Genomic DNA, 54,621 nt, shown 5'->3' with positions numbered 1-54,621 from the left:
CCAAGGGACAGCAGCCTCGTTTTGCATATTGACGGCAGCCGCCTTCTCGACCGTGTCGATTTCCACACCATTTACGAGTGAATCACGCACGATAGCTGCGCCATCAAACAACGAATCTATGAGCTTCGCTCGCTCTTGATCTCGCCTCCTTCGCGCCGCACTGTAGTGTCTGCGTGAAGCCTCCGCGACGACCTGCTCCCACCACCTGGCCGCTGCATCCCCACCCGGCGCTTGTACGCCACCCAGGTAATCAAGGTGGAAGTATCGACCGCTAGTTGCAAAATCTCCTAGAATCGCGACGATATTTGCGTGAATCGAACCCGCAGGTCGCCCAAATAGATCATCACCCGGGTAGCGCCTCTCACTCACCTCTTGCACGGCGTCAAACAAGCTAACAAGATCGTGGCTAAGCTTCTTCATTTCCTTGCGCGCCAGGAAATGACCACGCGTCAGCTTGGAATCAACTTGGAGAATCACCTTCCCTGCGCGCTCAAATCCGATACTCAGCGGAAAAAATGATTCAGCATACGTAGCAGTCCTCTGCGGCAAAGTCTTACCGAGCATCGTCGCACCCATCCCGATTTGAGCGGAGGCGATTGCCGCTTCGGCGGCTAGAGCGTTCCAATGTGAAGACATCATAATGAGAACTCCCTTGATCGCTCGTGATGTTACAGTCAACCGCACGACAGCAAAATTGAATTTGTGGGTACACCTCAACAAAGCCGCGGGACAGTACCAGCTAGGGGCTGTCGCAGACGCGTAGAAATCCAGTGAACCGGCTCATCTCCAGTTCCGGGACCAGTAGGTAAAGATCGTCTCAACCAGGCATGCGAACCCCACGCCCTGCCTCAGGATCAGGTCCGGCCGGACGGCGGCTCAGCAGCAGGCCGACGCCTGCGGACCATTCGTGGACCGATGAGCCTATCCCTGCTGCCTACGAAGCCCTGACCTGCTGGAATGCCTGGGTCGCACAGGCTCTCCGGAGCCGTGTGCGCAGGTTCGAATCCTGCCGGGGGCACCCAGCATGAGGTGCCCAAAGACCCCGTCACCAGCGGAAACGCTGAGGCCGGGGTCTTCGCGTATGTGCAGGCGGATGCAGCCCGGAGCGGGCGTATGTCGGGGTCCGTGGACTATTCGTGGACGGGATCGTGGGGCGTCTCCCTAGGTCAGCCCCGACAAGTGGCGGGCCCCCTGAGCGGGTCAAGAGACCGGGCAGCAGGCGTCACACGGGGTGGGCCGTCGGTGGTGCCATGCCGACAGCAACTCCCCCTGCCGACCATCAGTGATTGGAGCGAGCGACGCGGGTGCGTTGGCTACCGTCTACACATCAAGGGAACTCAGCTGAGCCCAGGGGGTGGAGATGTCCGGCGCGACCATCTCTGTGATCGTCGCAATCGTTGGTGTAGGTGGCACGTTGGCTTCGGCAGTGATCACTCAGGTCCTCGCTCAGCGGGCGGAGTTGCGGAGGCTGGAGCAAGAAGAACGGGTCCGTGTCACAGAGCAGCAGGCTTCTGAAGATCAACGCAGGATCGAGCAGCTCCGGAGCTGCTACGTTCTACTCAACGCCCATGATCGTCACTACAGAGACGCGATGCTGGCGTACGCGTACGCACTGAAATCGGGACCTGCCGACGCGGAAGCAGCGGAAGTGAGCAGTGCGCGGCGTACCCAACGAGATACCCGTGCTGAAGCTCAGTTGGTGGCAAGCGACGCGGTTCTTGAGCTTGAGAGCAAAGTGAACGCCCAGCTCACGGTCGCCTACAGGCACCTGATGGAGCTAGCAGGTATGCCGGGCTCATCCGGTCGCCAGGCGAGGCTCGACCAGGTTATTGGCCTCTTGGACTCGCTCACCCCGCAGCAGGGGCATGTGCGAGCACTTATGCGTCTAGAGGTAGGTGCCACCCAAGAGCTTCCGAACTGGTACAACCCCGATCTCGGGCTGGCGACGCACCAGCAGATCAACTCCTGACGATCTATAGCTGCGTTGCCAAAAATGTGGACCCCTGGAGGTTCCAAGGGCCCACATCTGACGTAATAGTGATCACTCGTATTCGCGCAACAAATCCTCGATCCGAAGCGTGAGTACGTCGATGCCTTCTCCGGATTGGACGCTTGGCTTGGGCTGGCACAGGAGACCCACGCCCAGGTCGTGGACCATCTCGCCGACCTTCCTACGGCGTTCCGCGACGACGACAACGCCGAGGAAACCAAGCGCTTCGACCTGCTCGCCCTGCGCTTGCAGCTTGCGGTTGTGAATGCGGACGTCGGCTATGACCGGCTGCGTGCGCAAGTCCAGGAGATCGCCTCCGCGCTGCAGGACCAATACACGATCCCGGCGGTGCGGGCCCAGCAGGAGCTGATCGACGAACTCGTCAGCGACGAGTGGCGGCAGGACGTGACCCTGCCGATGCTGGAGGCGATGCGGCGACGACTGCGCAGCCTGGTCAAGCTGATCGAGAAGACCCGCCGCAACATCGTCTATACGGACTTCGAGGATGAGCTGGGCGAGTTTAGAGTCGCACAGTTGCAGGGCACAGCCATCGGCACGGACCTGACCCGGTTCGAGCAGAAGCTCAAGATCTACCTGCGCGCGCACGAAGATCACCTGGCGATCCAGAAGATCCGTCGGAACCAGAAAGTCACGGCCACCGACCTGAGTGAGTTGGAACGGATATTCCTTGAAGCCGGCATCGGCACTGAGGCAGACCTCGATCGCACCCGGAACGCCGACGGCGGGCTCGGCATCTTCCTGCGCTCCCTGACCGGCCTGGAGCGAGAGGCCGCCCGGGACGCTTTCGAAGAATTCCAGCGGGGGCGGACCTTCTCCAGCGCCCAGCTCCGTTATGTGGATCTTCTCGTCGACTACGTGGCCCGCAACGGCATGGCCGACGTCGCCGTGCTGTACGACCCGCCGTTCAATGCCCTTGCCCCTCGCGGCCCGGAGGACCTGTTCGACGAGGCGGATATCGACAGCATGGAGTCGGTCATTAAGTCCATCCGCGCCACAGCCGTAGCCGAAGAGGGTGCCGCGTGAACCGGCAGGTCGATCTCCGGAGCTGACAGATCTACTCACGCCGGTGATCCACGTGCTGGTGTCGGGGCTCACAACACCGCCTAGGTGTGGTGGCAGGTGACGTGCTACGCACCTGCCAGACGGAGGCTTCCTCAAGCTGTTGTTCGCAGCAGCTTGCCGGACCACTGACGGTAGACTATTCGTGGACAGACCGTACCCACGAAGCTCGATAACCAGCCCGTGACGTGTCGCTATTCCGGAGACGCACTTGCCCTCCGAAGCCGTGTGCGCAGGTTCGAATCCTGCCGGGGGCACCCTGTACGAGGTGCCCAAAGGCCCCGTCATCAGCGGAAAGCTGAGAGCGGGGTCTTCGCGTATGCGCAGGCGTGTGCCGCTCGGAGCGGTCGTATGTCGGGTGCTGCGGACTGTGCGTGGGCTGGTCACGGAGCAGAGAACCGCAGGTCGAACCGGGAAAGCGCCGAGGTACGGCTACGTGGGCGGGAGCGGGCGACGCGGGACCGCGCAGCAGTGGGCGGCGGTGCCCACGCATACGTCCCAGGGCTGATGCGGTGACGCTGCGGTTACGCCCCGTGGCGGAGGCGGTGCATACCCTGGCCTGACGAAAGCGGGAGGGGACCGCGGAAGCATCAGGGGCGCCGCATTCCATCGCTGCTCGAGGAGCGTGCCGCATGCCCACCCTTGCTTCCCTCTCCGCCGACGGCCCCGCGAACGAGGGTCACTTACCCGGCCACGCTCCGGGCCGGACGGTCCCCGGGGTCCCGGGCTGGGCGAGACGCGCGGCTGCAGCGGTTGTTTGGGCATCTCTGCCGTCGGCGTTGTGGCGTCTCGCCGTAGTGCTGGGCATACCGCTCGGCCTGGGACAGTCCGAGTACGACGCGATGCTCGTACCCGGCTGGGGTCTGCTGGTGCTTCCCCTGCTGTCGCTGGCCCAGGAGGGCTTGGCCTGGCTGGCACTCGGGCTGGTCCGTCCGTGGGGTGAGGTGTGGCCGCGTTGGCTGCCGTACCTCGGAGGCCGTCCGGTCCCGGTCCTCGCCGCGGTTGTGCCGGCCGCACTCGGCGCAGTCGCCTGCAGCGTCTACGGCGTGCTTTTCGTCTGGACGACCCTGCACGCTGAAATGGACATCACGCCGTGGGGCAACTGGCTCATGACCGCCTGCTATCTGCCCGTGGCAGCCTGGGGGCCGCTGCTCGGTGCGGTAACCGTGCATTACTACAGGCGCCGCACCCGCAGGTGAGGGCCGTGCGCAGGGCCCCGCAGCGGCACGGCTGCGGGGCCCTGGCCGGCTCGCGTCACATCAGTACGTGCGCTTGACCTGAACGCTGTTCGACACCTTGTCCGCGTTCGTGGGGAGGCTCGTCACGCAGTCCCCGTCCACGACGTTGGCCTCGATCTGCTGCTCCTCCTCAGCGGTCAAGCTGTACATGTACAGGGTCCGCTCGGAGCCCACCGGCGACATGGCGGCCGACCGACGGTACGTCTTCGCCCCCTCCTTGAGTTCGGGCTCCAAGCGCGGGCAGTACAGCGTGTGCTTGGTTCCCTTGACCCCCACATTCGACATCTCGGTGATCAACACGTACTTCTCGCCGGCCGGCGGAAGACAGTTGATCTCGACCGTGATGTCGTACTCGGGACCCACCCTGGCAGGCGCCGTGAGGTCTACGCGCTGCCCCGGGCACTCCTTGACGTCGTCGGCCTTGTCATCCCCCCACATGGGGAGAACACCGATGATCGCGGCGAGGACGGCTCCGACGATGGCGAGGACACCTGTGATGATCGCCGCACGGATCTGAGCCGACCGCTTGTTGTGGTTCGGTGCCATTGACGTCCCTTCTTGCAAAGGCAGTTGACGTCCGTCGCAGTTTCCCGACGCGGGACACCACCGAGGCGGTTCCACTCGAACCAGTGCAACTAGGATCATTACGTTAAATGCTGAAGTGGAGTACATGCATTGACCGGTAGTGATCTACCGGCGCGCGCCAGGGTGTGGCCACGTCGCTGCGCCGCCGTCGGTGGGGTGACGTCAAGGGGAAGTCGAGGCCGGTGCGGTGCCCTTCCGTGCCGGTAGGCCGTGGACTGTCTGCGGACTCCTCCTGCCTGATCTTCCACGCGCAGGGCTGTGACCTGGTGCGTTGTCCGGCTATTAGAGGGCTTCCAGAGTCGTGTGCGCAGGTTCGAATCCTGCTGGGGGCACCCTGTACGAGGTGCCCGAAGACCCCGTCGCCGGCGGAAACCCTGAGGTCGGGGTCTTCGCGCGTGTGCAGGCGTGTGCTCGGAGCGGGCGTGGGCGGGATCCTGGGGCATCGCCGCAGGTGGGACGGCTCAGTGCGGCCGGGTCAGTGAGCGGGGCTCGTCTCACGGCTGCTCTCGGCCCCGCTGTCTCGTGCTGACGCCTCCGCTCCCCAGTCCCACAGGGCCTGGAGGACGGGGCCGAGGCGGTGTCCGCTCGAGGTGAGCGCGTAGCGCACTCGCGGCGGCCAGCCCGGTCTGCGGTCGCGTTCGACGACTCCGGCTTCGGCGAGCTGTGCCAGGCGGTCGGACAGCACCTTGTCCGACAGGGCGGGCAGGGCCGTGCGCAGTTCGCTGTAGGAGCGGTCGCCACGCAGCAGTTCGCGGATCACCAGCGTCGTCCAGCGGCCGTGCAGGGCGGCCAGCGCGATCTCCACGGGACATGTGGGGGTGGGTGCGGTGACGTGCGCGTGCGGGTCGTCGGGGAGTCCCGCCGGGTGACCAACCGTTCGGTGAGTCACGAGATCGCCTCCTAACGTGTGGGGCACTCCGATTCTCCCGGCCCGGAAGGACATCTGTCGATCATGCGAGCCTTGGCCGATCGGCCCGAAGAGGTGCCCGCCGTGTTCGCCGAGCGGTTCAACAGCGGCGACGCCGCCGCGTTGGCGCAGGTCTACGAGGAGGCGGCGGTGCTGGTCCCGGAGCCGGGAACACCGGCGACCGGCCCGGACCTGCACGCCGCCAACGGCCGCCTGCAGGGGCTCGGGGTTCCCATCGTGGTCCGTCCGCGACACGTGTACCGCAGCGGGGACGTGGCGCTGCTGATCGTCGACTGGGTCATCGACGGGACCGGCGGGGAAGGGCAGGCCGTGCACGTCGAGGGCACGGCCACCGACATCGCCCGGCGGGGTCCGGACGGCCGTTGGCGGTACGTCATCGACAACCCCTTCGGCACCCGCGCACAGCAGCCTCCGACCGAGGACACCGTGGAACCGTCGTTCTGAGCGAGCGCACCTGCAAAACACCGAGGTCCCTGGTGGGCGCCGGGAACCTCGGGCATGGCCGGGTGTTCCCAGTCCCCACGTGCGGAGCAGGTCCTCGATGCGGCGGTCGGCGACGTCCTGCCGTCCGTGGCGGCACTTGGCGCAGCGGGTCAGCAGGACGTCCACGCTGTTGCCGGCGCGCTCGGCCCCCTCGGTCGGGTGCCCGGTCCCGGCCCTGGGCCGAGTCAGCCGACGGCAGGCTTGCGGGCATTGAGGTGGCACAGGTTGCGGTGATAGCCGATGTGCGCCTCGTCCACCGGATGCCTGGGGTCGCGGCGGAGGGGGCGGGGTTCTCTGCCGTCTCTCGTGTCCCGGACCAGGCCGTCGGAATCGACGTAGATCTCCAAGCCGTCGAAGAGGACGTGACAGTTGGCGCACAGGCACAGGAGGTTCTGCAGTTCGTCGGGGCCGTGGTGGGGCCTGCCCAGGCCTCTTATGTGCGCCGCCTCGCTGTACGGGCGGTTCAGGTAGCGGAGCTCCGTGCCGCAGATCTGGCACCGGTCGCCCTCGAGCTGCTTGACCCTCCTGGCCAGGGCTTCGTCGCGGACGATGACGGAGCGGGTCGCGTCACGGCGCGGTGCGGGGCCGCTCGCCCGCCCGTACGCGTCCATGTCGGTACCGCCGTTCTCGTCCTCCGACAGGCTCAGCAGGCTGCCGGCTGTGGTGTATCCGGCCAGACCCATCCGCTCGAAGAGGGCCTGGTGGTCTGCGTCTTGGAGGTACGTCTCGCAGATCGTGACGATGGCGTCCAGGCGGGTCACCGGATCCCGGAGGAGAGCAGCGGCCTCTTCCGTGAGGCCGGCCTGCGGGTGGTGTGCGTCGAGGATGCTCACCTTCGGCATCTCCTTGGCCTGCTCGGCCGGTATGCCCTGGACCTCCCACAGTCCACTGCCCCGGAGGTGCCAGAACGGGTACTCCGGTGTGGCCTTCGCGTTGGGAAGGCCGAACTCGACCAGGAGCGGGCCGACCTCGTCCCGGAACTGTGGCCACGGGGTCATGCGGGGCCGCTCGTCGGCTTCGCGGGATATCGCCCACAGGAGGCTCAACGGCTGGTGACGGCTGGGGGCCGGATTCCCGGGGCCGCGGGAGACCTTGAGCTTCCGGAGCCGCTCCAGCAGGGCGGCAGGGTCGCGGGGTGTCTCCCCGGTCTCCACCTCGAAGCCGAGCTCGCGCAGGCGCCGCGCCACCGTGGCCGCACCGCCGCTGAAGTCCCCCGCGCTCAGGAAGTCGCCCGTGGCATGCCCGTGGGCGACACCGGCGATGGCCTTCGAGTCGTAGCGAAGACCGTCCAGGACCAACTCGTATGACCTGGCTCGGCCGAAGCCGTACGTCTGAAGGAAGTCGTCCCGGCCCAGACGGCGGAACTCTTCGGTCGCCGCGATGACGTCTTCGTACCTGATGTCGCCAAGCCCCATACGCCGAAGGCTAGTCGGACAGTATGACAATTCATGCGACTGTGACGAGCAGGAGGCGGAGGCGTTGTCCCTCAGCGAGCAGGGATGCGGCTACGCGTCACTGCTGGTGATGACGAGCCCGCACCGGGGCGCCCTCTGGGAGGAGCTGAGACCGATGGACCGAGGAATCGAAGAATCGAGCCGACCAGGCATGACGTCGCGCACGGGTACCGGAGGTGGCTCGAGCGCACCGAGCGACAGCTCGGGACCTGACAGGGTGAGGACGATGCAGTACTGCGAACGCCATGAGATGCACAACTGCGCCGACTGCGCTCCGCGCACACCTCGCGGCAGCGCGCCCATCACCAGCGAATGGGACAGCTGGCCGACAGCCTCGATCATCATCCACGCCAGCGGCAAGGCCCACCTTCCGGGCTGCACGCACATCGTCCCGGCCGACATCCGGCCGCCCCTCTATGGCTGGGTGCTCACCCCCTCACCCGGAGCGTGGCGTCGTCTCGCTCCCTCCAGCCCGCTCCGCGCCACCCAGGGCAACACCGAGCGGACGGCTGTGAGCCGCTGCATGAGCTGCGACGCGACGCAGTAGGGGCACTCTTCGGTGCGCGGTCCTCGGGCGGCAAGGGGACCCGCTGAGCGTCAGCCGGCGTCCGGCCATTCCTCGGGCGGCGGGGACGGTTCCGGATCTTCCTGCCGGGCCGCTTGGCGGGCGTTCTCCTCTCGCAGGGTCGTCAGCCATCGCCACAGGTCCGGCAAGGGCTGTGCGGGGCAGGCAAGGCGGTGTTCGATGCGGCAGCGCTGGAACTGGTCCGGCGGGCACACTCCGTAGACCGTCACCCGCCCGTCGGACAGTTCGATCCAGCGGTGCTCCGCCGGCACGGTGTGGGCCAGTGGGTTCATGTCCGGTTCCAGCAGCACCCAGTCGTGCTCCAGCGTCGCCACCCGTTCCTGCGCCAGCCCGCAGTACGGGCAGCGGAACCGTCCACCGTCCAGCCGCCGCGGCTCCTCCTCCAAAACCCCCATACCGTGAGAGTCGCCAGCTCGACGGCCCGGGCGTAGAGCGCGAACCGGACGGGACGCCTGGGACGGGAGTCCGTCGGCGGGGCGGAGGACGACGCGGCAGGTGCAGTCGGCAACCGACGGACGACGGCACACGGCCGAGATGCAGCGGAGCCCCCAACCTCGTGGGCCGGCGCGGAATGATCAGCACGCATCGCGGCCCTGTGGGAACCCGCCTGGTCCCTGTGGGAGGCGGCCGGCTCCGTTCGACGAGTTCCGCAGTGTCTCGTCGCCAGTGTCGACGGACATGCTCATCACGGATTCCCCCGCCCTCACGCAGCCGTCTCGGCGCAGGTCAGAGGCTCGGGCGGTCGGCAGCCATCCGGAGAGTGGGGCCCTGGCCGGGTCCGAATCCGCCGGTCTCCCTGGGCATCATCGGCTCCCCACGCCCGTGATGGGCGCATACTGGGGTTGATGACAAAGTCTGCTGCGCCCAAGCGCCATCTGCCCACCAGTCCCTTCAAGGCCCCGGTCCCGCCGCCCCTCAAGCAGTTCGCCGTGGGTGACCAGGTCACGCACGACATGTACGGCCTCGGCCGGGTCACCGGCGTCGAGGAGGGGATCGCCGCGGTCGTGGACTTCGGCTCGGCGGAACGGCGGATCCTGAGCCCGTACGCCAAGATGACCAAGCTGTAGCGCCGCCGTGGCCGGTCACAGCGCACCGGGTCCCGCACGGACCCGTACTTGAAGAGGAGCCCCTCATCGACCTGACCTCGCAGTTCTCCGCTCCGGAAGGGACGCCGCGTCCCGTTCCCGTCGTAGCGCCGCCTCCCGCGACACAGCCCTTCCACGCTCCGGACTTCGGCGACGACGAGTCCTTCTGGCCGGGGGGCGAGCCGGGAGCGGTCCCGGACGCGGGCGCCGCGTGGGCCGAGGCGGCCGGGCGCCGTCCGTGACGGTGATGGCGCGGTGCGCGTCCGCTCCCCCGGGGTGAAGCGTCCGCGTCGTCCGCCGGCCGGCGTGCCGGAGCGTGGTGTCGAGGACGGACGCCGGGCCCCCGCGCGGGGTGGTGCCGCGGGTCACGCGGGTCCCGGCCAGGTCGCCGTCACCAGCCAGTGGCGGGCCGTGAGGCGTACGCCGTCCTCCGTCTGGTAGGCGCGGAAGGCGTCGGTGGCGGCCAGGCGGGCGCGGCCGACGGCCTCGGGGGCGGCGTCGCGCAGCCAGTGGCGCATCGGGCCCCAGCCGAAGAGGAAGCCGGCGGCGTCCGTCGCGTCCGTGCCCCACATCTGCGGTACTTCGAGTGGTTCGACCTCGATCGTCTTGAACCCGGCTCCGCCCAGGACGCGTGTGGTGCGTTCCGGGTCCGCGAAGGCGGCGGGGCCCGTCTCCGTCCTCTCGGAGAAGTCGGGCAGGGTCACGTGCTCGGCGACGGCCGCGAAGACGACCGCCTGGTCCATCCGGTCGACGGACTGCGGACAGACGAAGGCCAGGCGTCCGCCCGGTCGCAGGGCGCGTCCGATGTTCGCGAACGCGGCGACCGGGTCGGCGAAGAACATGACGCCGAAGCGGCTCAGGGCGATGTCGAAGGCGGCCTCCTCGAACGGGTGCACCTGGGCGTCGGCCTGGATGTGGGAGACGTTGGTGAGGTGTTCCGCGGCGGCGCTCGCGCGGGCCCGCTCCAGCATGGGCGCGGAGAGGTCGACCCCGACGGCGCGGTGTGCGGTGCGGGCGGCCAGGCGGGTGAGGCGTCCGTTGCCGCACCCGATGTCGAGGACGCCGTCCGTCGCCCGGATGCGGGCGGTGGCCAGGAGCGGGGCGTTGACGGGGTCGTTGAGGGCGTCGTAGCGGGACTGGTGGTCGGCCCAGTGCCGGCCCTCGTAGCCGTTCCACGCCTCGGACTGGTGGGTGTTGACGATCCGGTTCTCGGCCATACGCCCCATGGTGCCGTGCCGTGCCGTGCCGTGCGCGGGGCGGCCGGGGCGCTCAAGGGGGGCCGTCCGGCCGCCGTCTTCGCCCGTGCCGGTCCGGCGGCCGTTCCCGCGCCCGGAGCGGGCGTCGACGTGATCTCGACGCGGTCGCCCGGCCGTGCCCGGGTGGGGGACCGCTCCGCGTCCGTGAGGTTCGTGTCCGGCCGGCCCGTCCCGGCCGGGGGGCGGCGAGGGCCTTGGCGGCTCCGCGGCGGGTCACGCCGAGTGCTTGCGGGACGCCGTCCTCGTCGCCGGGGTCTTCTTCGGGGACGCCTTCCCGGCCGTGTCCTTCGCCGTCGTCCGCTCCTTCTTCCCGTCCCGGCCCGTCCGCGGTGCCGGCTTCCGCGCCGAGGACGCCGTCTTCTTCTTCGCCGTCCGTGCGGACTTCCCGCCGTCGGTCCCCCCGGTGGAGGAGCGGGGTGTCCCGCGCCGCGGCGAGCGCCCGGCCCCGCCCTCCTCCTCCGGCTCACCGCGGGCCGCGCGGACGCTCCGCTCCAGGGCCGTCGTCAGGTCCAGGACCTCGACGCCGCGATCCGGTTCGGGCGCCTCGGGCAGGGCCTCGCCGGAGATCTTGGCGGCGACGACCTCCTCCACCGCCTCGCGGTACTCGTCGCGCAGGTCCTCCAGACCGACCCCGCTGAGGGCGTCCATCAGGGCGTCCGCGAGGTCCAGCTCCTTGTCGTGGAGGGTGACCTCCGCGTCGGGGGCGATCCCCTCGGGTCCGCGGACCTCGTCCGGCCAGAGCAGACCGTGCAGGGCGATCGCCCCGCCGATCACGCGGAGCATGCCCAGGCGCTCCCTGCCCCGCAGCGCGAACTTCGCGACGGCCACCCTGTTGCCGCGCTTCAGGGTCTCCCGCAGGAGCGCGTACGGCCGGGCGGCCGGCGCCCTGCCCGCCGCCAGGTAGTACGCGGTGCCCAGCTGGAGCGGGTCGATGCTGTCCTCGGGGACGAAGGTGACGATCTCGATCGTCCTGGCGGTGGGGATCGGCAGGTGGGCCAGGTCCTCGTCGGTGATCGGGATGATCGTGCCGTCCGCCTCCTCGTAGCCCCTGCTGATCTCCTGGGCGGTGACCTCGCGGTCCTCCAGCTCGCAGAACTTGCGGTGGCGGATCCGGCCGCCGTCCTCCGTGTGGATCTCGCGGAAGGGGACCGCGTGGCTCTCGGTGGCGTTCACGAGCTTGACCGGGATTCTGACCAGGCCGAACGAGATCACGCCGTTCCAGATGGATCTCATGTGCGGCACCTTTCCGGTCGCCCGTGGACCACTGCGGGGCGTTTGTCACCGTTTGCACGATATTTTCATCTTATGATGCCTGCCGTCGGGGCGGGGGGCCACGGGGGCGGCGGCTCGCGCCCGGTGATCCGGAGAAGGTGCCGCCCACGGGCCCGGCCCGGTCACCCCGTGCCGCTCACGGGAAGCGGGCCCCGTCGTCCCGGCCGGTCACAGGCGGGCCCAGGTGTTCCGGTCCCGGGCCATGGCGTACAGGGCCTCCACGTCGGCCGGCTTCAGCACTCCGCCCGTGCGGGCCAGGGTCTCCACCTCGGCGTCCGTCAGGACGCGCACCTCGCGGGGCGGGGCCGGGACCGTCACGGCCGACGCCCCGACCAGGACGAGCACCGGGCGGACCTCGGCCGTCAGGGCGTGGGAGGCGCGGTCGGCGTCGGCCCGGACCCTGCGCAGCAGGAGGCGCGGTTCGTGGCGGCCCAGGCCCACCCGGGGGTCGGCGACCGTCACCCGCCGCCTGCGGGCGTACAGGGTGTGGACGGCGTACAGGCCGCCGGGACCGATCAGCAGGTGGTGGACGCGGTCGCCGCCGGGGAGCGGGATCGAGTGCAGGGCGCGCCAGCCGGCGCCGTCCATGCGGTCCAGGGCCTCGCCCACCGTCCGCTCCGCGGCGAGCGCCCCGCGGCGCGGGTCGGGGCGGAGGCGGCGGGCCGGGCCGGAGTCGCGTTCGAGGCCGACCAGCAGCGCCTCGCCGGGGCGGTTCGGCGCGAGGTCGTCGTCGGGGTGCAGGGAGAGCCGTGCCAGCTCGGCGGGGGTGGGGACCGGGGGCGGGCCGACCGAGACCGGGCCGGTGAGGAAGGGGCCCAGCGCGGTGAGGACGCCCTCCTCGTGGTCCTCGCCGAGCAGGTTCACCCGGGCCGTCTCACGGTCGTACCAGGCGAGGTTCCTGCCGTCCGGGAGACAGACGTACAGCCTTTCGCGGCCGTGGCGCCGGGTCGGTATGACGCGCAGTCCCTCCATGCCCCATCACCCCACATCCATGGGAACAGGCAGGGGCTCCAGGGGCAAGGCGCCGGTTACCGTGGAGAGGAGCCCGGGCGGCGAGGGTGGGGAGGCACCGTTGCGTACCCGCGGGAAGCAGCCCGGCGTACCGGCTCCGGACAGTCCGTGGAACGAGATCGTGCCCGGTCTGTGGATGGGCGGACACGAGTTCCGGGGTCCCTCCGGCCGGCTGGAGCCCGCCGTGGCGAACCGGCAGTTCGATCTCGTGCAGACCCTGCTGCGGGCGCCCGGGCACGGCCCGGACCCCGGGGTCGAGCACCAGGTGTGGCCGATTCCCGACGGGCCGCTGGACGGGACGCAGCTCGCGGGCGTGATCCGGCTGGCCGAGGCGGCGTGCGAGGCGCTGGACGGCGGCCGTACGGTCCTCGTGCGCTGTCACCACGGGTACAACCGCTCGGGCCTGGTGGTCGCGCACGCGCTGGTGCGGCAGGGCAGGACCGCCGAGGCGGCGATCCGCCTGATCCGCTCCCGCCGCTCGCCCTGGGCCCTGCACAACGGTCTGTTCGTCGACTACCTCCGCGCCGGGCTGCCCACGGCGCGGCTGCTGGAGGGGCCGGCGGAGTAGGCGGGGCGGGGGGCCGTCCCCGATGGCGCAGTAGGGCGGGCGGGCGCGGGAGGCCGCTCCTAGTGTGGCGGTAAGTCACCTTCGACCCGTTTCCCCGCATGTGGAGGTACTGCCATGTCCCCGCGTCCCCCGCTCCCCCGCCGTCTGCCCATAACCCTCGCCGCCGGCGCCCTCGCCATCGCGGCCGCCGTCGCCCCCGCCGTCGCCGCCGACGACCCGAACCAGGGCGGCGGCCAGGGGAACTGGAGCCAGCAGGGCGGCAACGGCCACCAGCAGGGCGGTGGCAACCAACAGGGCGGTGGCGGAAACCAGCAAGGCGGCCACCAGCAAGCCGGCAACGGCAACAACAACCAGGGCGGTGGCGGCGGCAACCAACAGGGCGGTGGTGGAAACCAGCAAGGCGGCCACCAGCAAGCCGGCGGTGCCGGAAACCAGCAAGGCGGCAACGGCCACCAGCAAGCCGGTGGCAACCAACAGGGCGGTGGCGGCAACCAGCAAGGCGGCCACCAGCAAGCCGGCGGCGCCGGAAACCAGCAAGGCGGCAACGGCCACCAGCAGGGCGGCGGCAACAACAACCAGGGCGGCAACGGCGACGTGGGCAACCAGGCCGGCGGCCACCACGACGACCAGGGTCAGTACAAGGGTGTCGTGACGGTGAGGTCGCTGGCCCTGCGCAGCGCCCCGAACCGGGGTTCGCAGATCATCCGGTACGCCCACAAGGGCGATGTCGTCTCGATCTTCTGCAGGACCCCGGGCGACAAGGTGGCGGGCAATTCGCTCTGGTACCTCCTCACGGACGGCACCTGGGCCTGGGGCCCGGCCGCCTACATCGACACCATCGGTCCCACGCCACGCTGGTGCTGATGAGCACAGCACGCAAAGCGCACCATGTGGGTAAGTTCCGGACATGAGCAAGGCCGGTATCACCTTGGCGACGGCGGATCCGCCCGCGCCCGCCGCCCGCCGCACCGGACGCCGGGGCGTCGAACTCACCCTGATCGTCCTGGCCGTCCTGCTGTCGGTGTACGGCTACTGCGCCGTCGGCCTCGCCAGGAACGGCACCGTCCCGCCCGGCGCCGCCGGTTACGGCGCCGGGCTCGGCGTGCTCGCGCTCGTCGCCCACCTGGCGGTGCGCTGGCGCGCCCCGCACGCCGATCCGGTGCTGCTCCCCATCGGGGTGCTGCTCAACGGCCTCGGCCTGGTGCTGATCTACCGGCTCGACCTGGAGACGCCGGGCGAGCGGGCCGCCCCGGCGCAGCTGGTCTGGTCGGCCCTGGGCGTGGCGCTGTTCACCGCGGTCGTCCTGGTGCTGCGCGACCACCGGGTGCTGCGGAACTACACCTACGTCTGCGTCACCACCGCGCTGGTCCTGCTGACGGTCCCGATCCTCTTCCCGGCGGTGAACGGGGCCCGGATCTGGATCCGGGTCGCCGGTTTCTCCATCCAACCGGGTGAGTTCGCGAAGGTGCTGCTGGCGGTCTTCTTCGCCTCGTACCTCGCCGCGAACCGGGACGCCCTCACCTACGCGGGCCGCCGCGTCTGGTGGCTGCAGCTGCCCACCGGCCGGGTGCTCGGCCCGATTCTCGCCGTCTGGCTGGTCAGCGTGGGCGTACTGGTGCTGGAGCGGGACCTCGGGACGTCGCTGCTGTTCTTCGGCCTGTTCGTGGTCCTGCTGTACGTCGCCACCGGCCGCACGGGCTGGATCGCGGTGGGGCTGCTGCTGGCCTCACTGGGGGCGGTGGCGGTGGGCCGGCTGGAGTCGCACGTGCACCACAGGATCGAGACCTGGCTGCGTCCGTTCGCCTCCATCGAGGCGGGCGAGGGCCCGAACCAGCTCGCCCAGTCCCTGTTCGCCTTCGCGGAGGGCGGGACGCTCGGCACCGGACTCGGGCTCGGGCACTCGGTGCTGATCGGCTTCGCGGTCAAGTCGGACTTCATCCTGGCGACGGCCGGGGAGGAGCTGGGCCTGGCCGGACTGTCCGCGATCTTCCTGCTCTACGGGCTGCTGGTGGAGCGCGGCTACCGGGCGGGGCTGGCCCTGCGCGACCCCTTCGGCCGGCTGCTCGCGGTGGGTCTGGCCTCGCTCGTGGCGCTCCAGGTGTTCGTGATCGCGGGCGGGGTGACCGGGCTGATCCCGCTGACCGGGATGGCGATGCCCTTCCTGGCGCAGGGCGGTTCGTCGGTGGTGACCAACTGGGCGATCGTGGCGCTGCTGGTCCGGCTGAGCGACTCCGCGCGCCGGCAGGGCGACGGGGGTGCCGTCCGGTGAGCCGGCGCGTCCGGCGCGGCGGGGGCGTGCCCCGGTGACCCGGCACATCCGGCACGCCGCGCTGTTCTGCGCCCTGCTGCTGGTGGCGCTGCTGGTGAACGCCGCCCGGGTGCAGATCCTGCACGCCGAGGACTACCGGACCAACCCCGCCAACCGCCGTGACGCCATCTCCCGCTACCAGCAGCCGCGCGGCGACATCCTGGTCGACGGACGGCCGGTCACCGGCTCGCGGGACACCGGGGAGCACCTGCGCTACGAACGGACCTACCGCGACGGGCCGTTGTACGCGCCGGTGACCGGATTCGCCTCCCAGGAGTACGGGACGAGCCTGCTGGAGCACACGGAGGACGGGCTGCTGTCCGGGGCCGCCCCGGTGCTCGCGCCGCTGCCGCTGTGGAACGAGTTCACCCGCTCCCGCAACGCGGGCGGCGACGTGGTCACCACGATCGACCCGGCGGCGCAGCGGGCGGCGTACGAGGGGCTGCGCTCGCGGAAGGGGGCGGTGGCGGCGGTGGAGCCGTCGACCGGCCGGATCCTGGCGCTGGTGTCGGTCCCGTCGTACGACCCCGCGCCGCTGTCCGGGAACGGTGCGGCGGCGCGGGACGCCTGGGCGCGGCTGAACACCGATCCGGACCGGCCGATGCTGAACCGGGCGGTGCGGCGGACGTATCCGCCGGGGTCGACGTTCAAGGTGGTCACCGCGGCGGCGGCGCTGGACGCCGGGGTGGTGAAGGACCTGGACGAGCCGACGGACTCCCCCGACCCGTACACGCTGCCGGGGACGCGGACCCGGCTGACCAACGGGTCGGCGGGCTGCGAGGACGCCTCGGTGCGGGAGGCGTTCGTGTGGTCCTGCAACACGGTGTTCGCCGGGCTGGGGGTGGCCACGGGGGTGGCGGGGATGAGGGCGACGGCCGAGAGCTTCGGCTTCAACGACCCGGACGTGCGGATCCCGTTCCGGGTGGCGCGCAGCACCTTCGACACCACGGTGGACCGGGCGCAGCTCGCGCTGTCGGCGATCGGCCAGTACAACACCCGGGCGACACCGCTGCAGATGGCGATGGTCGCGGCGGCCGTGGCGGGCGGCGGGCAGGTGCGGGAGCCGTATCTGGTGGAGCGGACCACGCGGGCGGGCGGCGGCATGGTGTCGACGGCGGGTTCGCGCCCGGTGCGGCGGGCCATGCACCCGGTGACGGCGACGCGGCTGCGGGAGCTGATGCGGGGCGTGGTGGAGGACGGCACCGGCACGAGGGCCGCGATCCCCGGTGCGGTCGTCGGCGGCAAGACCGGCACCGCCCAGCACGGTCTCGGCAACTCCGGTACGCCGTACGCCTGGTTCATCTCCTGGGCGCAGGGCCGCGGGGACCTGGAGGCGAAGGTGGCGGTCGCGGTGGTGGTCGAGGACGCGGCGGCGAACCGGCGGGAGATCAGCGGCGGCGGGACGGCGGCGCCGATCGCCCGGGCGGTGATGGAGGCGGTGCTGAACTCGTAGGATAAGAAGCCCACTTGATGAGACGGGGGTGCCGGAGCGACATCGTTCCGACCTACCGTCCGGTCCATGAACGAGACCGCGTACGAACTCGCCCAGGTGAACATCGCCCGTCTCAGGGCCCCGCTGGACTCCCCGCGGTTGAAGGACTTCGTCGACGGCCTCGACCCGGTGAACGCGGACGCCGACGCCGCCGACGGCTTCGTCTGGCGCCTGCAGGGCGAGGGGGGCGACGCGACGGACATCGCCGTCTTCGGCGACTCGTGGCTGATCGTCAACATGTCGGTGTGGCGGAACACCGACGCCCTGACGGCGTTCATGTACCAGGGTCGCCACCGGGAGATGCTGGCGCGGCGCAGGGAGTGGTTCGAGCGCGTCGAGGAGGCGATGACGGCGCTGTGGTGGGTCCCGGCGGGCCACCGCCCGACGGTCGCGGAGGCGGAGTCCCGCCTCCTCCACCTGCGCACCAACGGCCCGACCCCGTACGCCTTCACCCTGCGCACGTCCTTCCCGCCGGGCGGGGCGGAGCCCCTGGCCGGCGAGGTGCCGGAGGGACTGGGCTGCTCGGCCTAGCGCCGGCGGTTGACGGCGGTGAGGTCGATGTCGACGGGGAACGGCACGGTCAGCTTGAGCCGGTCGTGGAAGATGCCCATCGGTACGTACGACGTGGTCATCGGGTCCAGTTCGTAGACGTAGACGACGGGAAGTCCGTCGTTCTGCTCGACGCGCCAGTAGTGCGGGATTCCCGCGGCCGCGTACTTCCGCGGTTTCACCTCACGATCCCGTTCCTGCGACTCCTCCGAGACGACCTCGACAGCGATCACGACGTCCTCCGGCCGGTACCAGGTCTGGTCCGGGCCGGCGTCGGCGCCGGCCCGGAACACCAGAACGTCGGGCTCCGGCCGGTTGCGTTCGTTGAGCTTGATGGTCATCTCGCGGATGACGTCCCACTCATCCGGTACCTGGGCCAGCAGGGCGTTGTCCAGCAAACGGATGACGCGTGAGTGGAAATTGGTCTGCGGACTCACGAAGACAAGGCTCCCGTCGATCAGCTCCGTGTGCGGAGGCAGGTTGGGAAGCTCGTCGAGGTCGTCCGCCGTCCAGCCGCCCACCGGGGGACGGGGCCACTCGTAGTCGTCGTCCAGCCCGTAGTCGCGTGCGGCGCTCATGATCGCTCCCATGTGCTGCAGTCTGACCGGCACCGTCAGCGTACCCAGGGCGAACGCCGGACCGGCGCTCCATGGGGTGATCCGGGGCACGCGCCGTTGACGCACCCACCGGGTGGACCGGACGTCGACAACTCCCGCGCGGGGGATTGACGAGCTTGCTGACAGGCAGTCTCATAAGTGGGTGAACCACCGGTAACCCCGAGACCCTCCGAGGTGGAACCCCATGACGACCCTGTCGGAAGCCGACGCGCTCGATGGTCTGCGGGACGCGCTCGGGATGCTCAAGGACCGGGAGCAGGTGGCCCGGCGGCTGCTCGACGCCTCCGCCAGGCACTCCTTCGACCCGGACGAGGAGCTGGACTGGGACGCGCCCTTCGAGGAGGGCAAGTGGTTCTGGCCGCCGGAACTGGTGTCGCTGTACGGCACCCCGATGTGGCGGCGGATGAGCGAGGAGCAGCGCCTCCTGCTCTCCCGGCACGAGGCGGCGGCGCTCGCCTCGCTCGGCATCTGGTTCGAGCTGATCCTGATGCAGCTGCTGGTGCGGCACGTCTACGACAAGGCCGCCACGAGCGCGCACGTGCGGTACGCGCTCACCGAGATCGAGGACGAGTGCCGGCACTCCAAGATGTTCGCCCGGCTGATCACGCGCGGCGGCACCCCGTGGTACCCGGTGAGCCGGGTCCACCAGAACCTCGGCCGGCTGTTCAAGACGGTCTCCACCACCCCGGGCTCCTTCACCGCGACCCTGCTCGGCGAGGAGGTCCTGGACTGGATGCAGCGGCTGACCTTCCCGGACGAGCGGGTCCAGCCGCTGATCCGGGGCGTCACGCGCATCCACGTCGTGGAGGAGGCGCGGCACGTGCGGTACGCCCGTGAGGAGCTGCGGCGCCAGATGGTGACCGCGCCGAAGTGGTCGCAGGAGTTCACCCGGGTCACCTCCGGGGAGTTCGCCCGGGTGTTCTCGGTGGCCTTCGTGAACCCGGAGGTCTACACGAACGTCGACCTGGACCGGCGGGAGGCGCTCGCCCAGGTCAGGGCGAGCGCCCACCGCCGGGACGTGATGCAGCAGGGGGCGAGGAGGCTCACCGACTTCCTCGACGACATCGGCGTGCTGCGCGGCGTCGGACGGAGACTGTGGCGGTCGTCGGGGCTGCTCGCGTAGCGGGGCGGGCGGATACCCTGCGGGCATGACCCCGCAGGCCTCCTCCCCCGCCTACCGGCGGCTCGGCGTCGAGGAACGCCGCAGCCAGCTGCTCGAGGTCGCGCTCTCCCTCTTCGCCCACCGCGCCCCGGAGGACGTGTCCCTGGACGACGTGGCGGAGGCGGCCGGTGTGTCGCGCCCCCTGGTGTACCGGTACTTCCCGGGCGGCAAGCAGCAGCTGTACGAGGCCGCCCTCCACTCCGCCGCCGACGAGCTGCGGCACTGCTTCGACGAGCCGCACGAGGGCCCGCTGCTGCCCCGGCTGTCCCGGGCCCTCGACCGCTACCTCGCCTTCGTCGGCCGGCACGACACCGGGTTCAGCGCGCTGCTGCAGGGCGGGAGCGTCGTGGAGACCTCCCGTACGACCGCGATCGTCGACGGCGTGCGGCGGGCCGCCGCCGAGCACATCCTCAGCCATCTCGGGGTCGCCGGGCCCGGGCCCCGGCTGCGGATGACGGTCCGGATGTGGATCACCGCCGTGGAGGCCGCCTCGCTGATCTGGCTCGACGAGGGCAAGCAGCCCCCGCCGGAGGAGCTGCGGGACTGGCTCGTTGAGCAGTTCGTGGCGGTGCTCGAGGTGACCGCGCGGCGCGACGCGCAGACCGAGGCGCTGGTGCGGGCGCTGGCCGCGGACCTCTGAGGGCCCGCGCATCGCCGACACTGGGGGCGTGAAGAGCGAAGACACCCCGTTCGAGGGCGGGCCCATGGACGGGCGCGTCCTGCCCGTGCTGCTGGGCATCACCGGGCACCCGCCGAAGACGTACCGCATCCCCGTCCCGGCCCCGGACGGCGGCCCGCCCACCGTGCTGGTCTACCGGCGGGTGCCCCGGACGCGGAGCGCGCGCACCGGCCTGACGCGGGGCTGGAAGTACCTCCACGACCCCGCGGGGCGGGCCGGCGACCGCCGGAGGTGGCCGTGGTCGAGGCCCGCGCCCGGTCCGGACGCCACGCCGGAGGGCAAGCCGGACGACACCGGCGGGTGACGGGGTTGCGCCGAACCGCGCACACTCGGCGAGCGGCCCGCGGACACCCGCCCGATGCTCGCGGTGCGGAGCGGACGAGCCGCCCCGCGCCGGAGGTGATGGCGTGTCAGGAAAGCTTCTGCGTCTGGTGTGCACGGCGACGCTGGCGGCCGGGGCCGTCCTCGCGCCCGTGCCCGCGGCGGCCGTCCCGGAGCCGGGCGGCGGCACCGGCGGGCGTTCCGTCGCCGAGCTGCTGACGGAGCTGCGGACCCTGTACCGGGAGGCCGAGAAGGCCACCGAGGCCTACAACACCACCGAGGAACGGCTGAAGCGGCAGCGCGCCGAGACCCGGCGGCTGGACCGGGCGCTCGCCCGCACCCGGCACTCCCTGCGCGACAGCCGGGGCGCGGCCGGACGGCTGGCCCGCCAGCAGTACCAGAGCGTCACCGGCATCTCCCCCTACGTACGGCTGCTGCTCGCCCGCGATCCGCAGCGGGCGCTCGATCAGGGGCACGTGATCGGACGGCTGGCGCGGGAGCGGGCGGCGACGGTGGGCCGGCTGACCGGCGACGAGCGGAAGGCGGCCGAACTGGCGCGCCGGTCCCGTAAGGCCCTCGCCGTCCGGTTCGCCCTCACCGAGCGGCGCGGGAAGGAGCGCGACGAGGTCCGCGAGCGCCTCCACGAGGTCGAGGAGCTGCTCGCCTCGCTCACCACCGAGCAGCTCACCGCGCTGGCCGAGCTGGAGCGGGCCGACGTGGCCGGGGCGCAGCGGGAACTGGTCGCCTCCGGCGCGCTGGGCGCCGGCGGCGGCGCGCCCTCCGCCGCCGGTGAGCGGGCCGTGCGGTACGCCGTGGCGCAGCTCGGGAAACCGTACGAGTGGGGCGCGGAGGGGCCCGCCGCGTACGACTGCTCGGGGCTGACCTCCGAGGCGTGGGCCGCCGCCGGGACGCCGATCCCCCGGACCAGCCAGGAGCAGTGGGCGCGGCTGGAGCGGGTGCCGCTGGACCGGCTGCGGCCGGGGGACCTCGTCGTGTACTTCCCGGAGGCCACGCACGTCGCCCTCTACCTCGGCGACGGCATGGTGGTGCAGGCGCCCCGCCCCGGCGCGCGGATCAGGGTGTCCCCGATCGCGGCCGACCCGGTGCTGGGCGCCGTGCGCCCCGACCCGGACGGGGAGCCCGTGCGGCGGTACGTGCCGCCGGAGCTCCCCGCGGGGGCGGCGGAGGGGTCCGGCGGGGGTTACGCGCCGGCCGCGCCCGAGACCTCCATCAGGTAGCCCTCGGCCTTCTTCGGGTCGTAGAAGTAGTTCTCGAAGTCGGCGGGGTCGTTGAAGCCGTTGGCGAAGCGGTCCGCGACCGGCTGGAGCTCTCCGGCGGCGCCGAGGAGGTTCAGGACGTGCTCCGGCGGCGGGGCGAGCATGGTGTTCGTCCACTTGGTGACGTGCCGGGCCGTCTCCCAGTAGCGGTCGAAGGTCTGCCGCATCCAGGCCTCGTCGAACTCCTTCTCCCCGTGTTCCAGGATCGAGGCGAGGTAGGAGGCGGCGCACTTGGAGGCCGAGTTGGAGCCCTGACCGGTGATCGGGTCGTTGGCGACGACCACGTCGGCCACGCCGAGGACGAGTCCGCCGGAGGGCAGCCTGCCGATCGGGTTGCGGACCGTGGGGGCGTAGCGGCCGGCCAGGGTGCCGCCGGCGTCGGTCAGTTCGACCTTGGTGGCCCGCGCGTACTCCCAGGGGAGGAACCTCTCCATGAGTTCCAGGGTCAGGGAGAGGTGCTCCGCCGGGTCCTTGACGTCCTTGAAGGCGTCCAGCGGGCCGCCGGGGACGCCCTCCCAGAACAGGATGTCGGCGCGGCCCGAGGTGGTGAGCGTCGGCATCACGAACATCTCGCCGACGCCGGGGACCAGGTTGCAGCGGACCGCCTCCATGTCCGGGTGTTCCGGACGCGGGCCGAGGCCGTGGACGTAGGCGACGGCCAGGGCGCGCTGCGGCTCGCTGTACGGGGACCGCTCCGGGTCGCGGGCGAACATCTGCACGAGTTCGCCCTTGCCCGCCGAGACGAGCACCAGGTCGTACGTGCGGGAGAAGTAGTCGAGGTCGCCGACCGCCGCGCCGTGGATGACCAGCTGGCCGCCGCGCTCGGCGAAGGTCTCCATCCAGCCGGCCATCTTCACCCGCTGGTCCACCGACTGCGCGAACCCGTCGAGCCGGCCCACCCAGTCGATCGCGCGCTGCGACGGGCCCGGGTCGAAGGAGCCGGGGGCCGCGACCGAGACGCCGAGCCCCTCGATCTTCGGGGCCCGGGACTCCCAGAAGTTCAGCTGGAGGTCGCGCTCGTGCTGCAGGGCGGTGTGGAACATGCACTGCGTCGACATCACCCGTCCGGTGCGGATCTCGTCCGCCGTCCGGTTGGACATCAGGGTGACCTCGTACCCGTGCGACTGGAGACCGAGGGCGAGCTGGAGACCGGACTGACCGGCTCCGACGACGAGTATCTTCCGCATACGGGGGACGCTCCTAGGGGTTACTCGGGGGTCTGGTCGAGCGCGTGGCCCACGAGGGACAAGAGGGTCTCGATCACGGAGATCCGGCGGCGCGCGTCCATGATCATGACAGGTATGTGCGCGGGGATCGTCAGTGCCTCCCGCACGTCCTCGGGGTCGAACCGCTCGGTGCCGTCGAAGTGGTTGACCGCGACGACGTACGGCAGTCCGCAGCTCTCGAAGTAGTCCAGCGCGGGCCAGCAGTCCTTCAGCCGGCGGGTGTCGGCCATGACGACCGCGCCGATCGCGCCGCGCACCAGGTCGTCCCACATGAACCAGAACCGCTGCTGGCCCGGCGTGCCGAACAGGTAGAGCACCAGGTCGTCGTCGAGCGTGATGCGGCCGAAGTCCATGGCCACCGTGGTGGTGAGCTTGTCCGGCGTGGCGGTGAGGTCGTCGGTCTCCTCGCTCGCCTCGGTCATCAGCGCCTCGGTCTGCAGGGGCGTGATCTCCGAGACGGAGGTGACCAGCGTGGTCTTGCCGACGGCGAAGCCGCCCGCCACCACTATCTTCGTGGCGACGGGTGCGCGGGTGCGGTCCGTCTGCCAGGGCAGCAGGGGCTCGTCGTCCTCGACGAGCGGGGAGACGCCGTGAGCGGCGTCAGAGACGACGGAGTCCACTCAGCACCCTTTCCAGCAGCGCGCGGTCCGGGCGGCCCGTGCCGTGGCCGGTCCCCGTCCCGTAGACACGGATCTTTCCCTGGTCCGCGAGGTCGCTCAGCAGGACGCGGACCACGCCGAGCGGCATCCTCAGCAGCGCGGCGATCTCGGCCACCGTACGCATGCGGCGGCACAGTTCGACGATGGCCCGCATCTCCGGCATCACGCGGGAGGTGAGGTTGCCGTTCGTCAGCTCCTTGCGCCCCTCGGCGGCTTCGAGGGCGGCGGTGCCGGCGGTCGCGCCGACGAACGTCTCGACGAGCAGCACGTGGCCGAAGCGGGTGCGGCCGCCGGTGAGCGAGTAGGGGCGGACCCGGGCGGGTTTGCGGTCGCCGCCGCGGACCGGGAGCTGTTTCCTGGGCTTGCTCATCGGGGACTCCCGGTGGACTCGTTCTCCAGGGACTTGCGCAGCTCGCTGCGGAGTTCGGGGGTCAGGACGTGACCGGCGCGGCCGACGAACAGGGCCATGTGGTACGCCACCACGCTCATGTCGCAGTCCGCGGCGCCGTGCACGCCGAGCAGGGAGCCGTCGCTGATGGACATCACGAACAGGCTGCCCTCGTCCATCGCCACCATCGTGTGCTTGACCGGACCGAAGTCCATCAGCTTCGAGGCGCCGACGGTGAGGCTGCCGATGCCGGAGACGACGGTGGCCAGGTCGGCGGCGGAGCCGCGGGGGCCGGTGCGTCTTCCGGTCCTCGCCTCGCGGGCCCGGTCGTTGCGGGACTCGTCGGAGGAGAGCAGGAGCAGGCCGTCGGAGGAGACGACCGCGACGGAGAGGATGCCGGGCACCTCCTCCACGAGGTTGCTCAGCAGCCAGTGCAGGTTGCGGGCCTCACTGCTCAGTCCGACAGTACTGGGCGCGGTCAACTGCTTGCCTCCTCGACGGTGCCCCCCGTGGTCTCTTCGGATGTGGCGGCCGGGACGGACGGTGCCCGGTGGTCACCGGTCCGTTCGGCGAGTTCCGCCTCGGCGTCCCGGCGCCCGGCGTCCGCCCCCCGGCGGAAGCCGCCGAGCCGGCGGCGCAGGTCATCGGCGTCCACGGACCCGGTGCGCGGGCGCGGGGCCGCGGCGGGCGTGGTGATCCTGGGGGTGCGCTTGGGCAGCCCCTTGGCCGTGACGGGCTCCTCGGCGCCGTCCCCGTCGGCGACGCGCGCGTGTTCCGCGTCGGCGTCGCCCCCGGGGGCCGCGGCCGGACGGGCGGCGTCCTCCGCGTCCTCGCCGGCCGGCCGGCTCGCGGCGCCCGAAGGGGCCTCCCCGTCCTCGGCCGGGTGACCGGCGCCCGGGCGGACGGCGTCGTCCGCGCCCCCGCCGAACGGCTGCAAAGCGGCGTCCGCGGCCCCGGAGGAGGCGTCGTCCCCGCCCGGGTGGCCCGGCCCCGGGCGAACGCTCTCGCCCTCCGGCCGGCCGGCGGCCCCGGTACCGGACCCGGCAGGGGACCCCGTCCCGGCTTCGGTCACGGCGGTGCGTTCGGCGGGATCGGCGTCGGTTCCGTGGTCCCGGGCGGTCTCCACCGGGGGCGCCGGCTCCCCGGCCGCCTCCGGCTGCGCCGGGATCAGCAGCTCCATCGTGACCTCGGCGGGCCGCTCGGCCGGCGCGTCGGCGCCCGCCGCGTCCTCGTGCGGCACGGGGTCGCCCGCGGGGTCGTCCCCACGGCCCGGCGCGGACTCCCGCGCCTCCCCGGCGGGGGTCCGCGGCTCCGCCTGCGCCGGCTCGTCGCCGCCGCCCGGCGCGGGGTCCTCCGCGGGGGCCGGCGCGGAGCCGTCCGCGTCCGCTGCCTCCGGTGTCCCCGTCGGCTCGTCCGCCGCCTCCCCGCCGGACGGGTCCTGGTGGCGCACCGTCTTCTCCGCAAGGGCGACCAGCGGGTCGCCGTCCGGCTCCGTACGGCCCTGGAGGACGTTGGAGTTGGCCTCGGCGTCGGCGCCCGGGAGGGAGTAGGCGGAGGTGGCGACGGAGGCGGGGACCGCGCCGGGGGCGGCGGGGGCCAGCAGTGGGGCGGGGAGGACGACGACCGCGGCGATGCCGCCCTGCTTCTGCTCGCGCAGCTGGACCCGCACCCCGTGCCGGTGGGCGAGCCGGGCCACGACGTACAGGCCGAGGCCGAGACCGTCCTCGGCCTCCGCGTCGTACGTGGCCTCCGGGTCGAAGTCGGACAGCCGGGAGTTGAGCCGCTCCAGCCGGTCCCCGGTCATGCCGATGCCCTCGTCCTGGACGGAGAGCATGACCTCGCCGTTCTCCAGCAGCCAGCCGGAGACCTCGACGGGCAGATCGGGCGGGGAGAACGAGGTGGCGTTCTCCATGAGCTCGGCGAGCAGGTGGGACAGGTCGTCCGCGGCGAACCCGGCGATGTGCGCGTGCGGCGGCAGCGCGGCGATCCGGACCCGCTCGTACCGCTCGATCTCGCTGACGGCGGCCCGTACGACGTCCACCAGCGGCACCGGACCCGCCGTGTGCTGCACGTGCTCGGTGCCGGCGAGGACCAGGAGGTTCTCGCTGTGCCGGCGCATCACCGTGGCGAAGTGGTCCAGCTTGAACAGGGTGGCCAGCCGGTCCGGGTCGTCCTCGCGCTCCTCCAGCCCCTCGATGACGCCGAGCTGGCGCTCCACCAGCCCGAGGGTGCGCAGGGCGAGGTTGACGAAGGTGCCGCCGATGCCGGAGCGCAGCCGCTCCAGGTGGGCGGTGGACTCGGCGAGCTCGGCGCGCAGTTCCTCACGGGCGTCGGCCATCTTCTGCCGCTGGCCCACGAGGTGCTTGCGGTCGGCCTCCAGCGTGGCGATCCGCCCGGCGAGGGCTACGGCGTGCGCGTGGAGGGCGTTGACGGAGCGCACGACCTGGGCGAACTCGTCGTTGCGTCCGGTGAAGGCGACCGGCTCCTGGCTCGCGGGGTCCTCCGCCTCGGCGAGGCGGGCGGAGCCCCGGCGCAGCACCGACAGCGGACGCGTGAGGGTGCGGGCCATCGCGGTGGCGACGCCGACGGCGAGCAGCATCAGGGCGCCGAGGGCGGCGATCCGGATCTCCAGCGCGGTGACGTCGTCGTCGCGCAGCTGGGCGAGGTCCTTGGTGCGCTTGTCGAAGAGGGCGGACTCCACCCCGCGCATCGTCTCGATCCGCGCGGTGAGCGCGGCCCGCAGCTTGGTGACGCTGGTGCCGAGGTCGTCGTCGGAGAGCACCGGCTCGTCGGTGAGGCGCGCCAGGTACTTCTCGGCGGACTCGACCTCGGGGCCGGTGACGGTGGAGTCGTAGGACCCGCGAGCGGCCTTGGGCGCGGACTCGTGGAAGTCGGCGAGGGCCGCGTCGGAGCGCAGCCGGGCCTGGAGCGCGGCGGCGGTCAGCGCGTCGCGCCGCTCGGTGTCGGCCTCCGAGGAGCCGGTGGCGGTGGACGGCAGGCCGGTGACCGGGTCGATCACGGTCCGGGTGGTGCTCGGCACGTTCAGCGCGGCGAGCAGCAGTCCGCGGGTGGCGGCGGCCTGCTGGACGGCGGAGTCCAGCTCGGTGAACGCATGGGCGCCGGAGCCCGCGCGGGGCGGGGTCCGCTCCGCCAGCTGTTCGGCGAGCCGGTGCAGCCGCGTGATGACGGCGGAGTACGCCTGGTGCGCCTCGAGGGCACCGTTCTTGCCCGTGAGCGCCGCCCTGCGCACGGCCGCGACGGCGTCGAGGCCGTCCCGCAGTTCCTGCGGCGTGTCGGTGTCGGCGCGCAGCTCCTCGACCTGCCGGTCGACACGGGCGCTGTGCGCCTCGGAGGGCGCCTTGGACTTGGGGCGGCCGGCCGCGATGTAGGGGACGACCTCGTCGCGCTCGTCGGCGAGGGAGTGCGCCAGGGTGAGGGCGTCCTGGGTCTGCTCGGCGAGCGTCACCAGGTCCTGCGCGTCCTTGAGCTCCCCGGAGGCCGCGACCACGGAGGGGGCTCCGGCGGCGGCGATCGCGGCGGCCACCACGGCCACGGCGACGATGAGCCGGTTGCGTACGTGGGTGGGGCGGCCCCTGCCTACGCTGGGCGTCTGCTCCGCGTCCCCCGCGGGGGCCGTCTGCTTGCCTGTGCGACGAGGCCGCGACTTCTGCACCGGTGCTCGCATTCCTGACTCGTGTACCCGTGGGTTCGGGTGACGCTCCGTCAACGGGTGCGGGCGTTCACCCCGAGCTCATGACCGCGCTCGGACAGCGAGGCGCCCCCATCGCTCCCCGACCCTCCCAGTGAGCGTGGACAGTGGATGCGCATCACCTGACCCGCCACTCGAAGGAGTGAACATCGGAGGCGAGTTGAGGGGCAAGTTCCGCCCCCTCCCGCAGCGGCCCGGCGCGGCACGCCGGTTGGACGTCTGCGGCGGGCGGTGGCAATATTCGCCGCCACGCCTTCCCGGAGCACTGCATTCCCTCCCAAATCAGGCGTCTGACCTGCACGGCTGCAGGGATCCGGCGAGCGGCGGGGGCCCTTCGCGGCCCTTGTGAAAAGCTCGTGCAGACTGGCGGGATGCGTACGGAGCTGGTTTCGGAACCCGGTGATCCCGGCCGTCCCAACGAGGACTTCGCGAGCGTCGGGCTTCCGGCCTCCGGACAGGGCGGTTCGCTCGTGGTGCTGGACGGGGTCACACCACCGGGTGACGGCGGCGGCTGTCTGCATTCCGTGCCCTGGTTCACCGCGCGGCTCGGCGGGGCGCTGACCGAACTGACCGTTTCCCTCCCGGATGTTCCCCTGGCCGGGCTGCTGTCCCGGGCCCTCGCGCGTACCGCCGCCGACCACGCGACGTCCTGTGACCTTTCTCACCCTCGCACGCCGCAGGCAACGGTGGTGCTGGCCCGCTGGTCACCGGTCTCGGTGGACTACCTGGTGCTCTCCGACTCGGTCCTGCTCGTCGAGTCCCCCGACGGGGCGGTCACCCCGCTCCTGGACGACCGGCTGGACCGGCTGCCCCGCTCGGCCCTGGCCGACCACGCCCTGGTGGACAGCACGCTGCGCAACAGGGAGGGCGGTTTCTTCACGGCGGCGGCGGACCCCTCGGTGGCCTCCCGCGCGGTCACCGGTTCGCTGCCGCGCGGCGAGGTGCGCGCCCTGGCCGCCCTGACGGACGGTGCGGCACGCTGGGTGGAGCGGTTCCACCGGGGCGACTGGACGGACTGCCTCGCCCTGGTCCGCGAGGAGGGCGCCCGGGCCCTGGTGGAGCGCGTGCGCGCCCTGGAGCGGACGGACGCGGACCGGACGCCGCCGCTGCGCGGCAAGACGCACGACGACGCGACGGTGGTCTACGCGGAGCTGTCACCCCGTCAGGGCCTGCCGCGGCTCAGTGCTCCATGCCGCGGTTCAGCTGGTTCAGCAGCCGGGCGAGTTCCGTGACCTCGGCGGGGTCCCAGTCGGCGAGCCGGCCGGCGTAGCGGGCGCGGCGGGCCTCGCGGACCCTGCGGACCCGGTCGTGCCCCTCCCGCGTGAGGGCGATCAGCCAGGCGCGGCCGTCGGCGGGGTCCGGCTCGCGGGCGACCAGGCCGAGCTCCTCCAGCGCGCGCAGCTGACGCGACATCGTCGCCTTGCCGACGCCGATGTAGGCGGCGAGTTCGGTGGCCCGTTGCCGGCCGCCCTCATCCAGACGGACCAGCAGCCCGTACGCGGACGGTTCCAGGTCGGGATGGACCGCCCGGGCCATCTCCCCCTGGCTGGCCCGCGCGCGCCGCAGCAGCACCGTCAACTCGCGTTCCAGCGCGAGGAATCCCGGCTGCTCCACACCCGGCGCGGACTCCGGGGAGGAGGCGCGCTCCGCACCGCCGTTTCCGTCTTCGTGCACGTCTGTCCCTGCTTCGGTTTTCCGGTTCCGAGACTCTTCCGCCAAGTGGCGACGTCGCCGCGGCTCCACCAGTATTTCGCAGGCGTGGACCAATGGCGGCGCGCGGGCACCCGCCCCGTCGTGGTCCACGTGCGCGGTCTCCCCACCGGGCGACCGCGCGGCATGCCCCCACAGGGGATACGGGTCACCTTCCGGGTTCGCCCCCCACCGACCTTTCGGAGATGCGTCATGCCTGTGCACAGATCCGGCCTCCTCCGCATACGCGCGCTCGCGACCGCGGTCCTGCTCGCGGTGCTCTCGCTCCCCCACACGGCCGCCGCGGCCGCCTCCTCCCCCGGCGCCCCTCCGCGCGGCTCCGCCCACATGGGCGTGGGCGTGCTCGCCCACGACGACGGCGGCGGCGGTCTCCCCACCGTCCGCACCGCCCATACGGAGGGGGTGGACGTCTCCAGCCACCAGGGCGACGTCGCCTGGACGACCCTGTGGAACAGCGGCGTCCGGTGGGCCTACGCCAAGGCCACGGAGGGGACGTACTACACCAACCCGTACCACTCCCAGCAGTACGACGGCTCCTACGACGTCGGCATGGTCCGCGGCGCCTACCACTTCGGCACGCCCGACACCGCGAGCGGCGCCGCCCAGGCCGACTACTTCGTCAGCCGGGGCGGCGGCTGGTCGGCCGACGGGCGGACCCTGCCGGGCGTGCTCGACATCGAGTGGAACCCCTACGGCGACGCCTGCTACGGCAAGTCGCAGAGCGCGATGGTGAGCTGGATCCGCGACTTCCTGGACCGGTACCGGGAGCGCACCGGCCGCAGCGCCGTCCTCTACACGGCCACCAGCTGGTGGAAGCAGTGCACCGGCGACTACGCGGGCTTCGCCCCCACCACGCCGCTGTGGATCGCCCGCTACGCCTCCACCCCGGGCGAACTGCCCGCCGGCTGGAGCACGTACACGATGTGGCAGTACACCTCGACCGGCCCGACGGTCGGGGACCACGACCGCTTCAACGGCACCCCCGACCGGCTGCGGGCCTTCGCGGCCGGCTGATCCGGTCCCGGCGACGGGCGAGGCCCGGGCCTCCGTCACGGGACCCGGGCCTCGCCGTCCGGCCGCTCCGTCACACGGCGACCGGGACCTCCGGCGCCGCGCCGCTGGTCGCGGGCGACAGCGCCAGCTCCAGGACCTGGCGGACGTCGGTGACGGCGTGGACGTCGAGCTTGTCCAGCACCTCCGCCGGGACGTCGTCCAGGTCGGGCTCGTTGCGCTTGGGGACGATCACGGTGGTGATCCCCGCGCGGTGCGCGGCGAGCAGCTTCTGCTTCACCCCGCCGATCGGCAGCACCCGCCCGGTCAGCGACACCTCGCCGGTCATCGCCACGTCGGTGCGGACCAGCCGGCCGGAGAGCAGCGAGGCCAGGGCGGTGGTCATCGTGATGCCCGCGCTCGGGCCGTCCTTGGGCACCGCGCCCGCCGGGAAGTGGATGTGCACGCCCCGGTCCTTCAGGTCGGCGACCGGCAGCTCCAGCTCGGCGCCGTGACTGCGCAGGAAGCTCAGCGCGATCTGCGCCGACTCCTTCATCACGTCACCCAGCTGGCCGGTCAGGGTCAGTCCCGCCGCGCCCGTCTCCGGGTCGGCCAGGGACGCCTCGACGTAGAGGACGTCCCCGCCGGCGCCGGTCACCGCGAGCCCGGTGGCGACACCGGGGACGGCGGTGCGGCGCTCGGCCGGGTCCTGGGCGGACTCGGGCACGTGGTGCGGCCGGCCGATCAGGTCCCGCAGGTCGTCCGCGGTGACGGTGAAGGGCAGCTCCCGCTCGCCCCGTTCGTGCTGGGCGGCCACCTTGCGCAGCAGCCGCGCGATGGACCGCTCCAGGGTGCGCACGCCGGCCTCGCGGGTGTACTCGCCGGCCAGCCTGCGCAGCGCCCCCTCGTCGACCGTGACCTCGTCCTCGGCCAGCCCGGCGCGCTCCCGCTGGCGCGGGAGCAGGTGGTCGCGGGCGATGACGACCTTCTCGTCCTCGGTGTAGCCGTCGAGGCGGACCAGCTCCATGCGGTCCAGCAGGGCCTCCGGGATGGCTTCCAGCACGTTGGCCGTCGCGAGGAACACGACGTCCGACAGGTCGAGCTCGACCTCCAGGTAGTGGTCCCGGAAGGTGTGGTTCTGCGCCGGGTCGAGGACCTCCAGCAGGGCGGCCGCCGGGTCGCCGCGGAAGTCCGAGCCCACCTTGTCGATCTCGTCGAGCAGGACGACCGGGTTCATCGAGCCGGCCTCCTTGATCGCCCGCACGATCCGGCCGGGCAGCGCGCCGACGTAGGTGCGGCGGTGGCCGCGGATCTCGGCCTCGTCGCGGACGCCGCCGAGGGCGACGCGGACGAACTTCCGGCCCATCGCGTGGGCGACGGACTCGCCGAGGCTGGTCTTGCCGACGCCGGGCGGGCCGACGAGGGCGAGCACGGCGCCGCCGCGCCGTCCCCCGACCACGCCCAGACCCCGGTCGCTGCGCCGCTTGCGCACCGCCAGGTACTCGGTGATCCGTTCCTTCACGTCCGCCAGGCCCGCGTGCTCGGCGTCGAGGACGGCCTGGGCGCCCTGGATGTCGTACGCGTCCTCGGTGCGCTCGTTCCACGGCATCTCCAGGACCGTGTCGAGCCAGGTGCGGATCCACGAGCCCTCGGGCGACTGGTCGGAGGACCGCTCCAGCTTGTCGACCTCCTTGAGCGCCGCCTCGCGCACCTTCTCCGGCAGGTCGGCGGCCTCCACGCGGGCGCGGTAGTCGTCGGACTCCTCGCCCTCCTTCTCGCCGTTGAGCTCACGCAGCTCCTTGCGCACGGCTTCGAGCTGGCGGCGCAGCAGGAACTCGCGCTGCTGCTTGTCGACGCCCTCCTGGACGTCCTTGGCGATGGTCTCGGCGACGTCCTGCTCGGCGAGGTGGTCGCGCAGCTGCTGGGTGGCGAGCTTCAGGCGGGCCACCGGGTCGGTGGTCTCCAGCAGGGCGACCTTCTGCTCGGTGGTCAGGAACGGCGAGTAGCCGGAGTTGTCGGCGAGCGCGGAGACGTCGTCGATGGCCTGGACGCGGTCGACGACCTGCCAGGCGCCGCGCTTGCGCAGCCAGGCGGTGGCGAGCGCCTTGTACTCCTTGACCAGTTCGGTCACGTGTCCCGGCAGCGGCTCGGGCACGTTCTCGTCGATGCGGGTGCCCTCCACCCACAGCGCCGCGCCCGGCCCGGTGGTCCCGGCGCCGATCCGCACGCGGCCCCGGCCGCGGATCAGGGCGCCCGGATCGCCGTCGGCCAGCCGGCCGACCTGCTCGACCGTGCCCAGCACACCGGTGCCGGCGTAGGTCCCGTCGACGCGTGGCACCAGCAGCACCCTGGGCTTCCCCGGCTCGGTCCGGGCGGCGGCCTGGGCGGCCTCCACCGCGGCGCGCACCTCGGAATCGCTCAGGTCCAGCGGAACCACCATCCCGGGCAGCACGACCTCGTCGTCGAGCGGCAGCACGGGCAGGGCGAGCGATGCGGACTCAGCAGCCATGATCTCCCCTTCGGCAGTCAAGTTGAGTTATGCCGACTCAATGCTTGTGATCCACCGAATGTTCCCCACAGCGTGTTCGCTCTGAGCGATCATCCTCCGGGCGCCCCTGTGACAGGGAACCCTTCGCTCCGCGGCGTCATTCCGCGGGCGGTCCCGCGGGGCGCGGAGCGCCTTCCCGGCGGCGGCACCGGGTGAGGGCCGCCGCCGACCGCGCGCCGTCGGCAGCCGGCCGATCCGGCCGGGCGGCGCCGCTCACGATCTCCTCGATCACCCCGCGCCAGAAGGGTCTCCGGAGCCGCACCCGCGGCAGGTGCTCCGCGTGCCCCCGAGGGCCGGGGTCCGAGCTCCTCCCCGGGCAGCGGAACGACCAGTCCCTCACCTGAACGAGTGAGACCTCCCCCAGGCACCGGAGTGGACGGGCCCGGAGAGGCCGACGGTCCCCCGGACGTGTTCGCCCTTCGCCCGGGGGACGCCCGGCGCGCCACACCGCCCGGGAGGGTCCCGACCCCGCGCAACGCCCCCTCGCCCCCGCCGACCGGATGCTTGAATCGGGTGCGGATCGCGATCCCCCGGGGGCCCGGCACCACGAACGGCGCCCCCGCCTTCCGCGGTCCACCAGGTCCACCCGGTCACCACCACGGAAGGCCCCATGACGGAAGGTCACGCACTCGACGCGACACCACCCCTTCTCCCCGCCCGAGGAAACGCGCCCGCCACGGCCCGGAAGGCTCCCCCATCCATGCCGGAACGCACCCACGCACCGTCGACCACCACCCGCCCACCGCTCCCCGAGGTCCTGGACCGCCGCGAGGGCCCGTACGGCGAGGTCGTGCTGCGCCGGCACGGCGACCTCCTGCAGATCATCGCCAACGGCTGCTTCCTGATGGACACCTCCGACGGCCGTTCGGAACGGCGGCTGGTCGACGCCGCGCTGGCCGCCCTCGACGCGCGCGCGGCGGAGCCGCGCGTCCTGATCGGCGGCCTCGGGGTGGGCTTCTCGCTCGCACACGCCGCCGGGCAGTCCCGCTGGGGGCGCATCACCGTGGTGGAACGCGAACCGGCGATCATCGAGTGGCACCGCGCGGGGCCGCTCGCCGCGCTCTCCTCACGGGCCCTCGCCGACCCGCGCACGGAGATCGTCGAAATGGACCTCCTCCGTTACCTCGATGAGACGTCCGACACGTTCGACGCGCTCTGCCTCGACATCGACAACGGGCCCGACTGGACTGTCACCGAGGACAACGACGGGCTTTACACACCGGCCGGACTGGCTGCCTGCGCAAGGGCGTTGAAGGCCGGCGGGGTGCTCGCCGTGTGGTCGGCGAAGCCCTCCCCGGAATTCGAGGGAACCTTGCGGAATGCCGGATTCCGGCAGGTGCGTACCGAAGAGGTCCCCGTTGCCCGGGGCGTTCCGGACGTCGTGCACCTCGGCGTCCGCCCTGGATAGCAAAGCCGCGGTGCATCCCCGTACGCTGCTGCCCTGACGCGGATCATTCAAGCGTCAATCGCAGTGATGCGCAGACGACGGATCACCCCACGGATTCCGGAAAAAGCACACCTCAGGGGCGCGCGATGGAGCAGACACAGACCTCCCACAACGGCACGGCCACGACCGCCCCCGGCGCCCAGCGCCGGGTCCTGGTGGTCGAGGACGATGCGACGATCGTGGACGCCATCGCGACGCGCCTGCGCGCCGAGGGATTCCTGGTGCAAACGGCGGGCGACGGTCCGTCCGCGGTGGACACGGCGGAGGCCTGGCAGCCCGATCTGCTGATCCTCGACATCATGCTGCCGGGCTTCGACGGCCTGGAGGTCTGCCGGCGCGTGCAGGCCCAGCGGCCGGTGCCGGTGCTGATGCTCACCGCGCGGGACGACGAGACCGACATGCTGGTCGGGCTGGGCGTCGGCGCCGACGACTACATGACGAAGCCCTTCTCCATGCGGGAGCTCGCGGCACGCGTGCACGTGCTGCTGCGCCGCATGGAGCGGGCGGCCCTCGCGGCGACGACCCCGCGCAGCGGCATATTGCGCCTGGGCGAACTGGAGATCGACCACGCGCAGCGCAGGGTGCGGGTGCGCAGCGAGGACGTCCACCTGACGCCCACCGAGTTCGACCTCCTGGTGTGCCTGGCGAACACCCCCCGCGCGGTGCTCTCCCGCGAGCAGCTGCTGGCCGAGGTCTGGGACTGGGCGGACGCCTCCGGTACCCGGACGGTGGACAGCCACATCAAGGCGCTGCGCCGGAAGATCGGCGCCGAGCGCATCCGCACCGTGCACGGCGTGGGCTACGCCCTGGAGACTCCGACGCCATGAGCGACGGTCCGGCCGGACGCGGGGGCCCCGGAGCGCGGCGGTCCCGCAGCGGCGTGCGCCCGTTCTCGATCCAGACCAAACTCGGTGCGCTGGTCGTCGTCTCGGTCCTGATCACCACGGGTCTTTCGGTGATCGCCGTGCACACCAAGACGGAACTGCGCTTCATCACGATCTTCTCGATGATCGCCACCCTGCTCATCACGCAGTTCGTGGCGCACTCGCTCACCGCGCCGCTGGACGACATGAACGCCGTGGCCCGTTCCATCTCGCACGGCGACTACACCCGCCGGGTGCGCGAGAACCGCCGGGACGAGCTGGGCGACCTGGCCCAGGTCATCAACGTCATGGCCGACGAGCTGGAGGCCCAGGACCGTCACCGCAAGGAGCTGGTCGCCAACGTCTCGCACGAGCTGCGCACCCCCATCGCGGGCCTGCGCGCGGTGCTGGAGAACATCGTCGACGGCGTCACGCAGGCCGATCCCGAGACGATGCGCACGGCCCTGAAGCAGACCGAGCGCCTCGGACGCCTCGTGGAGACGCTGCTCGACCTGTCCCGCCTGGACAACGGCGTGGTGCCGCTGAAGAAGCGCCGGTTCGAGGTGTGGCCGTACCTGTCCGGCGTGCTGAAGGAGGCCAACATGGTCGCCTCGGCCCGGGCGGGCATGGCCTCCGGATCGGGCAGCCACACCCGTACGGACGTCCATCTGCACCTCGACGTGTCGCCGCCGGAGCTCGTCGCGCACGCCGATCCGGAGCGCATCCACCAGGTCGTCGCCAACCTCATCGACAACGCGGTCAAGCACAGCCCGCCGCACGGCCGGGTGACGGTCCGGGCGCGGCGCGGGGACCGGCCGGAGTCGCTGGAGCTGGAGGTGCTGGACGAGGGGCCCGGTATTCCGCGGACCGAGTGGCACCGCGTCTTCGAACGGTTCAACCGGGGCAACGTCAACCGGCCGCACGGTCCGGGCAGCGACGGCGGCACCGGTCTCGGGCTCGCGATCGCCCGCTGGGCGGTGGATCTGCACGGCGGACGGATCGGAGTGGCCGAATCCGAGCGGGGTTGCCGGATTCTCATCACTCTTCCGGGAGAGTGATCCGCACCGAGTTGACGTAAAGTTCGAAGTGGAACCACACGGTCCATCCGTGTTCGCACTGACGGACACGTGTGATCAGGCAGAGGCCCGCGTGAGCTGCGCGCCGGGTCCCTACCTGGCGATCCCCGAGACGGCCCGTGGAATCAAAACCACGGTTTTTTCCCGCCATTTCACGCACCGAAACACCCGCCACGATGTGACTTACGCGACGATGAACGGGCCCGGCCTGACCTTCTCGCGCTCGGGGGCGTAGCCTTTATTTCCGCTGTCCATCATCTTGCGAAGCGGAAGAGGGCGGTTGACGCCGTGTCGCCACAGTCCCCCAGTAACTCGAGCATCTCGACCGACACCGACCAAGCGGGTAAGAACCCCGCTGCGGCCTTCGGTGCCAACGAATGGCTCGTCGACGAGATCTACCAGCAGTACCTCCAGGACCCGAACTCGGTGGACCGAGCCTGGTGGGACTTCTTCGCCGACTACAAGCCGGGCGCGCCTGCGACCTCGGCCCCGGCGGGTACCGCGGCCGCGGGGGCCGCGGGAACCACCACCCCCCCGGCTCAGCCGGCCGCTCCGGCCCAGCCCGCCGCGCCCGCTTCGGCGGCCGCGCAGCCCGCTGCCGCCGCGCCGGCGCCCGCCGCCGAGCCGGCCGCCGCCAAGGCCCCGGCACAGGCTCCGGCGAAGGCCGCCGCGCCCGCCGCGAAGCCCGCCGCCGCCAAGCCCAAGGCGGAGCCCGCCGGCGAGGCGAAGACCGGCCCCGAGCAGGTCACCCTGCGCGGCCCGTCCGCCGCCGTGGCGAAGAACATGGACGCCTCCCTGGAGCTGCCCACGGCCACGTCCGTGCGCGCGGTCCCGGTGAAGCTGCTGTTCGACAACCGCATCGTCATCAACAACCACCTCAAGCGGGCCCGGGGCGGGAAGATCTCCTTCACGCACCTCATCGGCTACGCGATGGTGCAGGCCATCAAGGCCATGCCGGCGATGAACCACTCGTTCGCCCGGGTGGACGGCAAGCCGACCCTGGTGAAGCCGGAGCACGTCAACCTCGGTCTCGCCATCGACCTGGTGAAGCCCAACGGCGACCGCCAGCTGGTCGTCGCGGCCATCAAGAAGGCCGAGACGCTGAACTTCTTCGAGTTCTGGCAGGCCTACGAGGACATCGTCCGTCGTGCCCGTGAGAACAAGCTGACGATGGACGACTTCACCGGTGTCACGGTCTCCCTGACCAACCCCGGCGGCCTCGGCACCGTCCACTCCGTGCCGCGCCTGATGCCCGGCCAGTCGTTGATCATGGGCGTCGGCTCCATGGACTACCCTGCGGAGTTCCAGGGCACCTCCCAGGACACCCTGAACAAGCTCGGCATCTCCAAGGTCATGACGCTCACGTCGACCTACGACCACCGGGTGATCCAGGGCGCCGCCTCCGGCGAGTTCCTCCGCGCGGTCGCCAACCTCCTGCTCGGCGAGAAGAACTTCTACGACGAGATCTTCGAGGCGCTGCGCATCCCCTACGAGCCGGTCCGCTGGCTCAAGGACATCGACGCCTCCCACGACGACGACGTCACCAAGGCCGCCCGGGTCTTCGAGCTGATCCACTCCTACCGGGTCCGCGGCCACGTCATGGCCGACACCGACCCGCTGGAGTACCGCCAGCGCAAGCACCCCGACCTGGACATCGTCGAGCACGGCCTCACCCTGTGGGACCTGGAGCGCGAGTTCGCCGTCGGCGGCTTCGCCGGCAAGTCCCTGATGAAGCTGCGCGACATCCTCGGCGTGCTGCGCGACTCGTACTGCCGCACCACCGGCGTCGAGTTCATGCACATCCAGGACCCCAAGCAGCGCAAGTGGATCCAGGACCGCATCGAGCGCTCGCACACCAAGCCCGAGCGCGAGGAGCAGCTGCGCATCCTGCGCCGGCTGAACGCGGCGGAGGCCTTCGAGACCTTCCTGCAGACCAAGTACGTCGGCCAGAAGCGCTTCTCCCTGGAGGGCGGCGAGTCCGTCATCCCGCTGCTGGACGCGGTGCTGGACTCGGCCGCCGAGTCCCGCCTGGACGAGGTCGTCATCGGCATGGCCCACCGCGGCCGGCTGAACGTGCTGGCGAACATCGTCGGCAAGTCGTACGCGCAGATCTTCCGCGAGTTCGAGGGCAACCTCGACCCGAAGTCGATGCACGGCTCCGGCGACGTGAAGTACCACCTGGGCGCCGAGGGCACCTTCACCGGCCTGGACGGCGAGCAGATCAAGGTCTCGCTGGTCGCGAACCCCTCGCACCTGGAGGCGGTGGACCCGGTCCTGGAGGGCGTCGCCCGCGCCAAGCAGGACATCATCGGCAAGGGCGGCACGGACTTCACCGTCCTGCCGGTGGCGATCCACGGCGACGCGGCCTTCGCGGGCCAGGGCGTGGTGGCCGAGACCCTGAACATGTCGCAGCTGCGCGGCTACCGCACCGGCGGCACGGTCCACATCGTCATCAACAACCAGGTCGGCTTCACCGCCGCCCCGGAGTCGTCCCGCTCGTCGATGTACGCGACGGACGTGGCGAGGATGATCGAGGCCCCGATCTTCCACGTGAACGGCGACGACCCGGAGGCCGTGGTCCGCGTCGCGCGGCTCGCCTTCGAGTTCCGCCAGGCGTTCAACAAGGACGTGGTGATCGACCTCATCTGCTACCGCCGCCGCGGTCACAACGAGTCGGACAACCCGGCCTTCACCCAGCCGCTGATGTACGACCTGATCGACAAGAAGCGCTCGGTGCGCAAGCTCTACACCGAGTCCCTGATCGGTCGCGGCGACATCACCCTGGAAGAGGCCGAGCAGGCGCTGCAGGACTACCAGGGCCAGCTGGAGAAGGTCTTCACGGAGGTCCGCGAGGCCACCAGCCAGCCCGGCTCCGTGGAGACCTCCGACCCGCAGGCCGAGTTCCCGGTCGCCGTGAACACCGCGGTGACCACGGAGACCGTCAAGCGGATCGCCGAGTCCCAGGTCAACATCCCCGACCACATCACCGTCCACCCGCGTCTGCTGCCGCAGCTGCAGCGCCGCGCGACGATGGTCGAGGACGGCACCATCGACTGGGGCATGGGCGAGACCCTCGCCTTCGGCTCCCTGCTCCTGGAGGGCGTCCCGGTCCGGCTCGCCGGCCAGGACTCCCAGCGCGGCACCTTCGGCCAGCGCCACGCGGTCATCATCGACCGCAGCACGGGCGAGGAGTACACGCCGCTGCAGTACCTCTCCGAGGACCAGGCGCGGCTGAACGTCTACAACTCCCTGCTGTCCGAGTACGCGGCGATGGGCTTCGAGTACGGCTACTCGCTGGCCCGCCCCGACGCCCTCGTGCTGTGGGAGGCGCAGTTCGGCGACTTCGTCAACGGCGCGCAGACGGTCGTGGACGAGTTCATCTCCTCGGCCGAGCAGAAGTGGAACCAGACCTCCGGTGTGGTCCTGCTCCTCCCGCACGGCTACGAGGGCCAGGGCCCGGACCACTCCTCGGCCCGTCCCGAGCGGTTCCTGCAGCTCTGCGCCCAGAACAACATGACGGTCGCGATGCCGACCTCGCCGTCGAACTACTTCCACCTCCTGCGGTGGCAGGTGCACAACCCGCACCACAAGCCGCTGGTCGTCTTCACGCCGAAGTCGATGCTGCGCCTGAAGGCCGCGGCCTCGAAGGCGGAGGAGTTCACCTCGGGCCAGTTCCGCCCGGTCATCGGCGACGCCTCGGTCGACCCGGCCGCGGTGAAGAAGGTCGTCTTCACGGCCGGCAAGGTCTACTACGACCTCGACGCCGAGCGGCAGAAGCGCGGCGTGACGGACACGGCGATCATCCGCATCGAGCGCCTGTACCCGCTGCCGGGTGCGGAGCTCCAGGCGGAGATCAAGAAGTACCCGAACGCCGAGAAGTACCTGTGGGCCCAGGAGGAGCCGGCGAACCAGGGCGCCTGGCCGTTCATCGCGCTCAACCTGATCGACCACCTCGACCTGGCGGTCGGCGCCGACCTCCCGCACGCCGAGCGTCTGCGCCGCATCTCGCGGCCGCACGGCTCGTCCCCGGCGGTCGGCTCCGCGAAGCGCCACCAGGCCGAGCAGGAGCAGCTGGTGCGCGAGGTCTTCGAGGCGTAACCGGCAGCCGTACGCGCGGGCCGCACCCCCCTCACGGGGGGTGCGGCCCGTCCGTTTTCCCGCACCTATCCTTGTCCCCATGTACTTCACGGACCGTGGCATCGAGGAACTGGAGAAGCGGCGCGGGGAGGAGGAGGTCACCTTCGAGTGGCTGGCCGAGCAGCTGCGCACCTTCGTCGACCTCAACCCCGACTTCGAGGTCCCGGTGGAACGCCTGGCCACCTGGCTGGCCCGCCTGGACGACGAGGACGACGAGTAACACCTCCCGGGGGCGGCACCCCCGCCCCCGCGGACCCGCAAGGCCGCATCAGCCGCGGGCAGTCGCCGCCACCCCCTCCGCGGTCCGCGGGCAGTCGTGCCGCTGGGGCGGCACGGGTGGGCGCGACCGCATCCCGCAAGCGCCGGGCCGCGTGGAGGCCCCCGGCCCACGCCGACGCCGGGCGCCCCCGCGAACGCCGGATCACGCGCATCCGCCCCGGCTCCGACGCACCCCGCACCGGGTCGCTTCCACCACGCCGCGAGCCGGCCGACCACCAGAACGAGTGCCTTGACTTTCCCCTGCCGCGATATATCGTGAATCACGTAAGACGCGATATGCCGCGTCGTCGTCGGCCGCTTCGTTCCCAGGAGGTCCCCCCATGCCCGAGTGGTCCGTCGCGGAACCCACGAAGCTCACCTTCGACACCCCCGTGAGCGACCTGCGCGTCCGCATCGTCAACGGCACCGTGAACATCGTCGGCACCGACGAAGGTCCCGCCCGCCTCCAGGTCTCCGGGATCGAGGGCCCGCCCCTGGTGGTCACCCAGGAGGGCGGCACCCTCACGGTGGCCTACGACGACCTCCCCTGGAAGGGCTTCCTCAAGTGGCTGGACCGCAAGGGCTGGCGCCGCAGCGCGGTGGTCTCCCTGGCCGTCCCGGCCCGGACCCGGGTGGAGGTGGGCGTGGTCGGCGCCGGCGCCGTGGTCTCCGGCATCCGGGGCCCCGCCGAGGTGAAGGGCGTCACCGGCGACACCACCCTGGTCGCCCTGTCCGGACCGGTCCGCGCGGAGACCGTGTCCGGGAACGTGGAGGCCCAGTCCGTCACCGGCGGCCTCCGCTTCACCTCCGTCTCCGGCGACCTCACCGTCGTCGAGGGCTCCGGCTCCTCCGTGCGGGCGGACACGGTCGGCGGATCCATGATCGTCGACCTCGATCCCGACGGCCCCGCCGACGTCAAGCTGACCAGCGTCTCGGGTGAGATCGCCATCCGGCTCCCGTATCCGGCGGACGCCCAGGTGGAGGCCAACACCGCGAGCGGCGCCATCTCCAACGCCTTCGACGACCTGCGGGTGCAGGGCATGTGGGGCGCCCACAAGCTCACCGGCCGGCTCGGCGCGGGCAGCGGCACGCTCCGGGCCACCACCGTCTCCGGCTCCATCGCCCTGCTGCGCCGCCCGGCCGGGGAGGACGACTCCGAGCCGGGGGACGGCTCGGAGGACAATGCCGGTACGACCGACAAGAAGGTGCTCTGACATGCCTCCCGTCTTCGCCCACGGACGCCTCCGCCTCTACCTGCTGAAGCTGCTGGACGAAGCCCCGCGCCACGGCTACGAGGTGATCCGCCTCCTCGAGGAGCGCTTCCAGGGGCTGTACGCACCGTCGGCGGGCACGGTCTACCCGCGGCTGGCCAAGCTGGAGGCGGAGGGCCTGGTCACCCACACCACCGAGGGCGGCCGCAAGGTGTACTCCATCACGGACGCCGGCCGCGCCGAACTGTCCGACCGCAGCGGTGAGCTGGCCGATCTGGAGCTGGAGATCCGGGAGTCGGTCGCCGAGCTGGCCGCCGAGATCCGGGCCGACGTCAGCGGCGCGGCGGGCGATCTGCGCCGCGAGATGCGGGCCGCGGCCGGCAGGGCGCGCCAGAGCCGTCCGGGCGGGGCCGCGCCCGAAGAGGAGGGCGCTTTCGGCGACTTCGGGGTCTTCGGCAACAAGGACGCCTGGCAGGCCGCCAAGGAGGAGATGCGCCGCGCCAAGCAGGAGTGGAAGGAACAGGCCCGGCGCGCCAAGGACGAGAGCCGCCGTTCCCGCGAGGAGGCGCAGCGCGCCCGTCGCCAGGCCAAGGAGGCCCAGGACAGGGCGCAGGAGGAGGTCCGGCGCATCGCACGGCAGGTACAGGAACAGGTGCAGGGCCACTTCGCCCGGGGCGACTGGCCGACGGGTCTGCGTGAGGGCCTCGGCGAGCTGGCGAAGGAGATGGGCGAGTTCGGCAAGGACTTCGCCTTCGGCCGGACCGACACGGGGGCCTCCGGCAAGGGCTCCGCGCCGGAGTACTCCCAAACCCCCGAGGACTTCCCCGCCGACTACACACCGGCCTGGGCCCACGAGGACGCCTCGGACTCCACCGGAGATCCGGCCCGTGACCTGGACCGCCTGCTGGACCGCTTCCGGGACGACATCCGCGACGCGGCCCGCGACCACGGCGTCACCCCGGACCAGCTCCGCGACGCCCGCCGCCACCTGTCCACGGCGGCGGCCCGCATCGGTGCGATGCTGCGCGCACCGAAGCAGTAACTCTCCCCACCGAACACGACCGGACCCGCGCCGGCCCGTCCGCACCGGGCCGGTGCCCTGGGCTCATCCACCCCGGTGCGCCCCTGACGAGCCCGGCAGGGACGCACCGGCCCCGACCGGGCCCGGCCCACCCGAACCGAGCCGAGCCGAAATCCTCCGGGCTCGCTCACCCCGACGGGGGCTCTCCAGGCCCGACCAGGCCCGGCCCGGGCCCCCTCGGGCCGACCCTGCGCCGACGTCAGCCCGCCTTGGCCTCGCCGCTCCCGTACAGCACGCGGGAGACGGACTCGTACGTCACGCCGTGGTCGGCGAGGACCTCGGCGGGGACGCCGGGGCGGACGGTGAGGGCGAGCAGGATGTGTTCGTCGCCGATGTGCCGGTCCCGCCGGTCCACGGCGACACGCAGGGCGCCCTCGAGCACGTCCTTGGCGCCCCGGCTGAAGCTGCGGCGCCCCGCCCACCAGCCCTTGTCCCTGCGGTCACCGGACATCGCCCCGACACCATGGGTCTCCTCCACCCGGGCGACGATCTCCGAGACGTCGATCCCCAGTCCGGCGAGGGCGTCGGTATCGGCCCGGGAGAGGCCGGCCCGGCGCCGGGACTCCTCCAGCGCCCGCCGCAGCGACTCCTTGCGTTCTCCCGCCCCGAGCGCCGCCAGCGCGAAGGACGCGCGGCTCGCCTCCCGGTCGAGCAGCGCGAGCAGCAGATGCTCGGCGGTGACGGTCCCCGCACGCGAGCTCTCGACGTACTCGACCGCCCCCTTCACCACGTCACGGGCGTCCTTCGTGAACCGCTCGAACATCAATGCCTCCCGTACTTCTTATGCACGGCCTGCCTGCTGACCCCGAGTTCGGTGGCGATCTCCTGCCACGACCAGCCCTGGTTGCGCGCGTTGCGCACCTGCACGGTCTCCAGTTGCTCCAGCAGCCGGCGCAGGGCGGCGACGGCCCGCAGGCCGACCCGTGGGTCACGGTCGCCCGCACGCTCGGCGAGGTCGGTTGCCTCAGTCATGATGTCAACGTACGTTGACACTCCCGCGACGTCAACCCCGGTTGACATGCCGACGGCCGGCCCGGAGAACCGGACCGGCCGTCGGCTCGAGCCGCGCCCCTCAGGGACGCGTGAGCACGATCTTGCCGAACTGCCCGCCGGACTCCATCCGCTCGAAGCCCTCCCGCGCCCGGTCCATGGGCAGCACCTCGTCGATGACGGGACGCACACCGGTGGCGGCGCAGAAGGAGAGCAGGTCCTCCAGCTCGTCCTTGGTGCCCATGGTCGACCCGACGACCTTGAGCTCCAGGAAGAAGATCCGGGTCAGCTCGGCGTGCGAGGGCCGGTCACCACTGGTGGCGCCGGAGATCACCAGCGTGCCGCCGGGCCGCAGCGACTTCACCGAGTGGGACCAGGTGGCGGCCCCCACGGTCTCGATCACCGCGTCGACCCGCTGCGGCAGCCGCGCCCCCGGCTCCACCGCCTCCACGGCCCCGAGCTCCAGCGCCCGCTTCCGCTTGGCCTCGTCCCGGCTGGTGGCGAAGACCCGCAGCCCCGCCGCCCTGCCGAGCACGATCGCGGCGGTGGCGACGCCACCCCCGGCCCCCTGCACCAGCACGGAGTCCCCGGGCCGCACCCCGGCGTTGGTGAACAGCATCCGGTACGCGGTCAGCCAGGCGGTCGGCAGACAGGCGGCCTCCTCGAAGGAGAGCTCCTTCGGCTTGGGCAGGACGTTCCAGGTGGGCACGGCGACCTGCTCGGCGAACGTGCCCTGGTAGCGCTCGGTCAGGATGGACCGGGGCTCCTCGGGGCCGACCCCGTGTCCGCTCTGGCCGATCACGGAGTGCAGGACGACCTCGTTGCCGTCCTCGTCGACGCCGGCGGCGTCGCAGCCGAGGATCATCGGCAGCTTGTCCTCCGCGAGGCCCACGCCCCGCAGGGACCAGAGGTCATGGTGGTTGAGGGAGGCGGCCTTGACCGTGACGGTGCTCCAGCCGGGCCGGGACCCGGGAGCGGGACGCTCTCCCAGTTCCAGGCCCGCGAGCGGCTGGTCGCGGTCGATTCGGGCGGCGTAGACGGCGAACATGACCTCGACGATAGGTTCCCCGCCCCGCCGAAGGAACCGGGCCCCGCTGTGAGACACGCCCTCTTGCCACCCGGCGGAAGCGCCGCCCGGGCGGCCCGGCCCCCGGAAAGGAGATCGGCCCCGTCCACCCGGGACGGGGCCGATCGGCGATCCGCGCGCCTCAGCGGCGGGCGACGCCCTCCGCCCGGGCGGCGGCGGCCACCGCCGCCGTCACCGCGGGAGCGACCCGCTCGTCGAACGGGGACGGGATGACGTAGTCGGCGGCGAGGTCGTCGCCCACCACCGAGGCCAGCGCCTCGGCCGCCGCCAGCTTCATCCCCTCGGTGATCCTGGAGGCCCGCACCTGCAGCGCCCCCGCGAAGATCCCGGGGAACGCCAGCACGTTGTTGATCTGGTTCGGGAAGTCCGACCGTCCGGTGGCCACGACGGCCGCGTACTTGTGCGCGACCTCCGGGTGCACCTCCGGGTCGGGGTTGGCCATGGCGAAGACGAACGCGCCCTCGGCCATCGACGCCACCGCCGGCTCCGGCACCGTGCCGCCGGAGACGCCGATGAAGACGTCGGCGCCGGCCAGCGCCGACTCCAGCGAGCCCGAGATCCCGGCCTTGTTGGTGAACGACGCCAGCTCCGCCTTGACCGGTGTGAGGTCCTCGCGGTCGCGCGAGACGACGCCCTTGCGGTCGGCCACCGCGACGTCGCCGACGCCGGCCTCGATCAGCATCCTGGCGATCGCGACGCCCGCGGCGCCCGCGCCCGAGATCACGGCCCGCAGATCACCCAGCGCCCGTCCGCTCAGCCGTGCCGCGTTCCGCAGCGCCGCCAGGGTCACGACCGCCGTGCCGTGCTGGTCGTCGTGGAAGACCGGGATGTCCAGCCGCTCCTGCAGCCGCTTCTCGATCTCGAAGCACCGGGGCGCGGAGATGTCCTCCAGGTTCACCCCGCCGAAGGACGGGGCGAGCCGGACCACGGTCTCGACGATCTCGTCGACGTCGGTGCAGTTCAGGGCGATCGGGACCGCGTCCACGCCGCCGAACTGCTTGAAGAGGATGGCCTTGCCCTCCATCACCGGGAGGGAGGCCTCGGGCCCGATGTCGCCGAGCCCCAGGACGGCCGTACCGTCCGTCACGACGGCGACGACCTGCGACTTCCACGTGTAGTCGTGGACGAGGTCCGGCTGCTCGGCGATCGCGCTGCACACCTTCGCGACGCCGGGCGTGTACGCCAGGGACAGGTCGTCCTTGTCACGGATCGGCACGGTGGCCTGCACGGCCATCTTGCCGCCGCGGTGCAGCGCGAACGCCGGGTCGAAGGAATCCAGGGGCTCTGCCCCGCTCTCCGGTTCCCCGTGACCGTTCCGGCTTTCGCTGTCGCTGCGAGGATTGACAATCTCCGCTGCCACTTGGTTTTACCCCTTAAATGTTCATGGTTTGAGGGTTGCCACTCCTGGTGAGGGGTGGGCGGGACCGCGCAAGGCCCGGAGGGTTGATGCGTACGGGCCGAACACGACGGGCGCGCCGCACACGCGCCCTGATCCCCGGATGAGGGGTGTAAAGAACCTTCTTACCGGACGGATGCGGTCGGCGACGAGTCCATAACGCGAAGGTCACATGCCGCCGACCTGAAGTGTCACCCGATACAAGGACAAGGCCGATCCGAACAGCTGGCAAACGCACAATCACGACAAAAACCACGGTGCGCGCGTCCACATCCTGGGATAAGCCGAAGATCTTGCGGCCGGAACGGCTAATTCCCGCAGACCGTCCGGCCGGATGTCCCGGAGTGATGCGGTTCGGGTACCGCCCGTTATCCGATTTTGACATCGTGAGGCCCCTGAATGGCTCAGACCGAATGGCAAGATGCCGTAATCGCACGAGGTCGCGACACTCGAAGGCGTGTGTTCTCGTCGACCTGCGGCGCTGCCGATACCCGTCGGCAGTGGCCCACCCATCGGCATCTCCACCCATCCGCCGGAGGAACCCACCATGACCGCAAGCACCACCCGTCGTACCACCGCCGCGCGCTCCCGTCTTGCGGCGGCCGGCGCGATCGCGGTCGCAGGCGCATTGCTTCTCACCGGCTGCGGTGACCAGACCGACGACAGCGGCAGCGGGGGCACCAAGGAGACGGGCAAGTCCAGCTCGGCCCCCCTGTTCGACAAGCTGCCCAAGAAGATCCAGGACGCGGGCGTCCTCAAGGCAGGCACCAACGCCGAGTACGCCCCGATGGAGTTCCAGGAGGGCGGCAAGATCGTGGGCGTCGACCCCGACATCGCCGCCGCGCTGGGCGAGAAGCTGGGCGTCGAGGTCGAGTTCACCTCGGGTTCCTTCGACGGTCTGATCACCTCGCTGAACTCGGGCCGCTACGACATCGCGATGTCGTCCATCACCGACAACAAGCAGCGCCAGGAGGGCCTGGACGACAAGGGCAAGAAGCTGGGCCCGGGTGTCGACTTCGTCGACTACTTCGTCGCCGGCACCGCCGTGTACGTCCAGAAGGGCAACCCGAAGGGGATCAACTCCATCGAGGACCTGTGCGGCCAGCCGGCCGCCGTGCAGCGTGGCACCACGTACGAGAAGGCCCTGCAGACCCAGTCCCAGAAGTGCGCGGACGCGGGCAAGAAGAAGATCAAGATCCAGCCGTTCGAGAACGACACCGAGGCCCAGACCCGTGTGAAGTCGGGCGGCGCGGTCGCCGGCGTCAACGACTACCCGGTCGCGGTCGACCTGGTCCGCAAGGCGGACGGCGGCAACGCCTTCGAGATCGTCGGCGAGCAGGTGGACGCCGGTCCGTTCGGCATCGCGGTGAACAAGGACAACAAGCAGCTCACCGAGGCCCTGGAGGCGGCCGTCAACGCGATCATCGAGGACGGCACGTACAAGAAGATCCTGGCCAAGTGGGGCGCCGAGACCGGCGCCATCGACAAGGCCGTGGTCAACGGCGGTGAGTGACGGTCCCGGCGCGTACTGAAGGGCAGTCGCAGTGACTGACGAATTCGACAAGGGGACGGCCGCCGTCTCCAAGAACAGCGGGGCAGCCGTGCCGCCCGCGGCGATCAAGGCCATCCCGGTCCGCCACTACGGCCGGTGGGTCAGCGGTGTCGTCGTGCTGGCGCTGGTGGCCCTGCTCGTCAACGCCTTCGCCACCGCCGAGAAGATCCAGTGGCACGCCGTCGGCGACTACGTCTTCGACGGCACCGTCCTCGCCGGCGCCGGGCGCACCCTGCTGATCAGCGTCCTGGCGATGGTCATGGGTGTGGTCCTCGGTGTGGTCCTCGCCGTGATGCGGCTGTCGAAGAACCCGGTGACGAGCTGGGTGGCCTGGGTCTACATCTGGTTCTTCCGCGGCACGCCGGTCTACGTGCAGCTCCTGCTGTGGTTCAACCTGGCGCTGATCTTCCCGGTGCTGAACCTCGGCCCGCTCTACAAGGACGAGATGGTCGACGTCATGACGCCGTTCATGGCGGCCCTGCTGGGCCTGGGCCTGAACGAGGCGGCGTACATGGCGGAGATCTGCCGCGCGGGTCTGACGGCCGTCGACGAGGGCCAGACCGAGGCCGCGCACGCACTGGGCATGAGCCACGGCAAGACGCTGCGGCGCATCGTGATCCCGCAGGCGATGCGGGTGATCGTGCCGCCGACGGGCAACGAGTTCATCAACATGCTGAAGACCTCGTCGCTGGTGTACGCGGTGACGTACAACGAGCTGTTGCGCGCCACCTCGACGATCGGCTCCACGTCGTACGCCGTGATGGAGATGCTGTTCGTGGCGTGCATCTGGTACCTGGTCATCACCAGCGTCTTCAGCGTCGGCCAGTACTACCTGGAACGCCGCTTCGCGCGCGGCTCGTCCCGGAACCTGCCGGCGACGCCGTGGCAGAGGATCAAGGTCAATCTGATGGCCTTCAGCCGCGAGAGGGGCAGCACGGTATGACGGCCATGGTGAAGGCGGAGGGCGTCCACAAGTCCTTCGGTCCCGTCGAGGTCCTCAAGGGCATCGACCTGGAGGTGAGGACCGGCGAGGTGTTCTGCCTCATCGGCCCCTCCGGCTCCGGCAAGTCCACCTTCCTCCGGTGCATCAACCACCTGGAGAAGATCAACGCCGGCCGGCTGTACGTCGACGGTGAGCTGGTCGGCTACCGCCAGAAGGGCGACAAGCTGTACGAGCTCAAGGACAGCGAGGTCGCCCGGCAGCGCCGGGACATCGGCATGGTCTTCCAGCGCTTCAACCTGTTCCCGCACATGACGGCCGTCGAGAACGTCATGGAGGCGCCGGTCCAGGTCAAGGGCGTGAGCAGGGCGCAGGCCAGGGAGCGCGCGATGCAGCTCCTGGAGCGCGTGGGCCTCGGCGACAAGGCCGGGAACTACCCCTCGCAGCTCTCCGGCGGTCAGCAGCAGCGCGTGGCGATCGCCCGCGCGCTCGCCATGGACCCCAAGCTGATGCTCTTCGACGAGCCGACCTCGGCGCTCGACCCGGAGCTGGTCGGTGACGTCCTCGACGTCATGCGCGACCTCGCCGAGTCCGGTATGACGATGGTCGTCGTCACCCACGAGATGGGCTTCGCCCGCGAGGTGGGCGACAGCCTGGTCTTCATGGACGGCGGTGTGGTGGTCGAGTCGGGCCACCCGCGCGACGTCCTGACCGACCCGCAGCACGAGCGCACCAAGTCGTTCCTGTCCAAGGTGCTCTGAGCGAACACGCGAAGGGGCGGTACGGCCGGTCCGTACCGCCCCTTCGCGTTTGCCTCCGGCTGCTTCGGCCGGCTACTTCAGCGCCAGCAGCAGGGCGTCCGACGGCGAGCACCACACCGGCCGTGCCTCGCCGAACCCCTTCTCGCGCAGCACGCGCGCGTGCCAGGCGGCCGACGGCGTGTCACCGTCGGCGTGCTCGCCGTAGATCTCGAAGCGGCGGGCCGTCGGCTCCGCGAGGACGGGGTCCGCGGCGGCGAGCCGCCACCACTCGGACCAGTCGAGGGCCCCCTGCGACTTGGCCCGGTCCATGCGGGCGTGGCGCAGGGCGCGTTCGGCCGCGTTGATCCGGGGCGTGGTGTCGTCGATCATGTGGTCCGCGTTCATGAAGACACCGCCGTCGCGCACGAGACCCGCGATGTGTCCGTAGAGGTCCGCGAGGGGGTCCCGGTGCAGCCAGTGGAGGGCGGTCGCGGTCAGCACCGCGTCGTAGGAGTCGTACGGCAGTGCCGCCGGCCACGCGGGGTCCTTGAGGTCGGCCGTCACGAAGGAGACCCGCCCGTCCTCCGCGAAGGTGCCCTCGGCGATGGCGAGCAGCGCCGGGTCCAGGTCGACGCCGGTGGCGGTGGCGTCCGGGAACCGGTCGAGCAGCCGGGCGGTGATGCTGCCCGTGCCGCAGGCGAGGTCCAGCACGCGCGGGGCGGTGCCGACGCAGGCCTCCACCATGTCGAGCATGACCCGGAAGCGTTCCTCGCGGTCCGGCATGTACCACTCCTGCTGCCGGTCCCAGCTCTCCTGCCAGGCCTGCCAGTCGGCGGCGGCCGTGGTGGTGTCCGCGTCCGTCATCGAGCCCCTCCCTCGTTCACGTCACGTAATACCCTTGCAGCACGATCGTCCATTACAAGACCGTGCTCCCGACGATAGAGCCCCTGCGTAAGGACTACAAGTGGAACTGGCCTATTACTCGGATTACGCCGTGCGTCTCGTCAACACCGAGGAACCGGTCCGGGGGAAGGACACGCTGACCTCGGTCGAGGCCGTCCGCGACTTGTTCGGCGCCAACCAGTCGGCCGCCCGGCGCGCCGCCGACGCCGATGTGACGCGGTTCCGTTCGGTGCGCGCCAGGCTCCGCTCGGTCTTCGAGGCGGCCGACGGCGGCGACGAGACCCTCGCCGTCGACCTGCTGAACTCGCTGCTGCTGGAGTTCCCGGTCAGCCCGCAGATCTCCGGCCACGACTTCCGCGACGACGACGGCCGCCCGCTGTGGCACATGCACCTGGCCGACCACCCGTCCAACGCCACCGCCGGCTACGCCGCCATCGCCGCGATGGGCCTGGCCTTCCACCTCACCGAGTACGGCGTGGACCGCCTCGGTCTGTGCGAGGCGTCGCCCTGCCGCAACGCCTACCTGGACACCTCCACCAACCGCTCCCGCCGCTACTGCTCCGACCGCTGCGCCACCCGCGCCAACGTGGCCGCCTACCGCGCCCGCAAACGCCTGGAGGCCGACCGGCCGGAGAGCACGGGCCGCGCCGAGGACAGCGCCCAGCCCACCACGGCCAGCGGCGAACGCCGCCCGGAGCCGCGCGGCCGGTAGCGGAACCGGACCCGGCCGAGCACCAGCTCGTCGGGGACGACCCCGTAGTCGGTGCTGTCGCCGCCCGCGTACGCGTTGTCCCCGAGCACCCACCAGCCGCCGTCGCGCCGCTCGGCGGCCCGCTTGACGACGAGCAGGTCCTGCTGGAAGGGATGCCGCAGCACGATCACGTCCCCGCGTCTGACCCGGGCGCCGTAGTGCACCAGGAGCCGGTCCCCGTGGTGCAGCGTGGGCACCATGGACGGCCCGGTCACCTCGGCCACCCCGAAGGGCAGCGGCGCCCCCGCCCGCTCGGCGTCCTGCGACGACTCCGGCATCACCCGGCACCTCCCCGGTTCTTCCTCCACCAGTCCCAGTGTCACCCGGGACTTTTGCCCTAAGCCCGCGGGGGCACCCGCGAAAAGCCGTCCGCCACGGAGTAATGTCCAGTGTGAGAAGACGATCACGAGGAAGGAACGCTCCATGCTTTCCCGCCTGTTTGCCCCCAAGGTCAAGGTCAGCGCCCACTGCGACCTGCCCTGCGGCGTGTACGACCCGGCTCAGGCCCGCATCGAGGCGGAGTCGGTGAAGGCCGTCCAGGAGAAGATGGCCGGCAACGACGACCCGCACTTCCAGGCCCGTGCCACGGTCATCAAGGAGCAGCGCGCCGAGCTGGCGAAGCACCACGTCTCCGTGCTGTGGAGCGACTACTTCAAGCCCCCGCACTTCGAGAAGTACCCGGAGCTGCACCAGCTGGTCAACGACACCCTGAAGGCCCTCTCGGCCGCCAAGGCGTCGACGGACCCGGCGACGGGCCAGAAGGCCCTGGACTACATCGCCCAGATCGACAAGATCTTCTGGGAGACCAAGAAGGCCTGACCCGGCCTCCTTCCGTGACGGCGATCGGTGCACCATCGCGGTTCGCGGGTGTGCCGAAGGGCCCCGCCGCTCCGTGCGGCGGGGCCCTTCGGTGTTTCCGTGACCGGTCACGCGGGGCGTGGAATGCTGGGCGGATGGAACTGGAGGATCTGGTGCGGCTGCGGCGGGCCCGGGACCGGATGGACCGGGAGTACGCCGAACCGCTCGACGTCGCGGAGCTGGCGCGGACCGCGCTGATGTCGTCCGGCCACTTCCAGCGCAGCTTCCGCGCGGCGTACGGGCAGACGCCGTACGCCTATCTCATGACCCGGCGCATCGAGCGCGCCAAGGCGCTGCTGCGGCGGGGCGACCTGTCGGTGACGGAGGTGTGCCTCGCGGTCGGCTGCACCTCGCTCGGCTCGTTCAGCTCCCGGTTCACCGAGCTGGTCGGGGAGACGCCGAGCGCGTACCGTGCCCGGTCGCACGAGGAGGGCGCGGCCATTCCGCCGTGCGTGGCCCGGATGTACACCCGGCCGGTCCGGGGGCGGGCGCGGGTCGGTCCGGACGAGACCTTCTAACGTGGGCGCATGGACACAGGAAACGACGTACGGCTCGCCCAGTGCTTCATCGCCGTCGACGACCACGACAAGGCACTGGCCTTCTACCGTGACGTACTGGGCCTCGAGGTCCGCAACGACGTGGGGTTCGAGGGGATGCGCTGGGTGACGGTCGCCTCCCCGGAGCAGCCGGACGTGGAGATCGTGCTGGAGCCGCCCGCCGCGAACCCGGACGCCTCCCCCGGTGACAAGCAGGCGATGGCCGAGCTGCTGGCCAAGGGCATGCTGCGCGGGGTCAACTTCACCACCACCGACTGCGACGCCCTCTTCGAGCGTGTCCGCGCCGCCGGTGCGGACGTGCTCCAGGAGCCGGTGGACCAGCCGTACGGGGTGCGCGACTGCGCGTTCCGTGACCCGGCGGGCAACATGCTGCGCTTCGTGGAACGCCCCCGGCGGTGAGCGTCCGCCGGACGCACGCCCCCCGGCGGGCCGGGCCGGGCGGCGGCAGCGGGCCGTCGCCCGGCCGGGTCCGCCGGGGCCCCGCGCCCGTGCCGTGAGGCTAGCGCTGTGTGGAGGTCCTGCTCACGGCGTCCTTCCGTTCCGGTCCCGGCTCGGCGCCACCGGGCGGTCCGGCGGCCTCACGGGAGCCGGACTCCCGGCACTGCGGGTTGCGGCACGGACCGTGCGCCCACATCGGGACCCACGCGCCCAGCGTCTTGTGACGCCGGACCACCCTCTCCACTGGCTGTCCGCAGGCGGGACAGACCGGTCGTTCGCTGTCCATGCCCTCAGGGTAGGTCCGGAGCGGCCTCAGCGCTTCCCGCCGTAGGTCCGCACCGGCACGCTGTTGCCGAACGGGCGCACCGGCTCCAGCGCGGGGCCCTGCGGCGGGCCCTTCCGGACCGCGGACCGGACGGGGTCGTGCGTCCTCCGCGGTTCCGGCCTTCCGTCAGCCCTCCGCGCGGACGGCGGGCGGCACTTCCCGGCCGGCCCCCGGAGGCCACACGACCTCCACGGGGACGCCCCGGGTCCGGGCGTAGGTCACCAGGTGGGCGGTGGCGTCGCGGCCACTGGAGGGGGAACCGTCCCAGACGGCCAGGAGGAGGTCGCCCGAGGCGACGAGCCGTTCGTCCGCGCCGACGCAGGAGTCGCGGTCCACCGGGTCGTAGGCCAGCAGGCGCACCTCGTCGGCGAGGGTCAGCAGCTCACCGGACGCCGTCCGGTGCCGCCGGGGCGGCATGGCGAGCCCCTCGAGGTGCCTGGGGATCACCACGGCCAGTGGGCACCCCGACGCCCGCGCGGCCCGGCCGGACGCCAGGGGCGTTCCCGCGCCGGCCCGCACCACGGTCACGGCCGGGGCGGGGCGCCGCGCCAGCCGGGTCCGCAGCGCGGACTCCACCAGGAGGAGCGTGTCCGGGGTCAGGTCGGCGTGCCCCACCACCGTGATGTTCCCGCCCGTCGTGCCGTCGTCGTCCGCCGTCGTCGTCATCCCGTCCCCACCGGCCTCGTCGTCCGGCGCCCGCCGGATCCCCCGGTACGGTCGGCGGGCGCCACCCGCGGGCCAGTGAAGTCCGGGCGCACGCCGACGGCCAGGGCCGAACGTCCCTTTCCGGGTCCCTGACCCGACGGCGGCCCGTCGCTCCCGGCCGGTCCGTCAGCCGGC

General features: G+C 71.5%; 57 protein-coding genes (2 of these 57 only partly in view). 32 read left to right on the top strand and 25 right to left on the bottom strand.

What is annotated here, in order from left to right; genetic code table 11:
* On the bottom strand, positions 1–684 hold the 5' portion of the coding sequence (locus ABTY20_RS02915) for a hypothetical protein (RefSeq protein WP_351995239.1). The gene continues 174 nt to the left of window position 1, outside the view; only the first 684 of its 858 coding nucleotides appear in the window; its start codon is at positions 682–684; the stop codon falls past the left edge of the window.
* Between the two features lie 676 nt (positions 685–1,360).
* On the opposite strand from ABTY20_RS02915, the gene ABTY20_RS02910 reads away from it, so the two are divergent.
* From ABTY20_RS02910 to ABTY20_RS02900, 3 genes are all read left to right on the top strand, one after another.
* Positions 1,361–1,969, top strand: a complete 609-nt coding sequence (locus ABTY20_RS02910; protein ID WP_351995238.1) for a hypothetical protein — start codon at positions 1,361–1,363, stop codon at positions 1,967–1,969.
* A 180-nt stretch (positions 1,970–2,149) separates the two neighbouring features.
* Positions 2,150–3,034: a type I restriction-modification enzyme R subunit C-terminal domain-containing protein gene (locus ABTY20_RS02905; protein WP_351995237.1), complete on the top strand. Its 885-nt coding sequence runs from the start codon at positions 2,150–2,152 to the stop codon at positions 3,032–3,034.
* Between the two features lie 668 nt (positions 3,035–3,702).
* A complete protein-coding gene (locus ABTY20_RS02900; protein WP_502991729.1) occupies positions 3,703–4,269 on the top strand; it encodes a hypothetical protein in 567 nt (188 codons plus the stop codon).
* 60 nt (positions 4,270–4,329) lie between these two features.
* Here ABTY20_RS02900 and ABTY20_RS02895 read toward each other — a convergent pair whose 3' ends face one another.
* Together ABTY20_RS02895 and ABTY20_RS02890 are read right to left on the bottom strand one after the other, a co-directional pair.
* A complete protein-coding gene (locus ABTY20_RS02895) occupies positions 4,330–4,854 on the bottom strand; it encodes a hypothetical protein (RefSeq protein WP_351995235.1) in 525 nt (174 codons plus the stop codon).
* A 514-nt stretch (positions 4,855–5,368) separates the two neighbouring features.
* Positions 5,369–5,782 carry a winged helix-turn-helix transcriptional regulator gene (locus ABTY20_RS02890; RefSeq protein ID WP_351995234.1) on the bottom strand — a complete coding sequence of 138 codons (414 nt, stop codon included), beginning with the start codon at positions 5,780–5,782 and terminating at the stop codon, positions 5,369–5,371.
* Positions 5,783–5,845: 63 nt separating this feature from the next.
* On the opposite strand from ABTY20_RS02890, the gene ABTY20_RS02885 reads away from it, so the two are divergent.
* The gene (locus ABTY20_RS02885) at positions 5,846–6,265 is read left to right on the top strand and encodes a YybH family protein (protein ID WP_351995233.1); all 420 of its coding nucleotides are present in this window, start codon (positions 5,846–5,848) and stop codon (positions 6,263–6,265) included.
* A 224-nt stretch (positions 6,266–6,489) separates the two neighbouring features.
* Here the strand turns inward: ABTY20_RS02885 and ABTY20_RS02880 are convergent, their stop codons facing one another.
* Positions 6,490–7,719 (bottom strand): HNH endonuclease, encoded by a 1,230-nt coding sequence (locus ABTY20_RS02880; RefSeq protein WP_351995232.1) that lies wholly within the window; start codon positions 7,717–7,719, stop codon positions 6,490–6,492.
* 256 nt (positions 7,720–7,975) lie between these two features.
* Between ABTY20_RS02880 and ABTY20_RS02875 the strand changes: the two genes are divergently transcribed.
* Positions 7,976–8,305, top strand: coding sequence for a hypothetical protein (locus ABTY20_RS02875; RefSeq protein ID WP_351995231.1), 330 nt, complete (start codon positions 7,976–7,978; stop codon positions 8,303–8,305).
* Between the two features lie 50 nt (positions 8,306–8,355).
* Here ABTY20_RS02875 and ABTY20_RS02870 read toward each other — a convergent pair whose 3' ends face one another.
* Positions 8,356–8,739 carry a DUF6083 domain-containing protein gene (locus ABTY20_RS02870; RefSeq protein ID WP_351995230.1) on the bottom strand — a complete coding sequence of 128 codons (384 nt, stop codon included), beginning with the start codon at positions 8,737–8,739 and terminating at the stop codon, positions 8,356–8,358.
* Positions 8,740–9,189: 450 nt separating this feature from the next.
* On the opposite strand from ABTY20_RS02870, the gene ABTY20_RS02865 reads away from it, so the two are divergent.
* A complete protein-coding gene (locus tag ABTY20_RS02865; RefSeq protein ID WP_351995229.1) occupies positions 9,190–9,411 on the top strand; it encodes a hypothetical protein in 222 nt (73 codons plus the stop codon).
* A gap of 383 nt (positions 9,412–9,794) precedes the next feature.
* On the opposite strand, the gene ABTY20_RS02860 is transcribed toward ABTY20_RS02865, so the two are convergent.
* From ABTY20_RS02860 to ABTY20_RS02850, 3 genes are all read right to left on the bottom strand, one after another.
* Positions 9,795–10,646, bottom strand: coding sequence for a class I SAM-dependent methyltransferase (locus ABTY20_RS02860; RefSeq protein ID WP_351995228.1), 852 nt, complete (start codon positions 10,644–10,646; stop codon positions 9,795–9,797).
* A gap of 252 nt (positions 10,647–10,898) precedes the next feature.
* Complete coding sequence (gene ku, locus ABTY20_RS02855; RefSeq protein WP_502991727.1) at positions 10,899–11,918, bottom strand: non-homologous end joining protein Ku; 1,020 nt, start codon at positions 11,916–11,918, stop codon at positions 10,899–10,901.
* Between the two features lie 207 nt (positions 11,919–12,125).
* Positions 12,126–12,929: a nuclease-related domain-containing protein gene (locus ABTY20_RS02850; protein WP_351995226.1), complete on the bottom strand. Its 804-nt coding sequence runs from the start codon at positions 12,927–12,929 to the stop codon at positions 12,126–12,128.
* Between the two features lie 100 nt (positions 12,930–13,029).
* On the opposite strand from ABTY20_RS02850, the gene ABTY20_RS02845 reads away from it, so the two are divergent.
* The gene (locus tag ABTY20_RS02845; RefSeq protein ID WP_351995225.1) at positions 13,030–13,536 is read left to right on the top strand and encodes a protein-tyrosine phosphatase family protein; all 507 of its coding nucleotides are present in this window, start codon (positions 13,030–13,032) and stop codon (positions 13,534–13,536) included.
* A gap of 75 nt (positions 13,537–13,611) precedes the next feature.
* Here the strand turns inward: ABTY20_RS02845 and ABTY20_RS02840 are convergent, their stop codons facing one another.
* A complete protein-coding gene (locus tag ABTY20_RS02840) occupies positions 13,612–14,157 on the bottom strand; it encodes a hypothetical protein (protein WP_351995224.1) in 546 nt (181 codons plus the stop codon).
* Here ABTY20_RS02840 and ABTY20_RS02835 point away from each other — a divergent pair.
* From ABTY20_RS02835 to ABTY20_RS02820, 4 genes are all read left to right on the top strand, one after another.
* The gene (locus tag ABTY20_RS02835; RefSeq protein WP_351995223.1) at positions 14,131–14,400 is read left to right on the top strand and encodes an SH3 domain-containing protein; all 270 of its coding nucleotides are present in this window, start codon (positions 14,131–14,133) and stop codon (positions 14,398–14,400) included. The genes ABTY20_RS02840 and ABTY20_RS02835 overlap by 27 nt on opposite strands.
* Positions 14,401–14,443: 43 nt before the next feature.
* A complete protein-coding gene (locus ABTY20_RS02830; RefSeq protein WP_351995222.1) occupies positions 14,444–15,805 on the top strand; it encodes an FtsW/RodA/SpoVE family cell cycle protein in 1,362 nt (453 codons plus the stop codon).
* A 34-nt stretch (positions 15,806–15,839) separates the two neighbouring features.
* The gene (locus ABTY20_RS02825; RefSeq protein WP_351995221.1) at positions 15,840–17,297 is read left to right on the top strand and encodes a penicillin-binding transpeptidase domain-containing protein; all 1,458 of its coding nucleotides are present in this window, start codon (positions 15,840–15,842) and stop codon (positions 17,295–17,297) included.
* Positions 17,298–17,363: 66 nt separating this feature from the next.
* Positions 17,364–17,867: a DUF3291 domain-containing protein gene (locus ABTY20_RS02820; RefSeq protein WP_351995220.1), complete on the top strand. Its 504-nt coding sequence runs from the start codon at positions 17,364–17,366 to the stop codon at positions 17,865–17,867.
* On the opposite strand, the gene ABTY20_RS02815 is transcribed toward ABTY20_RS02820, so the two are convergent.
* Positions 17,864–18,463 (bottom strand): Uma2 family endonuclease, encoded by a 600-nt coding sequence (locus ABTY20_RS02815; protein ID WP_351995219.1) that lies wholly within the window; start codon positions 18,461–18,463, stop codon positions 17,864–17,866. The two genes, ABTY20_RS02820 and ABTY20_RS02815, sit on opposite strands and share 4 nt — an antisense overlap.
* A 223-nt stretch (positions 18,464–18,686) precedes the next feature.
* On the opposite strand from ABTY20_RS02815, the gene ABTY20_RS02810 reads away from it, so the two are divergent.
* The 4 genes from ABTY20_RS02810 to ABTY20_RS02795 all read left to right on the top strand — a co-directional run bounded on the left by ABTY20_RS02810 (position 18,687) and on the right by ABTY20_RS02795 (position 21,902).
* Positions 18,687–19,625, top strand: coding sequence for an AurF N-oxygenase family protein (locus ABTY20_RS02810; protein ID WP_351995218.1), 939 nt, complete (start codon positions 18,687–18,689; stop codon positions 19,623–19,625).
* Between the two features lie 25 nt (positions 19,626–19,650).
* Positions 19,651–20,304: a TetR/AcrR family transcriptional regulator gene (locus tag ABTY20_RS02805; RefSeq protein WP_351995217.1), complete on the top strand. Its 654-nt coding sequence runs from the start codon at positions 19,651–19,653 to the stop codon at positions 20,302–20,304.
* A 28-nt stretch (positions 20,305–20,332) separates the two neighbouring features.
* Positions 20,333–20,647 (top strand): DUF8847 domain-containing protein, encoded by a 315-nt coding sequence (locus ABTY20_RS02800; protein ID WP_351995216.1) that lies wholly within the window; start codon positions 20,333–20,335, stop codon positions 20,645–20,647.
* A 103-nt stretch (positions 20,648–20,750) separates the two neighbouring features.
* The gene (locus tag ABTY20_RS02795; protein ID WP_351995215.1) at positions 20,751–21,902 is read left to right on the top strand and encodes a C40 family peptidase; all 1,152 of its coding nucleotides are present in this window, start codon (positions 20,751–20,753) and stop codon (positions 21,900–21,902) included.
* On the opposite strand, the gene ABTY20_RS02790 is transcribed toward ABTY20_RS02795, so the two are convergent.
* Genes ABTY20_RS02790 through ABTY20_RS02770 form a run of 5 tightly spaced genes read right to left on the bottom strand, consistent with a single transcriptional unit; the run spans position 21,866 to position 27,887 of the window.
* The gene (locus ABTY20_RS02790; protein ID WP_351995214.1) at positions 21,866–23,128 is read right to left on the bottom strand and encodes a styrene monooxygenase/indole monooxygenase family protein; all 1,263 of its coding nucleotides are present in this window, start codon (positions 23,126–23,128) and stop codon (positions 21,866–21,868) included. The genes ABTY20_RS02795 and ABTY20_RS02790 overlap by 37 nt on opposite strands.
* Positions 23,129–23,148: 20 nt before the next feature.
* Positions 23,149–23,787, bottom strand: coding sequence for a GTP-binding protein (locus tag ABTY20_RS02785; RefSeq protein ID WP_351995213.1), 639 nt, complete (start codon positions 23,785–23,787; stop codon positions 23,149–23,151).
* The gene (locus tag ABTY20_RS02780) at positions 23,768–24,196 is read right to left on the bottom strand and encodes a DUF742 domain-containing protein (RefSeq protein ID WP_351995212.1); all 429 of its coding nucleotides are present in this window, start codon (positions 24,194–24,196) and stop codon (positions 23,768–23,770) included. Before ABTY20_RS02780 ends, ABTY20_RS02785 begins: the two co-directional genes overlap by 20 nt.
* The gene (locus tag ABTY20_RS02775) at positions 24,193–24,696 is read right to left on the bottom strand and encodes a roadblock/LC7 domain-containing protein (RefSeq protein WP_351995211.1); all 504 of its coding nucleotides are present in this window, start codon (positions 24,694–24,696) and stop codon (positions 24,193–24,195) included. Before ABTY20_RS02775 ends, ABTY20_RS02780 begins: the two co-directional genes overlap by 4 nt.
* Positions 24,693–27,887, bottom strand: a complete 3,195-nt coding sequence (locus ABTY20_RS02770) for a sensor histidine kinase (RefSeq protein ID WP_351995210.1) — start codon at positions 27,885–27,887, stop codon at positions 24,693–24,695. Before ABTY20_RS02770 ends, ABTY20_RS02775 begins: the two co-directional genes overlap by 4 nt.
* Positions 27,888–28,294: 407 nt before the next feature.
* Here ABTY20_RS02770 and ABTY20_RS02765 point away from each other — a divergent pair, with 407 nt between their 5' ends.
* Positions 28,295–29,155 (top strand): protein phosphatase 2C domain-containing protein, encoded by an 861-nt coding sequence (locus ABTY20_RS02765; RefSeq protein ID WP_351995209.1) that lies wholly within the window; start codon positions 28,295–28,297, stop codon positions 29,153–29,155.
* Here the strand turns inward: ABTY20_RS02765 and ABTY20_RS02760 are convergent.
* Positions 29,103–29,597: a MarR family winged helix-turn-helix transcriptional regulator gene (locus tag ABTY20_RS02760; RefSeq protein ID WP_351995208.1), complete on the bottom strand. Its 495-nt coding sequence runs from the start codon at positions 29,595–29,597 to the stop codon at positions 29,103–29,105. The genes ABTY20_RS02765 and ABTY20_RS02760 overlap by 53 nt on opposite strands.
* Before the next feature lie 228 nt (positions 29,598–29,825).
* On the opposite strand from ABTY20_RS02760, the gene ABTY20_RS02755 reads away from it, so the two are divergent.
* Positions 29,826–30,647 carry a lysozyme gene (locus tag ABTY20_RS02755; protein WP_351995207.1) on the top strand — a complete coding sequence of 274 codons (822 nt, stop codon included), beginning with the start codon at positions 29,826–29,828 and terminating at the stop codon, positions 30,645–30,647.
* A gap of 70 nt (positions 30,648–30,717) precedes the next feature.
* On the opposite strand, the gene lon is transcribed toward ABTY20_RS02755, so the two are convergent.
* The gene (gene lon, locus ABTY20_RS02750) at positions 30,718–33,132 is read right to left on the bottom strand and encodes an endopeptidase La (RefSeq protein ID WP_351995206.1); all 2,415 of its coding nucleotides are present in this window, start codon (positions 33,130–33,132) and stop codon (positions 30,718–30,720) included.
* Positions 33,133–33,871: 739 nt separating this feature from the next.
* Here lon and ABTY20_RS02745 point away from each other — a divergent pair.
* From ABTY20_RS02745 to ABTY20_RS02710, 8 genes are all read left to right on the top strand, one after another.
* Positions 33,872–34,579, top strand: a complete 708-nt coding sequence (locus ABTY20_RS02745) for a spermidine synthase family protein (RefSeq protein ID WP_351995205.1) — start codon at positions 33,872–33,874, stop codon at positions 34,577–34,579.
* Positions 34,580–34,704: 125 nt separating this feature from the next.
* Positions 34,705–35,445 (top strand): response regulator transcription factor, encoded by a 741-nt coding sequence (locus ABTY20_RS02740; protein WP_351995204.1) that lies wholly within the window; start codon positions 34,705–34,707, stop codon positions 35,443–35,445.
* Positions 35,442–36,539: a HAMP domain-containing sensor histidine kinase gene (locus ABTY20_RS02735; RefSeq protein ID WP_351995203.1), complete on the top strand. Its 1,098-nt coding sequence runs from the start codon at positions 35,442–35,444 to the stop codon at positions 36,537–36,539. Before ABTY20_RS02740 ends, ABTY20_RS02735 begins: the two co-directional genes overlap by 4 nt.
* 49 nt (positions 36,540–36,588) lie before the next feature.
* Positions 36,589–36,792 (top strand): hypothetical protein, encoded by a 204-nt coding sequence (locus ABTY20_RS02730; RefSeq protein ID WP_351995202.1) that lies wholly within the window; start codon positions 36,589–36,591, stop codon positions 36,790–36,792.
* A gap of 53 nt (positions 36,793–36,845) precedes the next feature.
* Positions 36,846–40,655, top strand: coding sequence for a multifunctional oxoglutarate decarboxylase/oxoglutarate dehydrogenase thiamine pyrophosphate-binding subunit/dihydrolipoyllysine-residue succinyltransferase subunit (locus ABTY20_RS02725; RefSeq protein WP_351995201.1), 3,810 nt, complete (start codon positions 36,846–36,848; stop codon positions 40,653–40,655).
* A 79-nt stretch (positions 40,656–40,734) separates the two neighbouring features.
* Complete coding sequence (locus ABTY20_RS02720) at positions 40,735–40,914, top strand: DUF6104 family protein (protein WP_003992906.1); 180 nt, start codon at positions 40,735–40,737, stop codon at positions 40,912–40,914.
* A 379-nt stretch (positions 40,915–41,293) separates the two neighbouring features.
* Complete coding sequence (locus ABTY20_RS02715; RefSeq protein WP_351995200.1) at positions 41,294–42,166, top strand: DUF4097 family beta strand repeat-containing protein; 873 nt, start codon at positions 41,294–41,296, stop codon at positions 42,164–42,166.
* 1 nt (position 42,167) lies between these two features.
* Positions 42,168–43,205: a PadR family transcriptional regulator gene (locus tag ABTY20_RS02710; protein WP_351995199.1), complete on the top strand. Its 1,038-nt coding sequence runs from the start codon at positions 42,168–42,170 to the stop codon at positions 43,203–43,205.
* 238 nt (positions 43,206–43,443) lie between these two features.
* Here ABTY20_RS02710 and ABTY20_RS02705 read toward each other — a convergent pair whose 3' ends face one another.
* From ABTY20_RS02705 to ABTY20_RS02690, 4 genes are all read right to left on the bottom strand, one after another.
* The gene (locus tag ABTY20_RS02705) at positions 43,444–44,007 is read right to left on the bottom strand and encodes a Clp protease N-terminal domain-containing protein (RefSeq protein ID WP_351995198.1); all 564 of its coding nucleotides are present in this window, start codon (positions 44,005–44,007) and stop codon (positions 43,444–43,446) included.
* A complete protein-coding gene (locus ABTY20_RS02700; RefSeq protein WP_030860301.1) occupies positions 44,007–44,216 on the bottom strand; it encodes an HTH domain-containing protein in 210 nt (69 codons plus the stop codon). The genes ABTY20_RS02705 and ABTY20_RS02700 overlap by 1 nt, the downstream gene beginning before the upstream one ends.
* A gap of 100 nt (positions 44,217–44,316) precedes the next feature.
* Positions 44,317–45,282, bottom strand: a complete 966-nt coding sequence (locus tag ABTY20_RS02695) for a zinc-binding dehydrogenase (protein WP_351995197.1) — start codon at positions 45,280–45,282, stop codon at positions 44,317–44,319.
* A 160-nt stretch (positions 45,283–45,442) separates the two neighbouring features.
* Positions 45,443–46,681, bottom strand: coding sequence for an NAD(P)-dependent malic enzyme (locus ABTY20_RS02690; protein ID WP_351995196.1), 1,239 nt, complete (start codon positions 46,679–46,681; stop codon positions 45,443–45,445).
* Positions 46,682–47,264: 583 nt separating this feature from the next.
* Between ABTY20_RS02690 and ABTY20_RS02685 the strand changes: the two genes are divergently transcribed.
* From ABTY20_RS02685 to ABTY20_RS02675, 3 genes are read left to right on the top strand one after another with little or no spacing between them, the layout of a single operon-like run.
* A complete protein-coding gene (locus ABTY20_RS02685; RefSeq protein ID WP_351995195.1) occupies positions 47,265–48,230 on the top strand; it encodes an ABC transporter substrate-binding protein in 966 nt (321 codons plus the stop codon).
* A 31-nt stretch (positions 48,231–48,261) separates the two neighbouring features.
* Positions 48,262–49,212 (top strand): amino acid ABC transporter permease, encoded by a 951-nt coding sequence (locus ABTY20_RS02680; RefSeq protein ID WP_351995194.1) that lies wholly within the window; start codon positions 48,262–48,264, stop codon positions 49,210–49,212.
* Entirely contained in the window at positions 49,209–49,970 is a 762-nt protein-coding gene (locus tag ABTY20_RS02675) for an amino acid ABC transporter ATP-binding protein (protein ID WP_351995193.1), read from the top strand. The genes ABTY20_RS02680 and ABTY20_RS02675 overlap by 4 nt, the downstream gene beginning before the upstream one ends.
* Positions 49,971–50,042: 72 nt before the next feature.
* On the opposite strand, the gene ABTY20_RS02670 is transcribed toward ABTY20_RS02675, so the two are convergent.
* Positions 50,043–50,813: a class I SAM-dependent methyltransferase gene (locus tag ABTY20_RS02670; protein WP_351995192.1), complete on the bottom strand. Its 771-nt coding sequence runs from the start codon at positions 50,811–50,813 to the stop codon at positions 50,043–50,045.
* Positions 50,814–50,913: 100 nt separating this feature from the next.
* Here ABTY20_RS02670 and ABTY20_RS02665 point away from each other — a divergent pair, with 100 nt between their 5' ends.
* The gene (locus tag ABTY20_RS02665; protein WP_351995191.1) at positions 50,914–51,564 is read left to right on the top strand and encodes a CGNR zinc finger domain-containing protein; all 651 of its coding nucleotides are present in this window, start codon (positions 50,914–50,916) and stop codon (positions 51,562–51,564) included.
* Here ABTY20_RS02665 and sodX read toward each other — a convergent pair.
* Positions 51,447–51,881: a nickel-type superoxide dismutase maturation protease gene (gene sodX, locus ABTY20_RS02660; protein ID WP_351995190.1), complete on the bottom strand. Its 435-nt coding sequence runs from the start codon at positions 51,879–51,881 to the stop codon at positions 51,447–51,449. The two genes, ABTY20_RS02665 and sodX, sit on opposite strands and share 118 nt — an antisense overlap.
* A 145-nt stretch (positions 51,882–52,026) precedes the next feature.
* Between sodX and sodN the strand changes: the two genes are divergently transcribed.
* The 3 genes from sodN to ABTY20_RS02645 all read left to right on the top strand — a co-directional run bounded on the left by sodN (position 52,027) and on the right by ABTY20_RS02645 (position 53,417).
* The gene (gene sodN, locus ABTY20_RS02655; protein ID WP_004983535.1) at positions 52,027–52,422 is read left to right on the top strand and encodes a superoxide dismutase, Ni; all 396 of its coding nucleotides are present in this window, start codon (positions 52,027–52,029) and stop codon (positions 52,420–52,422) included.
* A gap of 134 nt (positions 52,423–52,556) precedes the next feature.
* Entirely contained in the window at positions 52,557–52,979 is a 423-nt protein-coding gene (locus ABTY20_RS02650; protein ID WP_351995189.1) for a helix-turn-helix domain-containing protein, read from the top strand.
* Between the two features lie 9 nt (positions 52,980–52,988).
* Positions 52,989–53,417, top strand: coding sequence for a VOC family protein (locus ABTY20_RS02645; RefSeq protein WP_351995188.1), 429 nt, complete (start codon positions 52,989–52,991; stop codon positions 53,415–53,417).
* Positions 53,418–53,907: 490 nt separating this feature from the next.
* On the opposite strand, the gene ABTY20_RS02635 is transcribed toward ABTY20_RS02645, so the two are convergent.
* Together ABTY20_RS02635 and ABTY20_RS02630 are read right to left on the bottom strand one after the other, a co-directional pair.
* Positions 53,908–54,447 carry a hypothetical protein gene (locus ABTY20_RS02635; protein WP_351995186.1) on the bottom strand — a complete coding sequence of 180 codons (540 nt, stop codon included), beginning with the start codon at positions 54,445–54,447 and terminating at the stop codon, positions 53,908–53,910.
* A gap of 165 nt (positions 54,448–54,612) precedes the next feature.
* Positions 54,613–54,621, bottom strand: the end of a protein-coding gene (locus ABTY20_RS02630; protein ID WP_351995185.1) for a GNAT family N-acetyltransferase. It continues 606 nt past the right edge of the window; 9 of the gene's 615 nt are visible here — the last part of the coding sequence; the start codon falls outside the window, past its right edge; its stop codon occupies positions 54,613–54,615.

It is taken from the genome of Streptomyces sp. NPDC126497 (assembly GCF_040302425.1).
Taxonomy (GTDB): Bacteria; Actinomycetota; Actinomycetes; order Streptomycetales; family Streptomycetaceae; genus Streptomyces.
This window is presented reverse-complemented; position numbering and strand designations above follow the sequence as displayed.

Excerpts from the sequence above, each read along its gene's own strand:
- ABTY20_RS02910 (WP_351995238.1), top strand. The coding sequence starts at position 1,361 with ATGTCCGGCGCGACCATCTCTGTGATCGTCGCAATCGTTGGTGTAGGT.
- ABTY20_RS02900 (WP_502991729.1), top strand. The coding sequence starts at position 3,703 with ATGCCCACCCTTGCTTCCCTCTCCGCCGACGGCCCCGCGAACGAGGGT.
- ABTY20_RS02895 (WP_351995235.1), bottom strand. The coding sequence starts at position 4,854 with ATGGCACCGAACCACAACAAGCGGTCGGCTCAGATCCGTGCGGCGATC.
- ABTY20_RS02885 (WP_351995233.1), top strand. The coding sequence starts at position 5,846 with ATGCGAGCCTTGGCCGATCGGCCCGAAGAGGTGCCCGCCGTGTTCGCC.
- ABTY20_RS02880 (WP_351995232.1), bottom strand. The coding sequence starts at position 7,719 with ATGGGGCTTGGCGACATCAGGTACGAAGACGTCATCGCGGCGACCGAA.
- ABTY20_RS02870 (WP_351995230.1), bottom strand. The coding sequence starts at position 8,739 with ATGGGGGTTTTGGAGGAGGAGCCGCGGCGGCTGGACGGTGGACGGTTC.
- ABTY20_RS02865 (WP_351995229.1), top strand. The coding sequence starts at position 9,190 with ATGACAAAGTCTGCTGCGCCCAAGCGCCATCTGCCCACCAGTCCCTTC.
- ABTY20_RS02860 (WP_351995228.1), bottom strand. The coding sequence starts at position 10,646 with ATGGCCGAGAACCGGATCGTCAACACCCACCAGTCCGAGGCGTGGAAC.
- ku (WP_502991727.1), bottom strand. The coding sequence starts at position 11,918 with ATGAGATCCATCTGGAACGGCGTGATCTCGTTCGGCCTGGTCAGAATC.
- ABTY20_RS02850 (WP_351995226.1), bottom strand. The coding sequence starts at position 12,929 with ATGGAGGGACTGCGCGTCATACCGACCCGGCGCCACGGCCGCGAAAGG.
- ABTY20_RS02830 (WP_351995222.1), top strand. The coding sequence starts at position 14,444 with ATGAGCAAGGCCGGTATCACCTTGGCGACGGCGGATCCGCCCGCGCCC.
- ABTY20_RS02820 (WP_351995220.1), top strand. The coding sequence starts at position 17,364 with ATGAACGAGACCGCGTACGAACTCGCCCAGGTGAACATCGCCCGTCTC.
- ABTY20_RS02815 (WP_351995219.1), bottom strand. The coding sequence starts at position 18,463 with ATGAGCGCCGCACGCGACTACGGGCTGGACGACGACTACGAGTGGCCC.
- ABTY20_RS02810 (WP_351995218.1), top strand. The coding sequence starts at position 18,687 with ATGACGACCCTGTCGGAAGCCGACGCGCTCGATGGTCTGCGGGACGCG.
- ABTY20_RS02805 (WP_351995217.1), top strand. The coding sequence starts at position 19,651 with ATGACCCCGCAGGCCTCCTCCCCCGCCTACCGGCGGCTCGGCGTCGAG.
- ABTY20_RS02790 (WP_351995214.1), bottom strand. The coding sequence starts at position 23,128 with ATGCGGAAGATACTCGTCGTCGGAGCCGGTCAGTCCGGTCTCCAGCTC.
- ABTY20_RS02780 (WP_351995212.1), bottom strand. The coding sequence starts at position 24,196 with ATGAGCAAGCCCAGGAAACAGCTCCCGGTCCGCGGCGGCGACCGCAAA.
- ABTY20_RS02765 (WP_351995209.1), top strand. The coding sequence starts at position 28,295 with ATGCGTACGGAGCTGGTTTCGGAACCCGGTGATCCCGGCCGTCCCAAC.
- ABTY20_RS02755 (WP_351995207.1), top strand. The coding sequence starts at position 29,826 with ATGCCTGTGCACAGATCCGGCCTCCTCCGCATACGCGCGCTCGCGACC.
- lon (WP_351995206.1), bottom strand. The coding sequence starts at position 33,132 with ATGGCTGCTGAGTCCGCATCGCTCGCCCTGCCCGTGCTGCCGCTCGAC.
- ABTY20_RS02745 (WP_351995205.1), top strand. The coding sequence starts at position 33,872 with ATGCCGGAACGCACCCACGCACCGTCGACCACCACCCGCCCACCGCTC.
- ABTY20_RS02740 (WP_351995204.1), top strand. The coding sequence starts at position 34,705 with ATGGAGCAGACACAGACCTCCCACAACGGCACGGCCACGACCGCCCCC.
- ABTY20_RS02735 (WP_351995203.1), top strand. The coding sequence starts at position 35,442 with ATGAGCGACGGTCCGGCCGGACGCGGGGGCCCCGGAGCGCGGCGGTCC.
- ABTY20_RS02720 (WP_003992906.1), top strand. The coding sequence starts at position 40,735 with ATGTACTTCACGGACCGTGGCATCGAGGAACTGGAGAAGCGGCGCGGG.
- ABTY20_RS02715 (WP_351995200.1), top strand. The coding sequence starts at position 41,294 with ATGCCCGAGTGGTCCGTCGCGGAACCCACGAAGCTCACCTTCGACACC.
- ABTY20_RS02710 (WP_351995199.1), top strand. The coding sequence starts at position 42,168 with ATGCCTCCCGTCTTCGCCCACGGACGCCTCCGCCTCTACCTGCTGAAG.
- ABTY20_RS02705 (WP_351995198.1), bottom strand. The coding sequence starts at position 44,007 with ATGTTCGAGCGGTTCACGAAGGACGCCCGTGACGTGGTGAAGGGGGCG.
- ABTY20_RS02700 (WP_030860301.1), bottom strand. The coding sequence starts at position 44,216 with ATGACTGAGGCAACCGACCTCGCCGAGCGTGCGGGCGACCGTGACCCA.
- ABTY20_RS02695 (WP_351995197.1), bottom strand. The coding sequence starts at position 45,282 with ATGTTCGCCGTCTACGCCGCCCGAATCGACCGCGACCAGCCGCTCGCG.
- ABTY20_RS02685 (WP_351995195.1), top strand. The coding sequence starts at position 47,265 with ATGACCGCAAGCACCACCCGTCGTACCACCGCCGCGCGCTCCCGTCTT.
- ABTY20_RS02675 (WP_351995193.1), top strand. The coding sequence starts at position 49,209 with ATGACGGCCATGGTGAAGGCGGAGGGCGTCCACAAGTCCTTCGGTCCC.
- ABTY20_RS02670 (WP_351995192.1), bottom strand. The coding sequence starts at position 50,813 with ATGACGGACGCGGACACCACCACGGCCGCCGCCGACTGGCAGGCCTGG.
- sodX (WP_351995190.1), bottom strand. The coding sequence starts at position 51,881 with ATGCCGGAGTCGTCGCAGGACGCCGAGCGGGCGGGGGCGCCGCTGCCC.
- sodN (WP_004983535.1), top strand. The coding sequence starts at position 52,027 with ATGCTTTCCCGCCTGTTTGCCCCCAAGGTCAAGGTCAGCGCCCACTGC.
- ABTY20_RS02650 (WP_351995189.1), top strand. The coding sequence starts at position 52,557 with ATGGAACTGGAGGATCTGGTGCGGCTGCGGCGGGCCCGGGACCGGATG.
- ABTY20_RS02645 (WP_351995188.1), top strand. The coding sequence starts at position 52,989 with ATGGACACAGGAAACGACGTACGGCTCGCCCAGTGCTTCATCGCCGTC.
- ABTY20_RS02635 (WP_351995186.1), bottom strand. The coding sequence starts at position 54,447 with ATGACGACGACGGCGGACGACGACGGCACGACGGGCGGGAACATCACG.